This window comes from Streptomyces sp. NA02950 (assembly GCF_013364155.1).
Taxonomy (GTDB): domain Bacteria; phylum Actinomycetota; class Actinomycetes; order Streptomycetales; family Streptomycetaceae; genus Streptomyces.
This window is the reverse complement of record NZ_CP054916.1, coordinates 1,370,802-1,420,000: the sequence shown is the minus strand read 5'-3', so window position 1 is coordinate 1,420,000 and position 49,199 is coordinate 1,370,802. Positions and strand designations below refer to the sequence as shown.

Sequence of the window (49,199 nt, the reverse complement as noted above, 5' to 3'; positions counted from 1 at the left end):
ATTCCGCGCCGACAATGTAGCGGGGCTCAAGCGTACCGCCGAAGTCGTGTCAATCCAGCATTAACCCCTAACGGGGGCTGGGTTGGGTAGGGGAGCGTCGTGTGCCGGGTGAAGCAGCCGTGTAAGCGAGTTGTGGATGGTTCACGAGTGAGAATGCAGGCATGAGTAGCGATACACACGTGGGAAACGTGTGCGCCGATTGACTAAGGGTTCCTGGGTCAAGCTGATCTGCCCAGGGTAAGTCGGGACCTAAGGCGAGGCCGACAGGCGTAGTCGATGGACAACCGGTTGATATTCCGGTACCCGCTTTGAAGCGCCCAATATCGAATCCTCTGATGCTAAGGCCGTGAAGCCGCCCCTGATCTCTTCGGAGTGAGGGGGAGTGGTGGAGCCGCCGGTCCAAGGTGGTAGTAGGTAAGTGATGGGGTGACGCAGGAAGGTAGTCCAGCCCGGGCGGTGGTTGTCCCGGGGTAAGGGTGTAGGCCGTGTGGTAGGTAAATCCGTCGCACGTTAAGGCTGAGACCTGATGCCGAGCCGATTGTGGTGAAGTGGATGATCCTATGCTGTCGAGAAAAGCCTCTAGCGAGTTTCATGGCGGCCCGTACCCTAAACCGACTCAGGTGGTCAGGTAGAGAATACCGAGGCGTTCGGGTGAACTATGGTTAAGGAACTCGGCAAAATGCCCCCGTAACTTCGGGAGAAGGGGGGCCATTGCTGGTGATCACTCTTGCAGTGTGAGCTGGTGGTGGCCGCAGAGACCAGCGAGAAGCGACTGTTTACTAAAAACACAGGTCCGTGCGAAGCCGTAAGGCGATGTATACGGACTGACGCCTGCCCGGTGCTGGAACGTTAAGGGGACCGGTTAGCTCCATTTCGGTGGGGCGAAGCTGAGAACTTAAGCGCCAGTAAACGGCGGTGGTAACTATAACCATCCTAAGGTAGCGAAATTCCTTGTCGGGTAAGTTCCGACCTGCACGAATGGCGTAACGACTTCTCGACTGTCTCAACCATAGGCCCGGTGAAATTGCATTACGAGTAAAGATGCTCGTTTCGCGCAGCAGGACGGAAAGACCCCGGGACCTTTACTACAGCTTGATATTGGTGTTCGGTTCGGCTTGTGTAGGATAGGTGGGAGACTGTGAACTCTGGACGCCAGTTCAGGGGGAGTCATTGTTGAAATACCACTCTGGTCGTGCTGGATGTCTAACCTGGGTCCGTGATCCGGATCAGGGACAGTGTCTGGTGGGTAGTTTAACTGGGGCGGTTGCCTCCTAAAGGGTAACGGAGGCGCCCAAAGGTTCCCTCAGCCTGGTTGGCAATCAGGTGTTGAGTGTAAGTGCACAAGGGAGCTTGACTGTGAGACTGACGGGTCGAGCAGGGACGAAAGTCGGGACTAGTGATCCGGCGGTGGCTTGTGGAAGCGCCGTCGCTCAACGGATAAAAGGTACCCCGGGGATAACAGGCTGATCTTCCCCAAGAGTCCATATCGACGGGATGGTTTGGCACCTCGATGTCGGCTCGTCGCATCCTGGGGCTGGAGTCGGTCCCAAGGGTTGGGCTGTTCGCCCATTAAAGCGGTACGCGAGCTGGGTTTAGAACGTCGTGAGACAGTTCGGTCCCTATCCGCTGTGCGCGTAGGAGTCTTGAGAAGGGCTGTCCCTAGTACGAGAGGACCGGGACGGACGAACCTCTGGTGTGCCAGTTGTCCTGCCAAGGGCATGGCTGGTTGGCTACGTTCGGGAGGGATAACCGCTGAAAGCATCTAAGCGGGAAGCCTGCTTCGAGATGAGGGCTCCCACCCACTTGATGGGTTAAGGCTCCCAGTAGACGACTGGGTTGATAGGCCAGATATGGAAGCCGGGTGACCGGTGGAGTTGACTGGTACTAATAGGCCGAGGGCTTGTCCTCAGTTGCTCGCGTCCACTGTGTTGGTTCTGAAGTAATGAACCGTGTCCATGTCCGGTTCAACTTTATAGTGTTTCGGTGGTCATTGCGTTAGGGAAACGCCCGGTTACATTCCGAACCCGGAAGCTAAGCCTTTCAGCGCCGATGGTACTGCAGGGGGGACCCTGTGGGAGAGTAGGACGCCGCCGAACAAATTGTGCAAAAGCCCCCGAAGGGAAGTGATGTTCCCTTCGGGGGCTTTTTGTTGTCACTGTCGCCCCGACCCGGTGCGAGGACTGTCCGTCCCTACCGGTAAGGTCATGAGGCATCATCGGAACGTTCTCGCAGGAGGCTCCCGGGTGGAGGTCCAGGAGACACGCGTTCAGACGGACCGTGTACTCACGATCCCGAACATCCTCAGCACCGCGCGCCTCCTCGGCGTGCCGCTTTTCCTGTGGTTGATCCTCCGGCCCGAGTTCGGCGGGCCCAAGAGCGATGGCTGGGCCCTGCTCGTACTGCTGCTCAGCGGCATCAGCGACTATCTCGACGGCAAGCTGGCCCGTCGCTGGAACCAGATCTCCAGCCTTGGCCGGATCCTCGATCCGGCGGCTGACCGTCTCTACATTCTGTCTACACTCGTCGGCCTCACCTGGCGCGAGATCCTGCCCATCTGGCTGCCCGCGGTACTCCTCGCCCGGGAGCTGGTGCTGCTTGTGATGGTGTGGATCCTCCGCCGTCACGGCTATCCGCCACCGCAGGTGAACTTCCTCGGCAAGGCGGCCACGTTCAACCTGATGTACGCCTTCCCGTTGCTCCTTCTGAGTGATGGAAGTGGCTGGCTTCACACGACCGCCGCTATTTTCGGATGGGCGTTCGCCGGATGGGGTACAACACTCTATTGGTGGGCAGGAGTCCTCTACGTGGTTCAGGTCCGCCGACTTGTCAGGGCGGACGCCGCGGCCGACTGAGCTCGCCGTAGCCGGAGCCTGTTGAGGCCGGATGCCCGGAGCGCGTTCCAGGGCCATCGGGCGTGCGCGGTCGGCATGACCGTCGTCTCTTCAAGGAGGACGCTTCCGACATGAAGGCCGTCGTGATGGCGGGAGGCGAGGGAACTCGTCTGCGCCCGATGACCTCGACCATGCCCAAACCGCTGCTGCCCGTGGCCAACCGGCCCATCATGGAGCATGTGCTGCGGCTGCTGAAGCGGCATGGGCTGTCCGAGACCGTGGTGACCGTCCAGTTCCTCGCCTCCCTGGTGAAGAACTACTTCGGTGATGGCGAGGAGCTCGGCATGGAGCTCACCTACGCCAACGAGGAGAAGCCACTCGGAACCGCCGGCAGCGTCAAGAACGCGGAAGAGGCACTCAAGGACGATGCCTTTCTGGTCATCTCCGGGGACGCTCTGACCGATTTTGACCTCACCGAGCTGATCAATTTCCATAAGGAAAAGGGCGCGCTCGTCACCGTCTGTCTGACCCGTGTCCCCAATCCGCTTGAATTCGGCATCACCATCGTCGACGAGGGCGGAAAGGTCGAGCGCTTCCTGGAGAAGCCCACCTGGGGCCAGGTCTTCTCGGACACCGTCAACACCGGCATCTATGTCATGGAGCCGGAAGTCTTCGACTACGTCGAGCCCGATGTCCCCGTGGACTGGTCCGGCGATGTCTTCCCGCAGCTCATGAAGGAGGGCAAGCCCGTCTTCGGCTATGTCGCGGAGGGCTACTGGGAGGACGTCGGCACCCATGAGAGCTATGTGAAGGCCCAGGCCGATGTCCTCGAGGGCAAGGTCGACGTCGAGATCGACGGTTTCGAGATGTCCCCGGGCGTCTGGGTCGCCGAAGGAGCCGAGGTCCACCCCGACGCCGTGCTCCGCGGTCCGCTCTACATCGGGGACTACGCCAAGGTCGAGGCGGATGCCGAGATCCGCGAGCACACCGTCGTCGGGTCCAATGTCGTCGTGAAGACCGGTGCCTTCCTCCACAAGGCGGTGGTGCACGACAACGTGTACGTCGGCCAGCAGAGCAATCTGCGCGGCTGTGTCATCGGAAAGAACACCGACATCATGCGTGCCGCCCGGATCGAGGACGGCGCGGTCATCGGCGACGAATGCCTGATCGGCGAGGAGTCGATCGTCCAGGGGAATGTCCGTGTCTATCCGTTCAAGACCATCGAGGCGGGCGCGTTCGTCAACACGTCGGTCATCTGGGAGTCCCGCGGACAGGCCCATCTGTTCGGCACCCGCGGTGTCTCCGGGATCCTCAATGTGGAGATCACCCCGGAGCTCGCGGTGCGGCTGGCCGGCGCGTATGCGACCACCCTCAAGAAGGGCTCCACGGTCACCACGGCGCGTGACCACTCCCGTGGTGCGCGCGCACTCAAGCGGGCCGTGATCTCCGCCCTCCAGACCAGCGCCATCGATGTGCGGGACCTGGAGAACGTACCGCTGCCGGTGGCCCGCCAGCAGACCGCGCGCGGCAGCGCCGGCGGCATCATGATCCGTACCTCGCCCGGGGTGCCGGACTCGGTCGACATCATGTTCTTCGACGAACTCGGCGCCGATCTGTCCGCGGCCCGCCAGCGCAAGCTGGACCGGGTCTACGCACGCCAGGAGTACCGCCGGGCGTTCCCCGGGGAGATCGGCGACCTCAGCTTCCCGTCGAGCGTCTACGACTCGTACACCGGATCACTGCTGCGGGCCGTGGACATCAGCGGTATCGCCGAATCCGGCCTCAAGGTCGTCGTGGACGCCTCGAACGGAAGTGCCGGTCTGGTGCTCCCGAGCCTGCTCGGCCGGCTCGGGGTGGACGCCCTGACGATCAATCCCGGTCTCAACGAGTCGCGTCCGACGGAGACCGCGGACGCCCGTCGCTCGGGCCTGGCCCGTCTCGGCGAGATCGTCGCCTCGGCCCGCGCGGCCTTCGGGGTGCGGTTCGACCCCGTCGGTGAGCGGCTCTCGCTGGTGGACGAGCGGGGCCGCATCGTGGAGGACGACCGGGCACTGCTGGTCATGCTGGACCTGGTGGCCGCCGAGCGGCGCAGCGGGCGGGTGGCGCTTCCGGTGACGACGACCCGTATCGCCGAGCAGGTGGCGGCGTACCACGGCACCCAGGTGGAGTGGACGACCACGGCCGCGGACGACCTCACCCGTGTCGCCCGCTCGGAGACCACCGTCTTCGGCGGCGACGGTCGTGGCGGCCTCATCATCCCCGAGTTCAGCAGTGTCTTCGACGGCACGGCGGCCTTCGTCCGGCTGATCGGTCTGGTGGCGCGCACCCAGTTGACGTTGAGTCAGATCGACGCCAGGATTCCGCGTGCGCATGTGCAGCGCCGCGATCTGGCCACCCCCTGGGCGGTCAAGGGTCTGGTGATGCGGCATGTGGTGGAGGCCGCGGGCGACCGTTCCGTGGACACCACCGACGGGGTGCGCGTCGTCGAGGCCGATGGGCGCTGGGTGATGGTGCTGCCCGATCCGGCCGAGGCGGTCACCCACCTGTGGGCGGAGGGTCCGGACGACGCCTCCGCGCAGGCCCTGCTGGACGAATGGTCCGGCGTCGTGGACAGTGCGGGACGCTGATACGGCGGTCGTTCCGGCGCCTTCGCGCGCGTCGGGGCGCCGCCTCCCGGCCCCGGATCCGGCACGCCGATGGGGCCATTGGGTGACGGCGCCCCCGACGTGCGACGATGTGCGGCATGTCGCAGCAGCCCCCCGTTCGGAGCACAGAATCGCCGAGCCCGCGCCCGCGTCTCGATGCGTCCATGTCGCTGCTGACCAATGTGATGGATCACAGTCTCGACGACGGTTACGCGGAGGCGGCCGCACGGCGCGGGGAGACCGGGCGGTCGGGGCTGCCCCGGACCCTGCGCGCCAAGCTGGGGCTGGCCCTGGGGCTTGTCCTGGTGGCGGTCGTGGTGACCATCGGCGCCGCCGAAGCACGGATATCGGCGCCCACACTGGCCAAGGAGCGGGAAGAACTCATCGACCGCATCGAGCGGGGGAACTCCGACGCGGACGAGCTCGCCAAGAGCGTGGACCGGCTCCGCGGCGAGGTCGGGGAGAAACAGCGGCAGGCGCTGAAGAAGCACGGTGGGGCCAAGGGCGATCTGCTCGCGCTGCTGGCGGGGGCGACCGAGGTGACCGGACCCGGTCTGAAGCTGGTCGTCAATGACGCCAAGCACGCCGAGAGCGGCGGCGGGGGACCGCGGGAGCGCGCCGACTTCTCCGACACCGGGCGGGTGCGCGACCACGACATGCAGCGTGTGGTCAACGGTCTGTGGGAGGCGGGGGCCGAGGCCGTCTCGATCAATGGACAGCGGCTGACCGCACTGTCCGCGATCAGGGCCGCGGGGGACGCCATACTGGTCGACAACAAGCCGCTGGCACCGCCCTATACGGTGCTCGCGGTGGGGGACGGCCAGCGGCTGAGCACCCGCTTCCAGGACAGTGCCGACGGACAGTATCTCCATGTCCTCAAGGAGAACTACGACATCCGCACCAGCATTACCGCCCAGGACAAGGTCCGGCTTCCGGCCGCGCCGAGTCTGATCGTACGTACCGCGGAACCGATAGCCGGTGGCGCGGACAAGGGCGGCGCCGAAACCGCCGACACAGGGAAGGGCACATCGTGATCGCCGTATTGGGCCTCATCGTGGGAGTCGTGGTCGGACTTGTGGTCCGACCCGTGGTGCCGACGGTGGTCGAGCCCTATCTGCCGATCGCCGTCGTCGCGGCACTCGACGCGGTCTTCGGCGGCTTCCGCGCGATGCTGGACGGGATCTTCGACGACAAGGTCTTCGTCGTATCGTTCCTCTCCAATGTGGTGGTGGCCGCGCTGATCGTGTTCCTGGGCGACAAGCTGGGCGTCGGCGCCCAGCTGTCCACCGGGGTCGTGGTGGTCCTCGGTATCCGGATCTTCTCCAACGCTGCCGCGATCCGGCGGCATGTGTTCCGGGCGTGAGGCCGATGACGACTGACGACACCCCCGAGAAGCCGGAGCGGTCCGAGGCTTCCGCGCGGCGGCCGGAGGAGCGCGGTTCCTCGGAGTGCCCGGCCCGGCCGGAACCGCGCCCGGACGGGCCCGAGCGGCGTGACCGTCCCGAGCGACCGGACCAGTCCGAGCGGCCTGACCGCCCCGAGCGGCCCGACCGTCCCGGTGCGGAGGCCGGCAAGGACGAGCGGCCGGAACGGAACGGCAGGCCCCGGCAGTCCCAGCAGCCCCGTGGACCCCAGTCGCCCCAGCCGCCCCGGCAGCAGCCCGAGCGACCGGGCCCGCCGGGCCGCTCCGCAGGGGCCGCGGCCGGACGACCGCTTCCGCCGGAGCGGCCGAGTCATGAGCGCGCGGAGGCCGGGTCCGCCGGCCCCCAGCCGTCGGAGGCCCGGCCCGGGCGGGCCCAGCGGCCGAATGCCCAGCCCCCCGGAGCGAAGCGGTCCGGAGCCAAGCCGTCCGGGGCTCAGCCCTCCGGGGCGCGGCGCACCGGCGGCGAGCCCTCGGCCGCCACGCCGGGCGAGGGCCCGCGGAAGGGTGCCCACGACGCCGCGGGCCCCGCGCCCGAGCGCCCGGCCGAGGACGAGGCAGAGAAGCCGCTGACCGGCCGCCAGCGCCTGGTGAAGGGCCTGTGGCCGCCCCGGATGACCCGTGCCCAGCTGATCGTCGCCCTGCTGCTGTTCGGCCTCGGTCTCGGTCTGGCCATCCAGGTGCGCTCGACCAACGAGAACAGCGTGCTGCGCGGCGCCCGCCAGGAGGACCTGGTGCGGATCCTCGACGAACTGGACGACCGCACCCAGCGGCTCCAGGACGAGAAGCGCCGCCTGGAGGGCCAGCGGACCGAGCTGGAGAACAGCTCGGACCAGGCCGAGGAGGCCCGTAAGCAGACGCTCCAGAAGGAGCAGCAGCTCGGGGTGCTCGCCGGTACGGTCGGTGCGCAGGGCCCGGGTATCACGATGACGATCAACGACTCCCGGGGTGCCGTGGAGGCCGACATGCTGCTGGACACGGTCCAGGAGCTGCGGGCCGCGGGCGCCGAGGCGATTCAGATCGGCAAGGTGCGGGTGGTCGCCAACACCTACTTCGCGGATACCGGCGGAGGGGTGGAGATCGATGGACAGAGGGTGACGCGCCCGTACGTCGTCAAGGTGATCGGCAAGCCGGAGGATCTGGAGCCGGCGCTCAACATTCCGGGCGGAGTGGTGCAGAGTCTGGAGAAGGAGCAGGCCACTGTGTCCATTCTGCGGCAGAAGAAGATCGTTGTGGATGCCTTGCGGTCCACGAAGCGGCCTGACTACGCTCGGTCGTCATCACGGTGAGGCGGTTCGAAATGAGGGTCTCTCAGGGAGACCATGTGGACGCGGGGGGTCAACGCACCGGAAGAGTCCCGCGTGATGGAAACTGTCTGGTGGTCACGGACGTTGTGAGGGTGTCCGGACCGTCTGGTGTGTGCATCGAGGGTTTGTCCTGCCCCACGGGCGGGTCTGTTTCAGTCAAGGGGAATCGCCCGTGAAGTTGTTCGGGAAGTTGTTCGGGAAGAGTGCACGCCAGGACGGCGGCAGCAGCACCGCTCGCCACCGCGCCCCGCGTGCCGCGGAAGAGAGTGAAGGGGGGAGCGAGGAGCGCCCGCTGTTCCGGGACCAGGTCGGCGGTCCCCAGGGTGGCGACATTTCGGGCGGCCGGGGCGCGTCTTCTGTTGACCCCTCGGCGGCCGGACGCATAGGTTTCGAAGAACCATCGACCTCGAGTGGTGGAGGGTTCGGCTTGCCTGTTTGTACGAGGTGCGGGCATCGGAACGCCGAGGCCAGCCGGTTCTGCTCCAACTGCGGCGCGCCACTGAGGGGCGGTGCGCCCTCCGAGCGCGCCTCCGAGACCACCTCGACCATCTCGATCTCCGGCCTCGAGGCGTACGACGCCGAGGTCACCGGGCAGACGCAGCTGCCCTCGCTCAGCCCCGAGGCCCAGGCCGCCGTCGAGGCGCTGCCCCTGGGATCGGCGCTGCTGGTGGTCCGCCGCGGGCCCAACTCCGGCAGCCGGTTCCTGCTGGACAGCGATGTGACCACGGCCGGCCGTCACCCGCAGAGCGACATCTTCCTGGACGACGTCACGGTCTCCCGCCGCCACGTGGAGTTCCGGCGCGGCCAGGACGGCAGCTTCACCGTCGTGGATGTCGGCAGCCTCAACGGGACGTATGTCAACCGTGAGCAGATCGACGCGCCGCTGGTCCTGGCCAGCGGTGACGAGGTGCAGATCGGGAAGTACCGGCTGGTCTTCTACCCGAGCCAGCGGGGCGTCGGTATCTGACCCGTCAGGGGAGGTCCATGCTTCAGACACCGTCGGGCGGTGCCGACACCGGCACCGCCCCCGCGGGCGGCCGGACGATGAGCATCGGCACCGTGCTGAATCTGCTGCGGGACGAGTTCCCCGAGGTCACCCTCTCCAAGATCCGTTTTTTGGAGTCGGAGGGGCTGGTGGAGCCGAGGCGCACCCCGTCCGGGTATCGCAAATTCAGCCAGGGGGACGTGGAACGGCTGGCTCTGATCCTCCGGATGCAGCGTGATCACTATCTGCCGCTCAAGGTCATCCGGGAGCATCTGGAGGCCCTGGAGCGCGGTGAGCGGCCGCAGCTGCCCACAGGGCCGCAGGGGGAGCGGCAGAGTGAGCTGCTGGATCCCACCGCCGAGGACTCCCAGGGCGCCCCCACGGCCGCCCGGATGGGCCGTGCCGAGCTGCTGGCGGCGGCCGAGGTCAGCGAGGCGGAGCTGGCCGAATGGGAGTCGTACGGCCTGATCGCGGCGGCCGGGGACGGCGGATTCGACAGCGAGGCGGTGGCCGTCGCCCGGCTCATCGCCGAGCTGGGCCGTTTCGGTCTGGAGCCACGTCATCTGCGGATCATGAAAGCGTCCGCCGAGCGGGAGGCCGGGCTGGTGGAGCAGGTGGTCGCTCCGCTGCGATTGCATCGAAATCCGCAGACCAGGGCCCATGCGGAGGCCAGTGCGCGGGAGCTGGCCACCCTCTCCGTACGGCTTCACGCGGCCCTGGTGCAGACCGCTCTGCGGGCCCAGGCACACTGAGCGGCCGGGCCCCGACTATCCAAACCGGCCGCGCACGTCCTAGGGTTGCTGTGTGAACGAGCTCGACGTCGTGGGTGTCCGGGTGGAAATGCCCTCCAACCAACCGATCGTGCTCCTGCGCGAGGTGGGAGGCGACCGCTACCTCCCGATCTGGATCGGACCAGGGGAGGCGACGGCGATTGCCTTCGCCCAGCAGGGCATGGCACCGGCGCGCCCGCTGACCCACGACCTTTTCAAGGACGTGCTCGAAGCGGTCGGCCAGCAGCTCACCGAGGTCCGGATCACGGATCTGCGCGAGGGGGTCTTCTACGCGGAGCTGGTGTTCGCCAGCGGTGTCGAGGTCAGCGCACGGCCTTCCGACGCCATAGCGCTTGCCCTGCGCACCGGGACGCCGATCTACGGCAGCGACGGCGTGCTGGACGACGCCGGTATCGCGATCCCGGACGAGCAGGAGGACGAGGTGGAGAAGTTCCGCGAGTTCCTCGACCAGATCTCGCCCGAGGACTTCGGCACCAGCAGCCAGTGACCAGAAGTGAGTGGCCATGAGTGGCCAGTGCTGAAGTCTGCCGGTCTTCGCTAGAGCATTCGAGTAGCCTTTCCCGGAAGAGGGACACGGGAAACCACCCTTAGGGTGATTATCACTCGGCGTGGCGAGTGTGGCGATCGTTGACGCACCCCGGGTGACTGCCTACCTTCAAGATGGCAGGTCGAGGACGGAGGTCGGCGTGAGAAGCACCGGCGACGGCACGGCGGCCGGCGGTCCGTTTGCGCTCCAGGGGGGCGCATCGGCCGAACCGGCACTCAAGGCTCGGGTCACGGCACAGATTGCGCCGCCGGGCGGCGAGCCAGCCGCGGGGGGGACGGAGCGGGTCGGTTACCGCGGGCCGACCGCGTGCGCGGCCGCGGGCATCACCTACCGCCAGCTGGACTACTGGGCCCGTACCGGTCTGGTGGAACCCAGCGTACGGCCCGCCTACGGCTCGGGAAGCCAGCGGCTGTACAGCTTCCGGGACGTTGTCGTCCTGAAGATCGTCAAACGACTGCTGGACACCGGTGTGTCCTTGCAGAACATCCGGGCGGCCGTCCAGCACCTGCGTACCCGCGGGCTCGACGACCTCGCCCAGATGACCCTGATGAGTGACGGCGCCACCGTCTACGAATGCACCTCGCCGGATGAGGTCGTCGACCTCCTCCAGGGCGGCCAGGGTGTCTTCGGGATCGCCGTGGGCGTGGTGTGGCGGGACGTCGAGAGCGCGCTGTCCCAGCTGCACGGGGAGCGTGTGGACACCGGCGAGACGCTGGTCGGCCACAACCCCGCCGACGAGCTGGCCCGCCGCCGCAACAGGGCGGGCTGACCGCCCGGAGCCGGGGGCGCGTCCCGGCGGTGTGCGGCGCACCCTCGACCGTCGACAGTGGCTTCGGCGCCCTGGCGGGGGCACCCCAGGCCGGGGGAGAGCCGAGCGTCGTAGGGAATTGTCAGTGGTGTGCGGCAGCATCGGTAGGTGTGAGGGGTGCGCCGACGATCCTGCATCTGGACATGGACGCCTTCTTCGCCGCGGCGGAGCAGGCGGCCAAGCCCAGCCTGCGCGGCAAACCGGTGATCGTGGGCGGCCTCGGCCCGCGCGGTGTGGTCTCCACCGCGTCCTACGAGGCCAGGGTGTTCGGGGTCCACTCGGCCATGGCGATGGCGCAGGCCCGTCGGCTGTGTCCCAATGCCGCGTACCTCACCCCCCGCTTCACCGTGTACCGCCAGGTGAGTGACGCCGTGATGGCGCTGCTGCACGCGCTGTCGCCGCTGGTGGAGCCGCTCAGTCTGGACGAGGCGTTCGTGGACCTGGAGGCGGGTGGCACCGAGCCCGCCGTCGGCGCGGCGCGGGCGGTGGGGGAGCGGCTGCGGGCCGACATCCGGGCGGTGACCGGGCTGACCGGTTCGGTGGGTCTGGCCGGGTCCAAGATGCTCGCCAAGATCGCTTCGGAGCAGGCCAAGCCCGACGGCCTGGTGGTCATCGAGCCCGGTACGGAGCGGGAGCTGCTCGGTCCGATGCCGGTGCGCACGCTGCCGGGCGTCGGCCCGGCCACGGCCGAGGCGCTGCGCCGCGCCGGGATCCACACCGTGGCGGAGACCCGGGAGGCGGGCGAGGCGGAGCTGGTGCGGCTGCTGGGCAGGGCCCACGGGGCGTCGCTGCACCTGATGGCCGACGGGCGGGACGAGCGCCCGGTGGTGGCCGAGCGCGACACCAAGTCCGTGTCGGTGGAGGACACCTTCGATGTCGATCTGACCGATCGCACCCGGGTGCAGCTGGAGGTGGCGCGGCTCGCCGACCGCTGTGTGCGGCGGCTGCGCGCGGCGGGCCACTCGGGGCGCACGATCGTGCTCAAGGTGCGGCGGTACGACTTCTCGACGATGACCCGCTCGGAGACCCTGCGCGGGCCCACGGACGACCCCGCGGTGGTGCGGGAGGCGGCGGCCCGGCTGCTGGAGGGCGTGGACACCACCGCGGGCGTGCGGCTGCTGGGGGTGGGTGTGAGCGGTCTGGCGGACTTCACCCAGGAGGATCTGTTCGCGCAGGCCGCGCAGGCCGCTCACGAGGCGCTGGAGGACGCGGAGGCGGCGCCGGGCGGCGGTGGGGCCGAGACCGCGGGGCCGGGCCCGGAGGAGGCCGTCGAGCACACCGGGAGACCGCGGCGCTGGCTGCCGGGGGAGGATGTGCGACACAGCGAGTTCGGTGCGGGATGGGTGCAGGGGAGCGGGGTGGGCCGGGTGACGGTGCGCTTCGAGACGCCCTGGTCGGATCCGGGCCGGGTGCGGACGTTCGCCGTGGACGACCCCGCGCTGGAACCGGGCGAACCGCTGCCGCTGCTGGAGCCCGCCGGGGGTCCGGAAACGGGCCCCGGCCCCCACGGGGATCCCGGCGGCGGCCCGGGTGCCCGATCGCGCCACGACCGCGATCACGACCACGGACAGGGCCACGACCACGGACAGGGCCGTGACCAGGGTCAGCCGGTGACGTCCAGTCCGTAGTGGTGGTACAGCTGGAGCTCCTGCTCGGGCGAGAGATGGCGGCCGACCCCGAAGTCCGGGGCGTCCTTGATCAGCGCCCGGTCGTAGGGCACCCGGAGGGTGTCGCCGACGACCTCGCTCGGTTCCAGCGGTACGAACACATCCCGGCTGAACAGTCCGGTGCGTACCGCCGCCCACTCGGGCTCGCCGGTCGCGTCGTCGAGATAGACCTCGTCCACGGTGCCGATCTTGGCGCCCTCGCGGTCGAATGCCTTGCGGCCGATCAGGGTCCGCGGGTCGATATCGGTCTGCACGCTCTCTCCCACAGGTGGCAATTGTCCAGTGATAACTACAAAAAGCCACATCGCCGCGCGCGGCCACTCGAGCGGTCGGCGCCCCGCCCGTGCGACAGATGCGCTGGTACGCTGGCTTTGGCTGTAGACCCCGTGCGGGAGAGTTCTCCGTCGATTGTTGTCGGAGGCGCCGAAGGAGCAAATCCTCCCCGGAATCTCTCAGGCACACGTACCGTGCGGGTGAGGTCACTCTGGAAAGCAGGGTGGGCCACGGGCGGGCGTCGCTCCGAAACCCCTCCTCACCGACGGTGAAAGCCGGTCAGGCACAACGCGGGCCGGTGAAGCTCTCAGGTTGATGACAGAGGGGGAGGCCGTCCGGGCACCCGCGCCGTGGTGCCCCTCGTCGGTCGTTACAGACCAGGAGGCCCCCGCAGATGACCGCCAACCGCATCTCGCTCTCCGATCTGGAGTGCGGTACTCCGTTCGAGCAGCGCCACATCGGTCCCGACAGCGAGGCGCAGGCCAAGATGCTCGCCCAGGTCGGCTTCGGCTCGCTCGACGAGCTGACCGAGACCGCCGTACCGGATGTCATAAAGAGCACCGAGGCGCTGGATCTGCCCCCGGCCCGCAGCGAGGCGGAGGTCCTCGCCGAACTGCGTGGCCTCGCCGACCGCAACCAGGTACTGCCGTCCATGATCGGCCTGGGCTACTACGGCACCTTCACCCCGCCGGTGATCCTGCGCAATGTGATGGAGAACCCGGCCTGGTACACCGCCTACACCCCGTACCAGCCGGAGATCTCCCAGGGCCGGCTGGAGGCGCTGCTCAACTTCCAGACCGCCGTCGCCGATCTGACCGGGCTGCCCACCGCCGGTTCCTCGCTGCTCGACGAGGGCACCGCCGCCGCCGAGGCGATGGCGCTCTCGCGCCGCGTCGGCAAGGTCAAGGAGGGCGTCTTCCTGATCGACGCCGACTGTCTGCCGCAGACCATCGCCGTCATCCAGACCCGGGCCGAACCCACCGGGGTCGAGGTCGTCGTGGCCGATCTGTCCCGGGGCATCCCGGACGAGATCGCCGAGCGCGGTGTGTTCGGTGTGCTGCTCCAGTACCCGGGCGCCTCCGGTGAGGTGCGCGACCCCCGCCCGGTCATCGAGCGGGCGCACGAACTCGGCGCGATCGTCACCGTGGCCACCGATCTGCTCGCGCTCACCCTGCTCACCTCGCCCGGTGAGCTGGGCGCGGACATCGCGGTCGGCAACAGCCAGCGGTTCGGTGTGCCGATGGGCTTCGGCGGCCCGCACGCCGGATTCATGGCCGTCCGGGACACCTTCGCCCGCAACCTGCCCGGCCGGCTCGTCGGCGTCTCGGTCGACGCGGACGGCGACAAGGCGTACCGGCTGGCCCTCCAGACGCGTGAGCAGCACATCCGCCGTGAGAAGGCCACCAGCAACATCTGCACCGCCCAGGTCCTGCTGGCCGTCATGGCCGGGATGTACGCGGTCTACCACGGCCCGGACGGACTCGCGGCCATCGCCCGCCGCACCCACCGCTACGCCACCGTCCTCGCCGAGGGGCTGCGGGCGGGCGGTGTCGAGGTTGTGCACGGCGCCTACTTCGACACCCTCACCGCGCGGGTGCCCGGCCGCGCCGCCGATGTGGTCGCCGCGGCCCGCGAGGCCGGGGTCAATCTGCGGCTGACCGACGCCGACCACGTCGGCATCGCCTGCGACGAGACCACCGGCCGCGCCCAGCTCGCCGCCGTCTGGTCCGCCTTCGGCGTGGACGGCGGCAGCGGCGAGGGCACCGCGATCCCCACGGTCGACGCGCTGGACGCCGCCGCGGGCGAGGCACTGCCGCGGGAGCTGCTGCGCGGCGACGGCTATCTGTCCCACCCGGTCTTCCACCAGCACCGGTCCGAGACCGCGATGCTGCGCTATCTGCGGCGGCTGTCCGACCGGGACTACGCTCTGGACCGGGGCATGATCCCGCTCGGCTCCTGCACCATGAAGCTCAACGCCACGACCGAGATGGAGCCGGTCACCTGGCCCGAGTTCGGCGCCCTCCACCCGTTCGCGCCGATCGAGCAGGCCCACGGCTATCTGACGCTCATCCGCGAGCTGGAGGAGCGGCTGGCCGCCGTCACCGGCTACCACAAGGTCTCCCTCCAGCCCAACGCCGGTTCGCAGGGCGAGCTGTCCGGGCTGCTGGCCGTACGCGCCTACCACCGGGCCAACGGCGACACCCAGCGCACCGTCTGCCTGATCCCGTCCTCGGCGCACGGCACCAACGCGGCCAGCGCCGTGATGGCGGGAATGAAGGTCGTCGTGGTGAAGACCGGCGAGGACGGCGAGGTGGACACCGACGACCTGCGCGCCAAGATCGAGCAGTACGGCGACCAACTGGCCGTCCTGATGGTCACCTACCCTTCCACGCACGGGGTGTTCGAGGAGCACATCACCGAGATCTGTGCCGCCGTGCACGACACGGGCGGCCAGGTCTACGTGGACGGCGCGAACCTCAACGCGCTGGTCGGGCTCGCCGAGCCGGGCCGGTTCGGCGGCGATGTCTCCCACCTCAACCTGCACAAGACCTTCTGCATCCCGCACGGCGGCGGCGGACCGGGCGTCGGCCCGGTCGCGGTGCGCGAGCACCTCGCCCCCTACCTCCCCAACCACCCCATGCAGCCCGCCGCGGGCCCGGCCACCGGTGTCGGCCCGATCTCGGCGGCGCCGTGGGGCTCCGCGGGCATCCTGCCGATCTCCTGGGCGTACGTCCGGCTGATGGGCGCCGAGGGGCTGCGCCGCGCCACCCAGGTGGCGGTGCTGGGCGCCAACTACATCGCCAAGCGGCTGGAGCCGCACTACCCGGTGCTCTACACCGGCCCCGGCGGGCTGGTGGCCCACGAGTGCATCGTCGATCTGCGTCCGCTCACCAAGGCGACCGGGGTGTCCGTCGACGATGTGGCCAAGCGGCTCATCGATTACGGCTTCCACGCGCCGACGATGTCGTTCCCGGTGGCCGGGACGTTGATGATCGAGCCGACGGAGAGCGAGGACCTGGCGGAGCTGGACCGCTTCTGCGAGGCGATGATCGCGATCCGCTCGGAGATCGACAAGGTCGCCTCGGGGGAGTGGGCCAAGGAGGACAACCCGCTGCGGAACGCACCGCACACCGCGGCGTCGCTCGGCGGGGAGTGGGACCACCCGTACAGTCGGGAGGAAGCGGTCTTCCCGGCCGGGGTCTCGGCGGCCGACAAGTACTGGCCGCCGGTGCGGCGGATCGACGGGGCGTTCGGGGACCGCAACCTCGTCTGCTCCTGCCCGCCGCTGGAGTCCTACGAGGGCTAGTGCCGCGTCAGCCAAGGTTCGCCCCCCTCGCCGCCCTGGCACGCTCCCCCAGCTACCGCTGGGAGGTGCCCCCCCTCGCTGCGTCGGCCGAAAGCCCGAGCAGGCCCACTACGAGGGCCTCCCCGCGGCCTTGCGAGCGCACGCACCAGGCCGCCTCGCTGCCGGGCACACCTTGACTGACGCGGCACCAGAGACGCGAAAGGGGTGCCATCAGGCACCCCGGATGCGGGGCCGGTTCGGCGAAGGCGCCGGGCCGGCCCCGGTCTGTCTGTGCCGTTCCGGCCGTGGGGCCTGAACGGCGGTCGGACGACGCCTAGGCGGCCGTCACGATGTGCTCGGAACCCCGCGGCCGGCACGGGGCGATGACCCGTCCGTCCGGCAGCAGCTCACCGGTGTCCTCGAAGAGCAGGACGCCGTTGCACAGCAGGCTCCAGCCCTGCTCCGGATGGTGCGCCACCAGATGGGCGGCCTCCCGGTCGGCGGAGTCGGCTGACGGGCAGGGTGGTTGGTGCTGGCACATGGCAGGGTTCTTTCGCTGCGGTGTGGTGAAGGTGCTGCGGTTCTTCGCGGCATTCATGGCCGCCCCCCGTGGTGAGTTGGTCGGTTGCTCCCAGTGTTGCCCTACGGGCGGGATTCCGCAGGGATTTCGCGGTACCGGTCTCGCTAGATAATGACGCATCACCCGTTCGGACGGTTCATCGCGGCGGGACTGTTACGAGGACGCAGCGAAGCGCCCTGTGACCCGGTGGTCACAGGGCGCTTCGCTCCTGGTGAAAGTGCTGGTCAGGCAGGCGATCCCAACAATCGTGCCGGGGTCAGCCGCAGCGTGAGCGCGGGCAGCAGATCCGCCGCCCGGTGCGCCCGGTGGGCCGCGATCCCGGGTGGGGCCGGGGCCAGCGGCACCATCAGATCGCCCGCGCCCAGACCGCCGTCGGCGGCGTCCGCCACGGGGTTCTCGTGCAGCCACAGCGTGACCATGTACATCTCCGGGATCGACAGCAGCCGCGGCTGGTACGTCACGGGCAGCGACTCAGCCTCGCGCAGGGCCAGTTCGGCCGACGCGACATACGGCCCCTCGGAGAAGTGCGAGAACGCCCAGCCGTCGGCGGTCAGTCGCGCCTCAGCGGCGGCCACCGTACGGTCCTCCTCGCGGATCATGAAGCGCCATCCGTGCAGCCGGGTGCGGGGTCCCCCGGCCGGTGCGGTGATGGCGTCCAGGACATGGACGGGCAGCGGGAGTTCGGGTTCGAAGGGACCCGCGAGGGCGTTGAGCCCCGGGGTGCGGACCTCATGGACGGCGGTGGGGGAACCGAGGGCCGTGAGGACGCTGCGCAGGGCGGGCGCGGGAGCCGGGGGCACATGCAGCGGCATGGTGGTGTGGCCTCTCACTCAGGAGACACGGTGAAGCGGCAGCGGAGTCATGGTTCGACAACATCGACAACGCTGTCGGTGTGCGGGGGTCATACGCGGGTCAGAGGGTGCCGGGACGAACTGTCCGGGCGTTATCTCTCCGCCTTGTTAACCGAGTTTATACGAACCATGTTCCCGGCATGTTTCCGCTAGCTGTGCGCGATATTGCCGACAAGGGGTATTCAGGACCGCGCAGGCGTGGGGATTTTCCCCGATTCTGTGCCAGATGCATGGATATGACCTGGCTTTTTGTCGTCATCGCGGTAGGCTGGATCTCACCGGTGCATTTACCCGGCCCATTGCGGCGTAGTTGAGAGCGTACCGGCTGGGCGGGCCGCACGGGGCGTTATCGATCACATTGGTGGGCATCATCGAGCGTGGTGTAAGCGGCTGACGCCGGTGATCCACTCGAGGAAGGACGCTTCGATGGGGGAGAAGGTCGTAGCCGGTGAGTTCGACCCGTCCGGTCGGCAGCGGCAGCGCGGTCGGCTCCGGCAGTGCCTGGACGGGCTCGGCCGGCTCCTGGCGGAGAAGCGATTCGACCGTCCGCGTAATCTCATGGGTCTGGAGATCGAACTCAATCTCGCCGGCGCCGACGGGATGCCGAGGATGATGAACGCGGAGGTTCTGGAACGCATCGCGAGTCACGATTTCCAGACCGAACTCGGGCAGTGCAACCTTGAAGTGAACATCGTGCCGCACCGTTTGCACGGACGTGTTCTCGACCAGCTCTCCGAGGAGCTCCGCACCGGGTTGTCATATGCCGACCGCAAGGCGCGGGAAGTGTCCTCCGAGATCGTGATGATCGGAATTCTCCCGACTCTCGCCGCCCGGGACCTGGGATCGGCGAACCTCTCCTACGACGACCGCTACAAACTCCTCAACGAACAGATGCTGGCCGCCCGCGGCGAGGATTTCCTCATCGACATCGAGGGCCAGGAGCGCTTCACCTACGCCAGCGCCTCGATCGCCCCCGAAGCCGCGTGTACCTCCGTGCAGCTCCACCTCCAGACAACCCCGGGGCGGTTCGCGGCGGTGTGGAACGCGGCGCAGGCGGTGGCCGCCGTGCAGATCGCGGTGGGCGCCAACTCGCCCTTCGTCTTCGGTCGGGAGGTGTGGCGGGAGTCCAGGCCACCGCTGTTCCTCCAGGCCACCGATGTGCGGCCACTGGAGTACGCCGCCCAGGGCGTCCGTCCGCGCACCTGGTTCGGCGAGCGCTGGATCGGCGACGCCTACGAGCTGTTCGAGGAGAACCTGCGCTACTTCCCCCCGCTGCTGTCGGCCGGCCAGGACGAGGACCCGCTGCGGGTGCTGGACGAGGGCGGTGTGCCCGCCCTCCATGAACTGGTGCTGCACAACGGCACGATCTACCGCTGGAACCGGCCGGTGTACGACGTGGCGGGCGGGGTGCCGCATCTGCGGGTGGAGAACCGGGTGCTGCCCGCGGGCCCCACCGTCACCGATGTCATCGCCAACGCGGCCTTCTACTACGGACTGGTCCGGGCGCTGGCCGAGGAGCCCCGCCCGGTGTGGTCGCGGCTGCCGTTCACCGCCGCGGCGGCCAACTTCGACGCGGCCTGCCGCCATGGCATCGACGCGGTCCTCCAGTGGCCCAAGCCCGGCCGCTCGGCCGCCCTGGCCCGTACGCCCGCGGTGCGGCTGGTACGCGAGGAACTGCTGCCGCTGGCCGCGGCCGGGCTGGGCGGCTGGGGGGTCGAGCCCGCCGACCGCGACCGCTATCTCGGCGTGATCGAGGAGCGCTGCAAGCTGCGGACCAACGGCGCGTCCTGGCAGGCCGCGACCTATCACCGGGCGCTGGACAGCGGGCTGGGGCGGGACGCGGCACTGGCCGCCATGACCCGCCGCTACTGTGCCCTGATGCGCACCGACGCACCGGTGCACACCTGGCCGACCGACCTCTCCGGCTGATCCCGGGCTCGCCGCACGTCCTCACCGGCGACCCCGTATTGTCCGGTCGGGAAGGGGCCGGAGTGACGCGAGCGACCGGAGCGACCCTGTCGCCGGGCCGGCGCGGCGAGCGGAGGAAGTGGAGGCTGGAGTGCGGTCACAGGCGCGCGACGCGGAGCTGTCCGTGTACGAGAGCGGGCTCTCGCGGCGGACCCTGCGCAACGAGACGCTGCTGGTGCTGGCGCTGTCGCTGGGTGCGAGCGCGCTGTCCGCCCTGATCGACTTCGTCGGCTCGGTGACCCGGCCCGGTGGGCTGAAGGACCAGGCGGCCACGCTCAACGCCTCCGAGGCCCCGGGGCGGCCCTGGCTGGACCTCGTCTGGCAGCTCTTCGGGATCACAACCGCCCTGGTCCCGGTCGTGCTGGTGGCCCATCTGCTGCTGCGGGAGGGCGCGGGGCTGCGCACGATCGGCTTCGACCGGACCCGGCCGCGTTTCGATCTGGCGTGGGGCGCGGTGGTCGCCGCGTGCATCGGCGGCACCGGGCTGCTGCTCTACCTGGGCGCGCGGGCGGCCGGGGGCAATCTGACGGTCGTGCCCGAGGCGCTGCCCGAGGTGTGGTGGAAGATCCCGGTCCTGATCGCCTCCGCGGTACAGAACGCCGTGCTGGAGGAGGTGATCGTGGTCGGCTATCTGCTGCGCAGGCTCGGGCAGTTGGGGTGGACCCCGATGGCCGCCCTGCTGGCCAGTTCGGTTCTGCGCGGCTCATACCACCTCTACCAGGGGATCGGTGGCTTCTTCGGCAATATGGCGATGGGCGTGATCTTCGTCCTGCTCTACCGCAGGTGGGGACGGGTCGGACCACTGGTGGCCGCCCACGCGCTGATCGACATCGTGGCGTTCGTCGGATACGCCCTGCTGGAGGGCCGGGTGGACTGGCTGCCCACCGCCTGACCGGGCCCCGCGGCGGGGCGCCGGCCGGACGGTGGACGGCGCTCAGACCAGTAGCTCTCCGTCGATGACCGTGACCGCGCCGCCGGTCAGCAGCGTGCGGTCGCCGCGGAGCGCGGTGCGCACCAGCCCGGTGCGGGCGGACGCCTGGAGGCCGGTGAGCTCGGTGCGGCCGAGCCGGGCGGACCAGAACGGGGCGAGCGCGGTGTGCGCCGCACCGGTCACCGGGTCCTCGTCGATACCGACGGCCGGTGCGAAGACCCGGGAGACGAAGTCGTAGCCGCGGGCCGGGTCCTCGGCCGGTGCGGTCACGATGACGGCCCGTCCGGCCAGGTGGGCGAGCGGTGCCAGATCGGGTGCGAGGGCGCGCACCGTCTTCTCGTCGGCCACCTCCACCAGGATGTCGCCGACGTGGGGCCCGGTGTCCCGGGCGGAGAGGACCTTCACCCCGAGCGCGTCGGCCAGGGCATCCGGCACCCGCATCTCGGTCAGTGCGGCGGTCGGGAAGTCCAGCGTGATCGTGCCGCTGTCCTCGGCGGTCGCGGACAGCACCCCGCTGAGGGTGGCGAAGCGGACGGTGCCGGTCGCGGCGCCCGTGGTGCGCAGGATGTGGGCGGTGGCGAGGGTGGCGTGACCACACATGCTGACCTCGGTGGTCGGTGTGAACCAGCGCAGCGCCCAGTCGGCCTCGGCCGCCTCGGGCAGCGGGTGGGCGAACGCGGTCTCGGAGAGGTTGACCTCGGCGGCGATCCGCTGGAGCCGGTCGTCGTCGGGGAAGGCGTCGGTGTCGAGGAGCACCACCCCCGCCGGGTTCCCGGCGAAGGGGCGGTCGGTGAACGCGTCGACGATTCGTATGCGCATGGCTCGACCGTAGGCGGCCTCCGACGATGTTGACCATGGCCAATTCTCGCGGTGTGGCCCGGCCGGGCTATATCGGGGCCTTGTCATCCGATCGGTTCCGATATATCGTCGAAACATCGTGATGGATCGACGATGAAGGGAGCCTCACGATGCGTTCCCAAGAACACCGACATGGACACTGCGGGCCCGGCCACCGGGGCCGGGGCGGCGGCGAGGGGCGGCGCGCGGCCTTCGGCCCGTTCGGACCCCCCTTCGGCGGGCCTCCGTTCGGGGGTCGCGGCCGGGGCGGGCCCGGCGGTCGGGGCTCACGGGGCCGGGCGCGGCGCGGCGATGTGCGCGCCTCGATCCTCGCCCTGCTGAAGGACCGCCCGATGCACGGTTACGAGATGATCCAGGAGATCGCCGAGCGCAGCGGAGGAGCCTGGAAGCCGAGCCCCGGCTCGGTCTACCCGACCCTTCAGCTCCTGGAGGACGAAGGGCTCATCAGCAGCGAGAGCGAGGGCGGCAAGAAGCTGTTCGCGCTCACCGAGGAGGGCCGTACCGAGGCCGACGCCGGAGCACAGGCCCCCTGGGAGGAGGCCGGGCGCGGCATCGACTGGGAGGCGATGCAGGAGATCCGGCAGGCCGGTTTCGGGCTGATGGAGGCGTTCGGGCAGGTGTGGAAGACCGGTTCGCCCGAGCAGCGCAAGAAGGCGGTCGCCATCATCAACGAGTCGCGCAAGCGCATGTATCTGATTCTCGCCGAACAGGACGACGAGGGCGGCGACGGCACCGCGAGCGGTGAGAACTGATCGCGTAGGGGGATGCGGAACAGTGGCGGAACAGCGGGGGCCGGGGCCGATGGGCTCAGGCCCCCGTTCAGTCGACCAGTGCGCCCAGCCTGCGCAGTGACTCCTCGAGCGCGCTGGTCGCCGACTCCTTGAGCTTCGCGGCCATCAGGGAGACCGCGCCCCCGGTGAACTGGCCGTCGATACGGACCGTCGTGGCAGCGCCGTCCGGCGTCAGCGTGTAGCGCATTCCGAGGTTCACGCCCATCGGGCCCTTGCCCCGGGTGGCGAGCAGCCGGGCCGGTTCGCAGGCCTCCACGGTCCAGCTCACCTCGGCGGGAAAGCCCATGAGCTTCATGTTCTCCGAGTGTGTCGCCGCCACGTCGAGGCGTTCGGGGCCGCCGTGCGGAAAGCCGGTGTGGGTGGCGTTCCAGTCCCCGTAACGGGAGAAGTCCGTGAGGGCGGCCCAGATCCGTTCGGCCGGTGCTTCGATACGTGCTTGCGCGCTGACCTCGGCCATGGGGGCGGATCCCTTCGTATGCGGTACGACTGCGGTACGACCGCTGCGGTACGGCCGCTATGCCGGGCGCCGCGGCTCGGGTGCCGCGGCGGCATCGCGCACCGTAGCCCCGGGGGCCTCAACCCTCAAGCCTGATGGGGTGTCAGGTCCGGTCTTCCGGGCGGCGGCCGGGCGGCGCCGCGGCGGCAGCGGAAACCGGCGGCGGGCCGGCGGGCGCTCCAGCAGCCGGTCGACATGGTGACGGCGCAGCCCGCGCCCCGGTTCGACCGGCACCAGCAACTGATCCCGCCGCCAGCGGGATCGGCGCACCAGCCGCTCCGGCATGACGTCGTCCAGCCAGGCGAAGGGGCGGCCCGCCGCGTGCCGCAGGATCGGCGCCCACTTCCGGCCGGTCAGCAGATCCAGGAGCGGCAGTTTGGGGTCGCCGGGCTGTTCCTGGTAGCCGCTGAACTCGACGACCGGCAGCGGCGGCAGTTCGAGAAGTGGCCCGATATGGCGGTTGGCCTCGTGCTCCCAGGTGGTCGCCCACACCAGGTCATAGGTCTCCGACAACTCGCGCAGCCAGTCGGCGTGGGTCGCCGAGAGCAGCACGGTGAAGTCAAGGATGTCGTACCCGGTGAACCCCTCGGCGGGCAGCACCGGGTTGAGCACACCGTCGATGTCCAGGAACAACAGCGGCCGGTCGGTCATCGGACTCCTTCGCTGCGGCGCGCGTGGCGGAAAGGCGCGGTTGCCAGTGAGGGACGTCCGATGGCCGGGCGGCGGTTGCAGTGATGTGCATGCGGTCGTCCCCGAACCCCTCCTCCCCGAGGAGGAGATCCGGTCATTGGCGCCCAACTACGGTGGGATGCGCACATGCTTCCCGGCGAGGATGCTCCGAGCCCATAGGGACTGATGGGGTGAGAGCGTGCGAAGTCGTACCCTTTCCTCCGGCGCCGCCGCCGGATTCGAGGCCCGGCTCGGCGGGTGCCTGACCGCCGTGGTCGCGGGTGCCCGCAGACGTGCGGTCCGCGACGGCGACAAGCACATCGACACCGCCCATCTGCTGCACTCCCTGGTGGAGTCCGATCCGCGGGTGCGTGACGCGTTCGCGGGCGGCCCGCCGCAGGTGGTGCGCCTGCTCGGCTATCTGGTGCAGCGCACCATCGGCTACGGCCTGCGGTGGAGCGGCACGGTCGAGGAGTCCGGCGCGGGGCGGGCGGGGGTGGCGGGGGTGCGATACGACGACGGGGGGCGGGACGACGAGGCGGCGCCGGTGGCGTCCGGTTGGGTCGCGCCCGGCTGGTCACCGGCGGCGGCGGTCGCCCTGGAGTCCGCCGTCCGGCGGGCCGCGGCCCGTGGAGTGGCGCACGCCCACGGCCCCGACCTCTTCGCCGCCCTCCTCCGCGATCGTGGCTGCCGGGCCGTGGAGGTGCTGCGGCGGGCTGGGGTCGAGGTGGAGGCCCTGGTCATGACCGTGGACGGGGACATCTGCCAGCAGTCAACGGGATGACGGTCCTGACCGGAGCTGACATGATGTCCCGGTGCACATATCGCAAGGTCAGAGTGGGAATCAGGAACGGAACGCCGCGTTGGGGCTCGCCCTGGCGTCGGCTCTCGCGTTCGGCGGATCGGGGGTTGCCGCCAAGCCGCTGATCGAGGCGGGGCTTGCGCCGCTCCAGGTCACCTGGTTGCGGGTGATGGGCGCCGCCCTCGTCATGCTGCCCCTGGCCTGGCACCACCGCCGTCTGCTCACCCGGCGCCCGGCCCTGCTGGTCGGGTTCGGGCTGCTGGCTGTCGCGGGTGTGCAGGCGTGCTTCTTCGCGGCGCTCTCGCGCATCCCCGTCGGCGTCGCCCTGCTTGTCGAATACCTCGCTCCCGCCCTGGTGCTGGGGTGGGTCCGGTTCGTCCAGCGCCGCCCGGTCAGCCGCGCCGCGGCCGTCGGTGTGGTGCTGGCCGTCGGCGGACTCGCGTGTGTGGTGGAGGTGTGGTCCGGGCTGAGCTTCGACGCCGTCGGACTGCTGCTGGCTCTCGGCGCGGCCTGCTGCCAGGTCGGCTACTTCGTCCTCTCGGACCACGGCAGCGATGGTCGGGACCAGGCCGACCCGCTGGGCGTCATCGCCTACGGCCTCCTCATCGGTGCCGCGATGCTGACCGTCGTGGGCCGCCCCTGGCAGATGGACTGGTCGGTGCTGACCGGCCGCGCCGACCTGGGCGGCGCCCGGGTGCCCGCGGTGCTGCTCCTCGCCTGGATCGTGCTGGTCGCCACGGTCGTCGCCTATCTCACCGGGGTCCTCTCGGTACGGCGGCTCTCCCCGCAGGTGGCCGGGGTGGTGGCCTGTCTGGAGGCGGTCATAGCGACCGTGCTCGCCTGGGTACTGCTGGACGAACATCTGGGGGCCGTCCAGGTCGTGGGCGGTGTGGTGGTGCTGGCGGGCGCGCTGATCGCCCAGACCTCGGCGCCGAAGGCGGCGGCGACCACCGAACCGGTGGCGGCGTCCGGCGGGACATGGGAACCGGCGCCTGCGGACGCGGAGCGGCACCTGTCGGTGGAGGACCCGACGCCGCGCTGAGATGTCGCTTCCCGCGCCGGGGCGGACGTCGGTCCGGCTGTCGCTGGGGCGGGTGTCCGGGTACGAGCCCCGCCTCGGTCGGGCACGGCCCGTACCGGAGGAACCGGGCTTCTGGCACGGCTGGTGCGTGTGGTGCTGTCGCGGCTTGCGGCGCGAGTGCCGCGGGCTTTCCGCCGACGCGTCGGCCGCCCGCATGCCGGTGGGGCGGTACAGCTGTCGCGCGGGGCCGGCCCGGCTTCGATGCGGGCAGGGTCGACCTCGGTCGACCCTGGGCATGCGGTGCTGGTGCGGGCCGCGGCGACCGCGGGCTTGCCGCCCACGTGTCGGTGTGCCTCCCGGCGTGGGCGGTCTGCCTGTCGCTGGGGGCGGGACCCGGGTTCGGTGGGTCCGAGCGACCGCCTCGGGCGGTCAGGACCCGCCCTCAAGGAGCCCCGCGTCGGGCCGCGGTGAGAGCTCGGGACGGCGGGCAGGGCCCGGCCTCGGGTCGAGGCGCGCAGTGCCGCACCGGCAGCCGCCCGCGCGTCGGTTGCCCTCCCTCCCCTCCACCGTCCACGATGTGGCCTGGTCGGACCGGTGTTCGGGGCGTGGGATAGCATCCGCGCATGCGACTGACCGTGCTGCCCCCTCCCGCCGCCTGACGCGGGCGGCCGCCGCCGTGGTGCCGGGCCCGGGGAATGATCCCCGGTTGACCGGCCGTTTCCGGCGTGCGATGCCACGGAGGGCTCCGGCAGACGACACCCGCGCCCGCTGACGATCCACGCGATCCGGCGGAGCGCACCACCGATCCCCCTGCCGGTTCACCATCGGCCTGTGCGACGCGCCCGGACCACCCGGGCGCGTCCCCGCTGCCCGCATACGGAAAGACGCGATCCGATTCATGTCTTCCGCGGGAGAACTCCTCATGCTGCAAACGCTTTCGCCGTCCTCTGCCCTGCCCGTCGGCCGGGGGCTGTTCTACGTCACCGTCGCCGCCACCGCCTGGGGCACCGCGGGTGCCGCCGCCGCGGTGCTCTACGACGTGAGCGGGCTCGGACCCCTCGCGCTGACCTTCTGGCGGGCGCTGGGCGGGTGTGTCCTGCTGCTGGCCGTCCGCGCGCTGCGGGCGCGTCGCCGGAACGGGCGGACCGACGCATCGCGCCCGGTCGAGCCGCCACGGCGCCGGGCGGCGCGGATCCTGGTCACCGGGGTCGGGCTGACGCTCTTCCAGGGCGCCTACTTCGCGGCCGTGGAGGCGACCGGGCTCGCCGTCGGGACCGTGGTGACGCTCGGCGCCGCGCCGGTGATGGTGGCGCTGGCCGGGCGGGTGACCATGGGCGAACGCCTGGGCGCCGGTGGCGCGCTGGCCGTCGCGGGCGGGCTCACCGGGCTGCTGGTGCTGGTGCTCGGCGGTGACGGGGCGGGAACCGTACGGCCCGTGGGTGTCGCCCTGGCGCTGCTGTCCGCCGCCGGTTACTCCGCCATCACGCTCTACGCCCGCCACCTCGGCCGCCGCGGCGACGCCGTGGACCCGTACCGCACCACCCTGACGTCGTTCGCCGTCTGCGCGGTGCTGCTGCTGCCGTTCGCCGCCGCGGAGGGGTTGTGGCCGCAGCCGCAAGGCCTGGTGAGGACGCTCGTGTTGCTGGTCTACATCGCCGCGGTGCCCACCGCCCTCGCGTACGGACTCTACTTCGCGGGGCTGGCCGCGCTCCGCGCCACCACGGTCACGGTGATCACGCTCATCGAACCGGTGACGGCCTCGGTCATCGCCGTGGTGCTGCTCGGTGAGCGGCTGACCACCGCGACCGTGGCCGGTACGGGGGTTCTGCTCGGCGCCGTCGCCGCGCTCGCCGTGGCGGAGACACGGACCACCGCCCCGGCGGGCTGACGCCCCGCCCGCCGGAGGAGGCCCCGCGGGCTACGCGCCCCGGCCTGCGGGGGCCATGGTCACCGCAGGCCGGGGGTGGTGGTCCAGCACCGCCGCGTCGATTCGGGGGCTGAGGAACATCCGGGTCGGATCGTGCGCCAAGCGTTCACCGGCCCTGGTGGGCGGCTGACGGGGCGTCGGCTGCGGGGCCGGTCCGAAGTCGCTCCACGGACAACGCCCTATTATCTGCGGGAGCTTCGTACGTCACCTGCGGTGACGTTCTTCGGGCCTGACGTGAAGCGGCCCCGATGTCCGTGGCAAGGGGGGAGGCGGTGCCCATCGTCGTTCAGCCGCCGGCCGGGAAGGCGTTGACCGTCCGGGCGGCGGCCGGCGCCTTCCTCGACTCGCTGCGCAACCCGAACGTCCGCAGCTACTCGACCGGAGTCGGCAAGACCGCCGTGCGGATCGGTGAGGACCGTCCGCTGGGGTGGTCGCGGATTCGAGGACCCTGACCTCGCCGTCAGACGTTGTCCGGTCAAGGTTAAGGGCGCCCGGAGCAAGGCCGGCCGCCGGGGGCGGGCGCGGGAGGGCTTGGTGCTGGAGACCGTGTACGGGGACGCCGGCACCGCTCGGCTCCTGCCCCGCCTGCTGCGCGGCCGCACCCGCGGGCCGGTGTTCGTCACCCACCGCCGCCCGGGCCCGGGAAAGGTTGTCAGTCTGCGCGACGTGTGCCCGGACACCGGACTGGCCCCCTCCTACGGCCAGGCCCGTGCCCTGCTGGATGAGCACACCGCTGTGCGGGGGCCGGGGACCGGCTGGGACCCGCACGAGTACCGCCACTCCGCTCTCACCCACCTCGGTGAGCAGGGCGCCCCCTGCTGATGCTGATGGCCAAGTCGAGACACAAGAAGCCGGAGAACGTCCGCCGCTACGTCAAGCCGTCCCCCGAGGCGATCTCAGAGCTGACCAGTCTGCTCGCACCGGGCAACACGCTAGTGGCGGGCTCGCGGGTGCCCGTCCGCCGGGGCTCGGGGCGCCAGGTGGCGACCAGGGCGGCGGCCAGAAGCAGTTCGGCGATGTCGCCGCCGTAGTACATGATCTCGGCGCCTTCCTGTACCTGGTCGATCGGGGCGTGGATGTTGACCCAGAAGCCGCCGTACATCAGCTGGGAGATGACCGCGTGGGCCGCGATGGCGACACCGAGGCAGACCAGCCGGGCACGTACTCCGGGCCGGGAGGGGGCGGGGTCGGGGCCGGCGATGACGTAGGCGAACAGGCACCCGGACAGCAGGAAGTGCGTGTGCAGCAGCCAGTGCCCGGCCGGATGGCCCATGGCCGCGTTGTAGAGGGGGGTGAAGTAGAGGACCGCGAGGCTGCCCGTCGACAGCGCCAGCGCGACCGCCGGGCGGGCGAGCAGACGGGCGGGCGGGCTGTGCAGCAAGGAGGTCAGTCGCCGCCCCCGGGCCGCGGGCAGGGTGCGCAGCAGGAGCGTGACCGGGGCGGCCAGGACGAGCGCGAGCGGCGCGTACATGCCGATGAGCATGTGCTGCGCCATGTGGCCGCGGAAGTCCTGCTGCGCGAAGGGTGCGACGGGCGGTAGCAGGGCGACGCCGAGCAGGAAGATCCCGCCCAGGAACCCCCCGGTCCGCCACCGGCTCCAGTCCAGGGCGGGGTTGTGGCGGCGAGCCCGGCGGACGAGCAGCAGGTAGGTGCCGGCGACGGCCAGCAGGACGAGCGCGGGCAGCAGCCACTGAAGAAGGCTGCTGCCCGCATCGTGCCCGCGCTCGTGCATGTGGTGGCCCATCAGGCGCGCCGGCCTTCACGCGTGGTGGGGGCGCCCGGGTCGAAGGGCTGGCCGTTGCGCTGGAGCAGGTACCCCCCGACGACCAGCAGGGCGCCCAGGACGAGGAAGCCGATGTCCCACCAGACCTGCCCGTCTCCGGCGTAGACGTGGTGGATGCCCAGGACGTGGTGGTCCAGGACGCCTTCGACGAGGTTGAAGATGCCCCATCCGGCCAGGACCCAGCCCCACAGCACGCGGGAGGTCCATACGCGTCGACGGTTGTGGGTGACGCGGGAGTACAGGATGGCCAGGCCCAGCAGGACGGCGATCCAGCACACGGCGTGGAAGATGCCGTCCCACACGGTGTTCATCTCCAGGCCGGAGACGGTCTTGGGGTTGTAGTACTTCACCCCGATGTGGTCGTGGTTGGTGCTGGTGAGCATGTGGTGCCACTGCAGCAGCTGGTGCAGCAGGATGCCGTCCACGAACCCGCCCAGCCCCACACCGAGCACGATGCCCGGCAACTGGATACTCGCCGGCCGTGCCGTGCCAGCCCGGGCCTCGCCCGTCGTGGTGGCCATCGCTCGTCTCCGCTCCTGCTGGCTGGGGGTCTGCTGGAAGTGCCTCAGCCGCAGGTTCCCCTCTTCGCCGCGCCCACGCGCGCCGCGTGCCCGCCATGCGGCTCAACCGCAGCCGCGCCCTGGGCAGCCGCGCCCTGGGATCACACGATGTCCTCGGCGTCCGGGGCGCGCAGGGGTCGCAGACTACCCGGGCAGGTCGGGTAGCTGGGAGGAGTACCGGCCGAGCACGTTGATGTGGTGGCGCGACGGACGGGGACAGGCGGGCGACGTCCTCGTTGCGGATCTCGAAGCCGTCGCCGCGCAGTTGAGCGACGGCGACGTCCATGTAGCGGGTGCACATCCTGCGCCCGGCCGACAGGGTGTCCCGCAGCCGCTGGTTCGCCGCCTCCCGCACCGTACCCACCAGCCGAGACAGACGGCCCGCCCCCGGGCAGCAGCACCCGGCCCTCCAGCAGCCAGCCCGCCGCCGCGTCGAACAACGCCTTCGGCCCGTCCCCCGTCGTCCACGCGCGCGTCCAGCCGGGCCGCCGGCTCCTCGCGGACCTCGGTGAAGTCCCGCCAGCCCCCGGCTTCCTGGATCTCCCCGGCGTGCGTACGGGCCGTGCCGTCCCGCCCGCCGTACAACTGGGCGTCCCAGGGGTGGATGAGCACGGGCGGTCTCCTTCCCGGGCCGGTCAGTGCCGGATGAGGTAGCCGGGCACGGGCGTGTCGGGCGCGAGGTCGTCGGCGGGCACCGGCGCGCCGTAGGCGGGTGCGACGGGCAGCACACCGCTCCAGTAGGGGAGCGCCACGTCCTCGGGATCGTCATCGGGTCCGCCGGTACGGATCTTGGCGGAGACCTCGGCGAGGTCGAGGCGCAGTACGGCGGTGGCGGCCAGTTCCTTGGCGTTGGCGCGGCGGGAGTCGGCGGCGCGGCCGGGCAGTACGTGGTCCACCAGCGCGTCGAGGGCGGCGGCGCGGTCGACCGGGTCGATGACCGGCCGGGCGGTGCCGTACACCACCACCGAGCGGTAGTTGATGGAGTGGTGGAACGCCGAGCGGGCCAGCACCAGGCCGTCCACATGGGTCACGGTGAGGCACACCGGCAGCCCCGGCTCCTCGTCGCCGGGCCGCTCGGCCGCCGCGGTCCGCAGCGGGCGGGAGCCGGTGGAGCCGTGGACGTAGAGACTCTCACCGACCCGTCCGTAGAGGGTCGGCAGGACGACGGGCGCGCCGCCGCGTATGAAGCCCAGGTGGCAGACATAGCCCTCGTCGAGGATCGCGTGCACCACCTCGCGGTCGTACGAGGCGCGTTCGCGGGCACGGGTCGGCACGGTCCGGTCGGTGGCCGCGTAGGCGTCCGGGGAGGCGTCCGGGGAGGTGGTCGCGGACATGTGCACCCTCCATTGCACTAGTGCAAAATAGTGTTTGTGCTAGGAGAATATCCGATCGAAGGCCGCCGCGCAGCGGAGATCGCGGCCAGTGTGGAGCGCGCGGTCGGTACCGGTGAGCTGTCACCGGGTCAACTGCTGCCGCCCCTGCGGGAGTTGGCGGAACGGCTGGGGGTGAATCCCCATACCGTCGCGGCCGCCTATCGCGTGCTGCGCGAACGGGGCGTGATCGAGACGGCGGGCCGCCGGGGGAGCCGGGTGCGCCCGCGCCCCGCCAGCACACCCCGCGAGTGGATCCGGGTCGAGGCCGCGGGCGCGCGCGACCTGGGGACGGGCAACCCCGATCCCGCACTGCTGCCCCCGCTCGGCGAGGCGCTCACCGCGGCCGCCGCGCGTGCGGCCGAGCGGCCGACGCTCTACGGTGCGCCGGACGTCGCTCCCGGACTCGCCGAGCGGGCCCGCGCCGCCCTGGACGCGGACGGCGTGCCCGGTGGGCCCGTCGCCGTCACCTCCGGCTCGCTCGACGCCATCGAGCGCGTGCTCACCGCGCATCTCCGGCCCGGTGACGCGGTCGCGGTCGAGGACCCCGGCTGGGGCAGTCTGCTCGACATCATCCCGGCGCTCGGACTGCGCGCCGTCCCCGTCGGGGTCGACGACGACGGGCCGCTGCCCGAACGGGTCGAGTGGGCGCTGCGCCAGGGGGTGCGGGCGCTGGTCGTCACCGACCGGGCGCAGAATCCGACGGGCGCGGCGATCGGTGCCGGGCGCGCGCGTGAACTGCGCGACGTCCTCGCCGGTTACCCCCAGGTGCTGCTGATCGAGGACGACCACGGCCACGGCATCGTGGATCTGCCGCTGCACCCTCTCGCGGGCGGCACCGAGCACTGGGTGCTGGTCCGCTCCACCGCCAAGGCGTACGGTCCCGATCTGCGACTCGCCGTGCTGACCGGCGACGACGTCACGCTGGACCGGGTGCGCGGCCGTCAGCGGCTGGGCCCCGGCTGGGTCAGCCATCTGTTGCAGGAAGCGGTGGTCGAGCTCTGGCGCGCCGGGGCGGTGGATCCCCAGGCGGTCGCGGCGTCGTACGGCGAGCGGCGCGAGGCGCTGGTGCGGGCCCTGCGGGAGCGGGGGATCGCCGCCCACGGCCGCAGCGGGATGAATGTGTGGGTGCCGGTCGCCGACGAGACCGGCGCGGTGGCCCGGCTGCTCCAGGCGGGCTGGGCGGTCGCGCCCGGGGCGCGGTTCCGGCTGGCCTCGCCGCAGGGGGTGCGGCTGACGGTCTCACCGCTGAGCATGCGGGACATCGGCCCCGTCGCGGACGCGCTGGCGGCGGCGACCGGACCGGCCCCGGCGGGGCGCTATGACTGAGTGGGCGGCGGTACGGCCGACGGGTCGGGGCCGGGGGCTCTTCGCGTGGCGCGCCCGTGCGGATCAGGGCGGATCAGGTCCGAGGGATCTTCGTGCGCGGCGCGCGCGGCCTTCGTGTCCCGCTCTGGGTCAGCGCCGCGCCCGCGAGCACCACCAGCGCGCCCACCGGTGTGTTCCAGGTGAGGTGTTCGCCGAGGATCGCCACACCGGCGGCGGTGGCGATCACCGGGACGAAGTACGTCACCATCATCGCGGTCGTCGGGCCGACCTCCTCGACCAGGCCGTACTGGATCAGGAACGCCACCCCGGTGCCCAGCGCGCCGAGGGCGAGCACCGACAGCAGCGGCAGTGCGGGGAACGAACCGGGCGTCGGCGCGAACACCGGGGCGACCACGGCGAGTTGCACCGTGCCCAGCAGCAGCTGGGTGCCGGACTTCGACAGGTGCGAACCGCCCGCGCCGCCCAGGGTGCGGCGGACGTACTGCCAGCCCACCGCGTAGCTCGCCGAGGCCACGAGCGCCAGCACGGTGCCCAGCGGGTCCTGCCCGGAGAACCCCTGCCAGGCGCCGAGTACGATCAACACGCCGACAAAACCGAGGCCGAGGCCCGCGACCCGCTGGCGGGTCGGCCGGTCGTCGGAGACCACGACCACGGCGAGCAGCATGGCCCACAGGGGCGAAGCCGCGTTGCAGATCCCCGCGAGGGTCGAGGGGATGGTCAGCTCGGCGTAGGCGAACAGCGAGAACGGAAGGGCGTTGAGAAAGAAGGCGGACACCGCCAGATGCCCCCACACCCGCACTCCGCGCGGCAGCCGCTCCCGCTTCACCGCCAGGACCGCGAACAGGACGGCCGTGCCGAACAGCATCCGCCCCAGCGTGACGTAGAGCGGCGCGAACGCCTCGTTGCCGACCTTGATGAACAGGAAGCTGAAGCCCCAGATCAGGGAGAGCACACCGAACCGGATCCGCCAGTCGAGCAGCGGGCGGTGCGGAGCGGGGGAGGGGGCCGGGACCACCGGGGCGGGGGCGGTCGTCGGGGCGGGCGCTGTGGTCATGGCAACACCATGAGGCACGCGAACCTCTTAGAACAAGCGAGATTCTGTGCGAGGCATCGCGTAGCATTGCTTATATGTTGAACCTGGATCGCCTACGGACCCTCCACGCCGTGGCTCGCCACGGCTCCGTGAGCGGCGCGGCCGAAGGGCTGCACGTCACCACCTCCGCCGTCTCCCAGCAGCTGTCGAAGCTGGAGCGGGAGACCGGTCAGCAGCTCCTCGCCAAGAACGGCCGCGGAGTGCGCCTGACCGACGCCGGAAGACTCCTCTCCGACCATGCGGCGCGCATCCTCTCCCAGGTGGAGCTGGCCCAGTCGGATCTGGAGGCCCAGCGCGGACACGCCGTGGGCGAGCTGCTGCTCGGCGCCTTCCCCACCGCCGTCCGCGGCCTCTTCCCCGAGGCGCTGGCCCGGATGCGCACCGAGCACCCCCAGCTGCGCGCCCGGTTGCAGGAGATGGAGCCGGACGAGTCGGTGCCTGCGGTGGTGCGCGGCGACATCGACGTCGCGGTGGTCCTGGACTGGTACAACAAGCCGCTGCCGATGCCCGACGGGCTGGTCAAGGCACCGCTGATGGACGACCCGGTGGATGTGGCGATGCCCGAGGGCCACCCCTTCGCCGACCGGTTCGCGGTCGAGCCGGAGGACTTCGTCGAGGACGAGTGGATCTCCTGGCCGAAGGGCGGGTTCTGCCACGACTGGCTGATGGTGACCCTGCGCAGCAAGGGCATCGAGCCCCGGATCCGGCACACGGCGCGGGAGCACCACAGCCAGCTCGCGCTGATCGCCGCCGGGCTCGGGGTCGCCGTGGTGCCCCGGCTGGGCCGTGGCCCGGTGCCGCCGGGGGTGCGGATGGTGCCGGTCAGCCCGCCCACGATGCTGCGGCACATCTACGCGATCTGGCGGGCCGACGCCGACCGCAGGCCCTCGATCCGCGCGTCCGTCGAGGTGCTGCGCTCGGTGGGGGAGAAGATCGGCGACTGATCTGGCCGCGGGCCGCTCAGCCCCCGCTCCCCGGCCGGTCTCCGGAAGTGCTCCCCGGCCGGTCTCCGGGAAGCTTGCGGAAGTCCCACGAGACGATCCTGTCCGGAATCAGCCGCAGCCAGGCGTGGCGGCCGTCGTACGGCATGGCGTCCAGCCCGAAGTACTTCGCGGCGAACAACCGCTCCGGCGTGTTGAGTTCAGCACACGGCGCGCCGGAGCGCGGGGCCTCGCCGACGGCCACCGCCTCCCCGGACAGTTCCACGCCGCGCAGCTCGCCGTAGTCGTGCCCGTCGTCGACGATCACGGCGATCCGCGGATCGCCGCGCGCCTGAGTCCAGCGCCGGCTGCGGGTGAGGGAGTACAGCCACAGCGCGGTGCCGTCCCAGCCGAACCACAGCGCGCTCACATGCGGCCGCCCGTCCGCGCCCACCGTCGCCACCCGGCACACCCGCTGCCCGGTGAGGAAGGTGTCCAGCTCGTCACGGGTCATCATGATGCGGCGGCCCCGCCGCTGGGTGACGGCCATCCGTTCCGGCACCTCCCTGGCTGGTGTGGTGCGGCACAGGATGGAGGCTCTTCCTTCCACCCGCAAGGGGCGCTAGCCTCCCGCGCCGTGACCCCACCCCCAACCGAACCACCCCAACGGGCAGCCGGTTCGGCCGGACTGCTGACGCCCGGACACTGCGCGCTGCTGACCGTGGAGTGCCAGCGCGGAGTGGTGGGACCGGACAGCGCACTGCCCGAACTGGCCGCCGTGACACAGGAGTCCGGAGTACTCGGGCGTGTCGCCCGGCTGGTCTCGGCCGCCCACGACACGGGCGTCCAGGTGCTGCACGCGGTGGCCGAGCGGCGCGCCGACGGACGCGGCGCGAGCCGTAACGCCCGGCTGTTCCGGGCCGCCGAACGGCTGCCGGTCCAGCAGCTCATCGGGAGCGACGCGGTGCGCATCGCCGACCCGGTCCCGGTCGCGGCCGAGGACCTGGTGGTACGGCGGCTGCACGGACTGTCGCCGATCGCCGGGACCGAGGTGGACGCGCTGCTGCGCAATCTGGGCTGCCGCACCCTGGTGATCTGCGGGGTGTCGGCGAACATCGCCGTCCCCAACGCCGTCTTCGACGCGGTCAACCTGGGCTATACGGCGGTGGTGCCCGAGGATGCGATCGCCGGGGTGCCCGCCTCGTACACCCCGGCGATGGTACGCAACACCCTCGCCCTCGTCGCCGCCGTCACCACGGCCGACGAGGTGATCTCCAACTGGAGCGGATCGGCCGTCAGGCCATCCAGATGGAGCTTCCCTGCACCTTGATCTGCGCGCCGGGCAGCGGCTTGGTGGCCGGACCGCCCTTCACACTGCCGTCGGTGATGTCGAACTTGCTCTTGTGACACGGGCAGTTGATGGTCCCGCCGGCCACATCGCCGACCGAGCAGCCCGCATGGGTGCAGACCGAGGAGAACGCCTTGAACTCCCCGGCCTTGGGCTGGGTCACCACCACCTTGTGGTCCTTGAAGACCATGCCCCCGCCTTCGGGGATCTGGGAGGTCTTGGCCAGTTCCATACCGCCGCCACCGCCCGAGCCGCCGCCTCCGCCGGCGTCGTTCGCTCCGGTGTCGGCGCCGGACTGGCCGCCCTGCGACGGCTGTCCGGAGCCCGAGTCCTGAACACTGCCCCCGCCCTGCTTGTCCGACCCGCTGTCGTCACTGCCGCATGCGGCGAGCGCGGCGGCGAGTCCGGCGGCTCCGGCGGCGGAGACCACGGCACGACGGGTGGAACCCCGCCCGGTGCTGGTCGGCTGCGTCATGGTGGTGCCTCCTGTCAGGGGACGATTCGCCCTTCCATACGGAGACGGCGGCCCCCTTGTTCAGATGGCCTTCAGACGTGGTGTTCAGACGGCGAGCGCCTTCCGGAGGAAGTCCAGCTGGAAGCGGAGGAGGTTCTCGGTGACCGCCTCGTCGGCCGGCAGATGGGCCGAGGAGGGCAGCGGCAGCACGGTGTGCGGGCGCCCGGCGGCGAGCAGCTCCGCGGAGAACCGCAGCATATGGGCGGGGGCCACATTGTCGTCCGCGAGCCCGTGGATCAGCAGCAGCGGGCGGCGCAGCTTGTGCGCGTGGCCGAGCAGGGAGTTGCGCGTGTAGTTCTCCGGCTCCTCGTCCGGATGGCCGAGGAAGCGCTCCTCCCAGTGCGTGTCGTACAGCCGCCGGTCGGTCGGCGCGGCGCCCGCGACGGCGGCGTGCACGATGTCCGGATGGTGCAGCACGGCCGCCGCGGCCAGTGCGCCGCCGAAGGACCAGCCGCGCATCGCGACCCGTCCGAGGTCCAGGTCCGGGCAGTGCCGGGCGGCCGCGCGCAGCGCGTCGAACTGGTCCTGGAGCACCGGGCCGAACCGGTCGCCCCGGATCGCCTTCTCCCACGCCGGACCGCGCCCCGGAGTGCCGCGGCCATCGGTGACCAGCACCGCGAAGCCGTGCTCGGCGAACCACTGGGACACACACGCCCACCAGCCGCGGGCGCGCACCGCCAGCTGGAGCCCCGCACCGGCGTACGGGTCGAGCAGCACCGGCAGCTGCCGCGCGCCCGGCTCGTACCAGGACGGCAGATACAGCGCGGCGCGCAGATCCCGCTCGCCGAGCCGCAGATGCCGGGGCGCGACCGAGAGCCCCGGCTCCTCGGTGAGCGAGGCGATCCGGCCGACGGGCGCGCCGTCCCGCAGCACGGTCACCGACCCGCCGTCGGGGGTCAGGCTCGTCAGTACCGTCGTCGGCCCGCCCGCCGCGCCGTGGTGCACCCCCGGCTCCTCGCTGAGCCGGACGAAGCCGTGGCCGGGCCGGTACGACCACAGATGGCGCTCGGTCGGCTCCTCGCTCGCGGTGAACAGCACCCGCTCCCCGGTCACCCCGGCCACCTCGTGGACCTGGAGCCCCGGCGGGGAGAGCGCCTCACCGATCCGCAGCCCGCGCGTGTCGTTCCGCTCGACCACGTCGACCGACACGCCGGAGGCGGTACGGGCCGGGGTGCCGGGCACCAGATGTACCCACGCCGGATCGCTTCGCTCCGCCAGCAACCGGGTCGCCCCGGTGTCCGGGTCCACCGCCAGGGTGCGCACGGTGCGCTGGTCCCGGCTCTGCACGGTGACCGTCGGACCGTGGGCGTCCCAGCCCGCGTCGACCAGGTACTCGAACGCCGCGCGGTCCCAGTCGACCTCGGCCCGCCGTCCGTCCACCGTCACCAGGTGCAGCGACACCTCCGCGTTGGCCGTGCCCGCCGCCGGATAGCGCATCGTGCGGGGCCGCCGGGCCGGGTCCGACGGATCGGTGAGATAGCGGATGCCCACCGCCCTCGGATCGGTCCGGGCGACCAGCAGGGCGCTCCCGTCCGGTGCCCACCAGTGGCCGCGCTGCCGCCCGATGGACTCGGCGGAGACGTAGTCGGACAGCCCGTACGTCACCTCGGACTCCTCCGGGACGGCCAGCGGCCGGTCCCCGCCGCCGTCGAGGCCGACCACGTGCAGCGCGCCGCCGGTCACATAGGCGATCAGCCGTCCGTCGGGGGAGGGGCGGGGATCGGTCACCGGACCCGCGGCCGTCACCGGGAACGGCGCGCCGCTGTCGGTGCGCACCGCCCACAGCGCCCCTCCCAGGGCGAACACCGCGACCCGCAGGTCACGGTCGGCCGCGTAGCCGACCACGCCCTCGGAGCGCTCCCGGGCCCGCTCCCGCCGGGCGCGTTCGGCCGCCGGGACCGCGCCGCCGCCCGCCAGCCGCCGTGGATCCGCCAGCAGCCGGTCGTCCCCGTCCGGGCCGTCGCAGCTGCCGACCTCGCGCAGCCACAGCAGGCTCATCGGATCGGTGCCGCCACCGGTGCGGACGAACAGCACGCGCTCCCCGTCCGGCGAGACGCTGAAGTGCCGTGGCGCACCGAGGGCGAAGCGGCGGCTGCGGGCCAGTACCCGCGGGAACCCGTGGACGGCCGCGGAGACTCGGGAGGCATCCATGCGGGGGACTATGCCATGCCGGAAATCGCGTTGCGCCCCTCAGTAGCCTGGGGAAATGCTTCCTGAAGTCACCGCGACGCGGTATGTCACGCCCTTGCGTGAGGGCGGGTCGCTCCCCGGCATCGTCGAGGCCGACGATCTGGGCACCTACGTCATGAAGTTCACCGGCGCGGGGCAGGGCCGCAAAACCCTCGTCGCCGAGGTCATCTGCGGTCAGCTGGGCCGCCGCCTGTCCCTGCGTGTCCCGGATCTGGTGCGGATCCAGCTGGACCCGGTGATCGGCCTGAGCGAACCGGACCAGGAGGTGCAGGAGCTGCTCAAGGCCAGTGGCGGGCTCAACCTGGGCATGGACTACCTCCCCGGTTCGCTCGGCTTCGACCCGCTGGCCTTCGAGGTGGGCCCGGCCGAGGCGGGACACGTGGTGTGGTTCGACGCGCTCATCGGCAATGTGGACCGGTCCTGGCGCAACCCCAACCTGCTGGTCTGGCATGGAAAGCTGTGGCTCATCGACCACGGCGCGACCATGATCTGGCACCACGGCTGGCGCGGTCTCGAGGCGGCCGCCGCCAAGCCCTACGACGCCTCCGACCACGTCCTGGCGCCCTTCGCCCCGGACATCGCCGCGGCCGCCGAGGCCCTGGCCCCGCGGATCACCGAGGAACTGCTCACCGAGGTGGTGGCCGACGTCCCCGACGAATGGCTGGTCGACGAGCCCGGTTTCGACGGGCCCGCGGCGGTGCGCCGCGCCTATGTCGAGGTGCTTGTGGAGCGCGCCGCGACGGTGGGCGAGAGGATCACCGTTGGCGAACGCGCCGGAACGGGTCCCTCCCGGGCCCCGGACTGGCTGCGGGTGTGGGTCGACGGAAAGGCGGGCACGTGAGCGGGCTGCACAACGGCCGGGATGTTTTCGAGTACGCGGTGGTGCGGGTGGTGCCCCGGGTCGAGCGCGGGGAGCTGATCAACGCGGGGGTGGTCGTCTACTGCCGCGCGCGGTCCTTCGTCACCGCCCGGATCCATCTGGACGAGGCCCGGCTGCTGGCGCTCGACCCCTCGGCGGACGTGGCGGGCGTACGGGCCGCGCTGTGCGCCGTGGAGGGGATGTGCAGCGGGGGCGAGCGGGCCGGGCAGGCGGCGGGCGACGACGCGGGCCGGCGGTTCCGCTGGCTGGTGGCCCCGCGCTCCACGGTCGTCCAGCCGGGGCCGGTGCACACCGGGCTGACGGCGGACCCGGCCGCGGAGGCCGAGCGGTTGCTCGACCTGCTGGTGCGCTGAGCGGCGCACCGGACACCCGGAGGTGAGCGAGTGCATAAAAGGGGGTCGTTGACAGGCGAGGACGGTCCTCATAGCGTCTCAGCTGCTGAAGCGACTAAGCGGTTGCTCACCTGCCGGAACCGGGGTGGTGAGCCGCTACCGAGGCGAGGAGAACCCGCATGTCCACCACCGAGCAGCGCGTTGCCATCGTGACGGGCGCGGCCCGCGGCATCGGCGCGGCGACCGCCGTGCGTCTGGCCGAGGAGGGTCGCGCCGTCGCCGTGCTCGACCTCGACGAGGCGTCCTGTGCGGACACTGTGGAGCAGATCACCAAGGCGGGCGGCAAGGCCATCGCGGTGGGCTGCGACGTGTCCGACGCCGCGCAGGTGGAGTCCGCGGTCGCGCGGGTCGCCGAGGAGCTCGGCGCGCCGACGATCCTGGTCAACAACGCGGGTGTGCTCCGCGACAATCTGCTCTTCAAGATGAGCGACAGCGACTGGGACACGGTCATGAACGTCCATCTGCGGGGCGCGTTCCTGATGTCCCGCGCCTGCCAGAAGCACATGGTGGACGCGGAGTTCGGCCGAATCGTCAACCTCTCCAGCAGCTCGGCGCTCGGCAACCGCGGTCAGGTCAACTACGCCGCCGCCAAGGCCGGTCTCCAGGGCTTCACCAAGACCCTCGCCAAGGAGCTCGGCAAGTTCGGGGTCACCGCCAACGCCGTGGCGCCCGGTTTCATCGCCACCGACATGACCGCAGCCACCGCCGAGCGCGTCGGCATGGGCTTCGACGACTTCCAGAAGGCGGCCGCCACCCAGATCCCGGTGGCCCGCGTCGGGCACCCGGAGGACATCGCCAACGCCATCGCCTTCTTCACCGGTGACGCGGCCGGATTTGTCTCCGGACAGGTCCTGTACGTGGCCGGTGGCCCGCTCAACTGACTGGAGCCGTGAACCACATGACCGCAGAGATCAAGGACAGCGGCCGGGCGGCACTCGTCACCGGGGCCAGCCGCGGTATAGGACTCGCCATCGCCGAGGCGCTGGTGGCACGCGGGGACCGGGTGTGCATCACCGGCCGCAACGAGGACTCGCTCAAGGAGGCCGTGGCGCGGCTCGGCGCCGACCGGGTCATCGCCGTCGCCGGCAAGGCCCATGACGAGGCCCACCAGGCGATCGCCGTCGAGCGCGCGATGGAGGCGTTCGGCCGGATCGACCACCTCGTCAACAACGCCGGGACCAACCCGGTCTACTCACCCCTCGCCGATCTCGACCTCGGGGTGATCCGCAAGGTCTTCGAGACCAATGTGGTCTCGGCACTCGGCTTCGCCCAGCACACCTGGAAGGCGTGGCAGCGGGAGAACGGCGGCACGATCGTCAACATCGCCTCGGTCGCCGGGCTGTCGCCCTCGCCGTTCGTCGCCGCGTACGGGGTGAGCAAGGCAGCCATGATCAACCTCACGGTGCAGCTCGCCCATGAGTTCGCGCCCGGGGTGCGGGTCAACGCGATCGCCCCCGCCGTGGTGAAGACCAAGTTCGCCACCGCGCTCTACGAGGGGCGCGAGGAGGAGGTCACCGCGCGGTATCCGCTGGGACGGCTCGGGGCGCCCGAGGACATCGGCGGCGCGGCCGCCTTCCTCACCTCCGACCAGGCGGCGTGGATCACCGGTCAGACGCTGGCGGTGGAGGGCGGGATCTACCTCAACGCCGGAGCCGGCTGAGCACGCGCCGGATCCGGCGGCCTCCCCCGTGCCTGCCGGATCCGGCGCCCTCCCGCCACCCGTGCCGTGCGGCGGGCTCCCGGCCGCACGGCACGGAGTGGCGGGAGGGCGCCGGGAGCCGACTCCGGATGAGGCGTTGTCAGTGACCGCCGGTAGGTTCTGTGCCCGTAAACGGAACACCGACCGGAGGTTGTTGACGTGCCCTACGAGCTGCCCGAGTCCTGGCGCGGCGTCCTCGGCGAGGAGCTGGAGAAGCCCTACTTCAAGGAGCTCACCGAGTTCGTCGAGGAGGAGCGGGCCAGGGGTCCGGTCTACCCGCCGCGCGAGGAGGTCTTCGCCGCCCTGGAGGCCACCCCGTACGACCAGGTGAAGGTGCTGGTCCTCGGGCAGGACCCGTACCACGGCGAGGGCCAGGGCCACGGTCTGTGCTTCTCGGTGCGGCCCGGGGTGAGGACCCCGCCGTCGCTGCGCAACATCTACAAGGAGATGAAGGAGGAGCTGGGCCACCCGATCCCGGACAACGGCTATCTGATGCCGTGGGCCCAGCAGGGTGTGCTGCTGCTCAACGCGGTGCTGACGGTCCGAGCCGGTGAGGCCAACTCCCACAAGAGCAAGGGGTGGGAGAAGTTCACGGACGCGGTGATCCGCGCGGTGGCCTCCCGGCCCGACCCGGCCGTCTTCGTCCTGTGGGGCAACTACGCCCAGAAGAAGCTGCCGCTGATCGACGAGGAGCGGCATGTGGTGGTGAAGGGGGCGCACCCCTCCCCCCTGTCGGCGAAGAAGTTCTTCGGCTCGCACCCCTTCACCCAGATCGACGAGGCGGTGAAGGCCCAGGGGCACACCGCGATCGACTGGCGGATCCCCGACCTGGCCGCCCAGGGCTGATCCCGGTCAGTCCGCCAGCTCGTAGTCGAAGGAGTACGCGACCTCCTGGACGCCGTGCGGGGCGGTGAAGGAGCCCCGGCCGGTGAGCGTGGCCAGCTCACCGCTGCCGGAGCCGGGCACCACCTCGAACGAGCAGTGCACGGTGCCGTCCTCGCCGAAGCTGCCGTGCTGCGCCAGCACGAAGCCGCCCCGGCGGCCGTCGAGCTCGCCCTCCACCAGCTCATGGCCGGTGAAGGAGCCGGTCTTCTCGGTGGTGTAGACGATCGAGTACTGGCATACGGTGTCCGGCGCCGTGATGGCGCCCGCGTAGCCATTGACGACCTGGGCGCGGGCGATCCTCGCCCCGTCCCCGGCCTGCCCGGTGTCCGTCTCCCGCCAGTCGGCGAAGGTGAAGTGGCCGGTGGCGTGCGTGGTCATGGCGGATCCCTAAGAATGTTGGCGGTCCGGGAGGACCGGGTGTGGCTGATGGTGGGTTGCCGTTCGTGGCTCGAAAGGAATGGCCGCCCGGTCCTCCGGGACGCTCCGACCACTGATTGAGAACTGCGGTCATCGCTGGTTAGGGACCTGTTGGCGGAGTGTTCCTCGGACCACGAAAGGTGCTGGTCACGGTGGAACGGAGCAACGAGTTTGAGCACGTCTCACACGCGGATATGGGTCGGCATCGACGCCGGCAAGGGGCATCACTGGGCGGTGGCGGTCGACGCCGACGGCGAGACACTTTTCTCGACGAAGGTGATCAACGACGAGTCGCAGATTCTCGCCCTCATCGACACCGCCCGTGAGCGGGCCGATGAAGTGCGGTGGGCGGTGGATATCTCCGGCAGGGCCTCCACCCTGCTGCTGGCCCTGCTGATTGCCCACGGCCAGCAGGTGGTCTACGTGCCCGGCCGGACGGTCAACCGTATGTCCGGCGCCTACCGTGGGGAGGGCAAGACCGACGCCAAGGACGCCCGTGTCATCGCCGACCAGGCCCGCATGCGCCCGAAGGACTTCGCCCCGCTGAACACACCCCCGGAGCTGGTCACCACCCTCCAGGTGCTCACCAACTACCGGGCCGACCTGATCGCCGACCGGGTGAGACTGATCAACCGGCTCCGCGACCTGCTGGTCGGGATCTGTCCCGCGCTGGAACGGGCCTTCGACTACTCCGCGGCCAAGGGGCCCATCGTCATGCTGACCGAGTACCAGACCCCGGCAGCCCTCCGCCGGATCGGCGTCAAGCGGCTGACGACCTGGCTGGAACGCCGCAAGGTCCGAAGCGCCGACACCGTGGCCACCAAGGCGGTGGAGGCCGCCCAGTCCCAGATGACCGTGCTGCCCGGCGAGAAACGGGCTGCCAAGCTGGTCTGCGACCTCGCCCACCAGCTGCTGACGCTGGACGAGCGGATCAAGGACAACGACCGGGAGATCCGCGAAACCTTCCGCGACGACGACCGCGCCGAGGTCATCGAGTCCATGCCCGGCATGGGGCCCATCCTCGGCGCCGAGTTCGTCGCCATCGTCGGGGACCTGTCGGGCTACCGCGATGCCGGCCGACTTGCCTCCCACGCCGGCCTGGCCCCGGTCGCGCGGGACTCCGGCCGCCGCAGCGGCAACTATCACCGGCCCAAGCGCTACAACCGGCGCCTGCGACACATCTTCTACCTGGCCGCGCAGACCGCGATGATGCGGCCCGGTCCGTCCAGGGACTACTACCTCAAGAAACGATCCGAGGGCCTGCTGCATACCCAGGCCCTGCTCGCACTCGCCCGCCGCCGGGTCGACGTGCTGTGGGCGATGCTGCGTGACAAAAGGCCGTTCACCCCCGCCCCACCGGTCACGCAGGCGGCTTGACACGATCATTGAGATTCCTTTCGGCGGAGCCTCGCCCGGCGAGTGGTCCGGGCTGTGAGAACCACGGTGCCCGCCGTACCTGACATCTTTTGTCAGGTACGGCGGCACAATGGGAGCCATGCGCGCCGGCCGACTGCTCTCCCTGCTCCTGCTGCTCCAGCACCGGGGCCGGATGACCGCGCCGGAGATCGCCGCCGAGCTGGAGGTGTCGGTCCGCACCGTCTACCGCGATGTGGAGGCGCTGGGTGCCAGCGGGGTGCCGGTCTACGCCGACCGCGGCCCGGCCGGGGGCTACCGGCTGCTCGACGGCTACCGCACCCGGCTGACCGGGCTCACCGGCGACGAGGCCGATTCGCTCTTCCTGGCCGGGATGCCGGGCCCGGCCGCCGAACTGGGACTGGGCGCCGACCTGGCCACCGCCCAGCTGAAGCTGCGGGCCGCGCTCCCGGCCGGGCTGGAGGAGCGGTCGCGCCGCATCCAGGAGCGGTTCCACCTCGACGCCCCCGGCTGGTTCCGGGACGCCGAACCGGTGCCCCACCTCGCCGCGGCAGCCGAGGCCGTATGGGAGCGGCGGGTGCTGCGGGTGCACTACCGGCGCTGGCGCGGTGAGGTGCGGCGCGATCTGCACGGGCTGGGTCTCGTCCTCAAGGGCGGCATCTGGTACCTGGTGGCGCGCGCGGAGGACAGCGTGCGCAGCTACCGGGTCTCGCGCATCCTGGCCGCCGAGGTGCTGGACGAACACTTCGAGCGCCCGGCCGGGTTCGATCTCGCGGCCCACTGGCAGGAGACGTCCCGGCGACTGGAGTCCTCGCGTTTTCAGGGCGAGGCCGAACTGCTGCTGACCGAACGCGGACGGAAGCTGCTGCCGATGCAGTTCGGCGGGGTCGGCGCGGTGGCGGCGGCCGGTGCGGGCCCGCCGGACGAGGAGGGGCGGGTGCGGGTGACACTGCCGGTGGAGTCGCTGCCGGTGGCCGTCCACGATGTGCTGCGGCTCGGCACCGAGGCCGAGGTGCTGGGGCCGCCGGAGCTACGGGACGCCGTGGCCCGCGCCGTCACCGAACTGGCCCGCCGCTATCGGCCGTCGGACTGACCCCCGCGGTCGCGTCCGCCCCCGGTCGGCACGGCGGCCACCCGGCCGGACCGCAACACGCCGGGCGTACCCGCGCGGGCGGTTAGCGTCGCGCTGAGCACCTGAGCACCTGAGCACGAAGTCCGGGCACCCGAGCAGCGGGTGCTGGGGCGAGCGACGCAGTCGGGAGGCCGCGATGGCGGAAGCGCAGCGGACGGCGCCGGAGGGCGACGCCGTGCTGACCCGGATCGGGCAGGCGGTGATGCTCCACCGGGGCGGCGACCGGGAGGAGGCGCGCAACCGGTTCGCCCTGCTGTGGCGGGAACTCGGACGCGGCGGGGAGCCGTTCCACCGCTGCGCCCTCGCCCACTACATGGCCGACACCCAGGACGATCCGGCCGATGAGCTGATCTGGGATCTGCTGGCGCTGGCCGCCGCCGACGCACTGACCGGCGGAGCGACGGGCGGATCGACCTGCGAGCGGGACGCGGGCGGCGGGGCGGGGGAGCGGCGGCCCGGCGCGGCCGCGGTGCGTGCCCTCTACCCCTCCCTCCACCTCAACCTCGCGGCCGACTATGTGAAGCTGGGCCGGGAAGAGGCGGCACGCGGCCAGCTGGCCCTGGCGCGGGCCAGCGCGGGCGCGCTCGGCGACGATCCGCACGGCGACGGCGTACGGGCCGCCATCGCCCGGCTGACCCTACGGCTGGAGGGGGCTGCCTGAGACGGGCCGCCTGAGACCGCCCTAGTCGCCGGTCACCCCGTCGATCCGCTCGCGGACGATATCGGCGTGGCCGTTGTGGCGGGCGTACTCCTCGATCATGTGGACATAGATCCAGCGCAGGCAGTGGTCCAGGTCGCGGTGGCGACGGCCGACGTGGTCCAGGCAACGGCCTTCGGCCGCCTTCCTGGCCTCGGCGATCTCCTCCCGCCAGATGGCGAAGCACCCACTCCGCGGTGTCCCCGTCGGCGACGTTGAGGTCTCCGTCAGGGTCTTCCCTGCTGTACCAGATCGGCGGGATGTCCTCACTGTCCAGCACCCGCCGGAACCAGGGGCGCCCCACCTCGGCCCTATGCCGGACCAGTCCGAGCAGCGTCGGCCCGGAGGGGGCGCGGATGCCTGGCGCAGGGCGGTGCCTGGCGCAGGGCCTTGTCGTCCAGCCCTTCGCATGCGAGGGCGAGCGTCGCGCGGTGGAAGTCCAGCCAGCTCTCGAGCATGGTGCGTTCATCGGCGACACGGGGCGGTACGGAACGTTCGGTCGATGTCGTGACGGTCAGCATGACCGGGTGTTTCCGGCGCCGCCAGGCGATATCGGCACCATGCCGCGCAGCAACTCCTCGAAGCCGGTGCGCAGTTCCGCACGGCCGGGGACATCGGCGTGGTCCGCCCCCGCCGCGCAGCCGAACATCAGCCCCTCGCACCAGGCGGTCAACGAGCGGGCGTGGCGGCGCGGTTCGGTGGAGCCCACCGACGCCATCATCGCCTCCAGCGGCTTCCGGAAGCCCCGGCCCGCCGCGTCGTAGAACTCCCGCAGCTCCGGCCGCCGGGTCGCTTCGAGCGCCAGCTCGTAGCGGGCGATCAGCAGATCGCGCTGCATGGTCAGCGAACGGTGCAGGGCGAGGGCGAGGGTGTCGGCCAGCGCCCCGATCGGGTCCGTGCCCGTCCCACCCGCCGCCGTCCTGCTCGCCGCCGTCCCACCCGCCGCCGTCCCACCGGTCGCCGTTCCGCCCGCCGCCGTCCCACCGGTCGCCGTTCCGCCCGCCGACGGGCGGTCCGGGCCGCCGGAGAGCGGAGGCATCTCCTCGGGCGTGAGCACCCGCGCCTCCCGCTCCGCGAGCCGCCGTACCGCCGCCTTCAGCAGTGCCGCGCGGGTGCGGGCGTGGTTGGAGGTCGAGCCCAGCGGCAGTCCGGCCGCCTCGTCCACCGCGCGGTGCGTCAGCCCTCTCATCCCGCGCTCGACGAGCAGCGCGAGGGCGGTGTCGGCGATCAGCTCGGCGCGGGATCCGGACCGGGGCCCGGACCGGGATCCGCCGGGGGCGGCGGGTCGATCAGCGGTCATGGGGCCAATCTACCCCTCTCACTACAGGTGTAGTAGCTTGAGATCCACTACACCCGTAGTCGTTCAGGAGGAGCCATGCACCACCCCCGTGCCGTGATCATCGGCGCCGGAATCAGCGGCCTCACCGCCGCCGCGGTCCTGCACCGCCGCGGCTGGTCCGTCACCGTCCTGGAGCGCGCGGCCACCCTGGAACCGGTCGGCGCCGGTATCTCGCTCGCCCCCAACGCCCAGCGCGCCCTGGACACGATCGGTCTCGGGGACGACGTCCGCGCGCTCGCCGCCTGGCAGGGCGACGGCGGCCTGCGCGCCCCCGACGGCCGCTGGCTCTCCCGGACCGACAGTGCCGCGATGGCCGAGCGGTTCGGCGGGCCGATGGTCCTTCTCCATCGCGCCACCCTCGTCGCTCTGCTGGTCTCCCGGTTGCCCGAGGGACGCGTACGCACCGGGGTCGCCGCCCAGCTGGCCGACCCCGGCACCCCCGGCCGCTCCGCCCTGGTCAGCACCGGGGACGGGGTGCTGGAGGCCGAGCTCGTCATCGCGGCCGACGGTGTCCACTCGGGCGTCCGGCGCACGCTCTTCCCCCGCCACCCCGGGCCCGAGTACACCGGGTTCACCGCCTGGCGCATGGTCGTACCCGCGCCCGAGCGCGCCTTCGCACCCCATGAGACCTGGGGCCGGGGGCGGCTGTGGGGCACCCAGCCGCTGAAGGACGGCCGGGTCTACGTCTACGCCGCGGCCGTCACCCCGCCCGACGGCCGTGCCCCGGACGACGAACGGGCCGAGCTGATCCGGCTGTTCGGCGACTGGCACCGGCCGGTTCCCGAGATCCTGGCGGCCGTCGCCCCGCACGACATCCTCCGCCATGACATCCGGCACATGACATGTCCGCTGCCCGCCCACCACCGCGGCCGGGTCGCCCTGCTGGGGGATGCCGCCCACGCCATGGCCCCCACCATGGGGCAGGGCGGCAACCAGGCCATCGAGGACGCCGTGGTCCTCGCCCACCACCTGGCGCCCGACACCGCGGACCCCTCGGCCGCCCTGGCCGCCTACACGGCCGACCGGCTGCCCCGCACCCTGGACGTGGTGCGCCGCTCCGCCCGCGCCGCCCGCATGATCACTCTGACCGGCGGCCCCGCCGTGGCCCTGCGCGACACCGCCATCAGGGCCGTCAGCAGGCTCCGGCCGGACCTGGCGTTGCGCGCCTTCGACGGCATCGCCGACTGGCGGCCCCCGCGGCCCGCGTATCCTTCGGGGGCAGGCGCGGGGGCACACGCGGTGGCACAGCGACCCCAGGACGCGCGACCGGACGGCGGGACGGACCAGGAGGCACTGTGAGGGTCGGCTGCATCGGCCTCGGCGACATCGCGCAGAAGGCGTATCTGCCCGTGCTGATGGCCCGCCCCGGCATCGAACCGCATCTGCACACCCGTACCGCCGCCACCCTGGAGCGGGTGGCCGACACCCACCGCGTGCCCGACGCCCAGCGCCACACCGACCTGGACTCACTCCTCGCGACGGGGCTCGACGCGGCCTTCGTGCACGCCCCCACCGCCGTCCACGCCGACCTCGTCACCCGGCTGATCGAGGCCGGGGTGCCCACCTACGTGGACAAGCCGCTCGCCTACCAGCTCGCCGACAGCGAGCGGCTGGTGCGGCTGGCCGCGGAGCGCGGGGTGAGCCTGATGGTCGGCTTCAATCGGCGCTACGCCCCCGGCTACGCCCAGTGCCTGGACCATCCGCGCGATCTGATCCTGATACAGAAGAACCGCGTCGGGCTCGCCGAGAACCCGCGCACCCTGGTCCTGGACGACTTCATCCACGTCGTCGACACCCTGCGCTTCCTGGCGCCCGGCCCGGCC

44 protein-coding genes, 2 rRNA genes, 4 pseudogenes and 1 riboswitch (2 of these 51 cut by a window edge) are annotated in these 49,199 nt (G+C 71.2%); of the genes and pseudogenes, 33 read left to right on the top strand and 17 right to left on the bottom strand.

Annotated features, from left to right (window positions below; genetic code table 11):
- The 12 genes and pseudogenes from HUT19_RS05745 to HUT19_RS05690 form a co-directional block, all read left to right on the top strand.
- Positions 1-1,908: ribosomal RNA gene (locus tag HUT19_RS05745) — 23S ribosomal RNA — on the top strand (it extends 1,216 nt beyond the left edge of the window).
- A gap of 71 nt (positions 1,909-1,979) precedes the next feature.
- Positions 1,980-2,096: ribosomal RNA gene (gene rrf, locus HUT19_RS05740) — 5S ribosomal RNA — on the top strand.
- Between the two features lie 147 nt (positions 2,097-2,243).
- Complete coding sequence (locus HUT19_RS05735; RefSeq protein ID WP_176179398.1) at positions 2,244-2,852, top strand: CDP-alcohol phosphatidyltransferase family protein; 609 nt, start codon at positions 2,244-2,246, stop codon at positions 2,850-2,852.
- Positions 2,853-2,962: 110 nt separating this feature from the next.
- Complete coding sequence (locus HUT19_RS05730) at positions 2,963-5,458, top strand: mannose-1-phosphate guanyltransferase (RefSeq protein WP_176179396.1); 2,496 nt, start codon at positions 2,963-2,965, stop codon at positions 5,456-5,458.
- 107 nt (positions 5,459-5,565) lie between these two features.
- Complete coding sequence (locus HUT19_RS05725; RefSeq protein ID WP_254885455.1) at positions 5,566-6,510, top strand: DUF881 domain-containing protein; 945 nt, start codon at positions 5,566-5,568, stop codon at positions 6,508-6,510.
- A complete protein-coding gene (locus tag HUT19_RS05720) occupies positions 6,507-6,839 on the top strand; it encodes a small basic family protein (RefSeq protein WP_014058688.1) in 333 nt (110 codons plus the stop codon). The genes HUT19_RS05725 and HUT19_RS05720 overlap by 4 nt, the downstream gene beginning before the upstream one ends.
- A gap of 626 nt (positions 6,840-7,465) precedes the next feature.
- Positions 7,466-8,185: pseudogene (locus HUT19_RS05715) on the top strand (DUF881 domain-containing protein); the annotation flags it as partial.
- Positions 8,186-8,315: 130 nt separating this feature from the next.
- Positions 8,316-9,170, top strand: a complete 855-nt coding sequence (locus HUT19_RS05710) for an FHA domain-containing protein (protein ID WP_217712241.1) — start codon at positions 8,316-8,318, stop codon at positions 9,168-9,170.
- A 17-nt stretch (positions 9,171-9,187) separates the two neighbouring features.
- Positions 9,188-9,940: a MerR family transcriptional regulator gene (locus HUT19_RS05705; protein WP_176179393.1), complete on the top strand. Its 753-nt coding sequence runs from the start codon at positions 9,188-9,190 to the stop codon at positions 9,938-9,940.
- Positions 9,941-9,992: 52 nt separating this feature from the next.
- Positions 9,993-10,466: a bifunctional nuclease family protein gene (locus HUT19_RS05700; protein ID WP_014058684.1), complete on the top strand. Its 474-nt coding sequence runs from the start codon at positions 9,993-9,995 to the stop codon at positions 10,464-10,466.
- Between the two features lie 199 nt (positions 10,467-10,665).
- Positions 10,666-11,295, top strand: a complete 630-nt coding sequence (locus HUT19_RS05695; protein ID WP_176179392.1) for a MerR family transcriptional regulator — start codon at positions 10,666-10,668, stop codon at positions 11,293-11,295.
- 149 nt (positions 11,296-11,444) lie between these two features.
- Positions 11,445-12,962 (top strand): DNA polymerase IV, encoded by a 1,518-nt coding sequence (locus HUT19_RS05690; protein WP_176179391.1) that lies wholly within the window; start codon positions 11,445-11,447, stop codon positions 12,960-12,962.
- On the opposite strand, the gene HUT19_RS05685 is transcribed toward HUT19_RS05690, so the two are convergent.
- The gene (locus tag HUT19_RS05685) at positions 12,938-13,255 is read right to left on the bottom strand and encodes a PRC-barrel domain-containing protein (protein WP_176186516.1); all 318 of its coding nucleotides are present in this window, start codon (positions 13,253-13,255) and stop codon (positions 12,938-12,940) included. The two genes, HUT19_RS05690 and HUT19_RS05685, sit on opposite strands and share 25 nt — an antisense overlap.
- A gap of 125 nt (positions 13,256-13,380) precedes the next feature.
- A riboswitch (glycine riboswitch) is annotated at positions 13,381-13,479 on the top strand.
- Between the two features lie 189 nt (positions 13,480-13,668).
- On the opposite strand from HUT19_RS05685, the gene gcvP reads away from it, so the two are divergent.
- Positions 13,669-16,581, top strand: coding sequence for an aminomethyl-transferring glycine dehydrogenase (gcvP, locus tag HUT19_RS05680; protein ID WP_176179390.1), 2,913 nt, complete (start codon positions 13,669-13,671; stop codon positions 16,579-16,581).
- 313 nt (positions 16,582-16,894) lie between these two features.
- Here the strand turns inward: gcvP and HUT19_RS05675 are convergent, their stop codons facing one another.
- Both HUT19_RS05675 and HUT19_RS05670 read right to left on the bottom strand, forming a co-directional pair.
- Positions 16,895-17,101: a DUF5999 family protein gene (locus HUT19_RS05675; RefSeq protein WP_043236576.1), complete on the bottom strand. Its 207-nt coding sequence runs from the start codon at positions 17,099-17,101 to the stop codon at positions 16,895-16,897.
- A gap of 263 nt (positions 17,102-17,364) precedes the next feature.
- Positions 17,365-17,952, bottom strand: coding sequence for a hypothetical protein (locus HUT19_RS05670; protein ID WP_176179389.1), 588 nt, complete (start codon positions 17,950-17,952; stop codon positions 17,365-17,367).
- A gap of 465 nt (positions 17,953-18,417) precedes the next feature.
- Between HUT19_RS05670 and HUT19_RS05665 the strand changes: the two genes are divergently transcribed.
- Entirely contained in the window at positions 18,418-19,920 is a 1,503-nt protein-coding gene (locus tag HUT19_RS05665) for a glutamate--cysteine ligase (RefSeq protein ID WP_176179388.1), read from the top strand.
- A gap of 130 nt (positions 19,921-20,050) precedes the next feature.
- Entirely contained in the window at positions 20,051-20,851 is an 801-nt protein-coding gene (locus tag HUT19_RS05660; RefSeq protein ID WP_254885453.1) for a CPBP family intramembrane glutamic endopeptidase, read from the top strand.
- 42 nt (positions 20,852-20,893) lie between these two features.
- Here the strand turns inward: HUT19_RS05660 and HUT19_RS05655 are convergent, their stop codons facing one another.
- Positions 20,894-21,709, bottom strand: coding sequence for a PhzF family phenazine biosynthesis protein (locus HUT19_RS05655; protein WP_176179386.1), 816 nt, complete (start codon positions 21,707-21,709; stop codon positions 20,894-20,896).
- A 149-nt stretch (positions 21,710-21,858) separates the two neighbouring features.
- Between HUT19_RS05655 and HUT19_RS05650 the strand changes: the two genes are divergently transcribed.
- Positions 21,859-22,500, top strand: a complete 642-nt coding sequence (locus HUT19_RS05650; protein WP_176179385.1) for a PadR family transcriptional regulator — start codon at positions 21,859-21,861, stop codon at positions 22,498-22,500.
- Positions 22,501-22,567: 67 nt separating this feature from the next.
- On the opposite strand, the gene HUT19_RS05645 is transcribed toward HUT19_RS05650, so the two are convergent.
- Positions 22,568-22,996 carry an SRPBCC family protein gene (locus HUT19_RS05645; RefSeq protein ID WP_176179384.1) on the bottom strand — a complete coding sequence of 143 codons (429 nt, stop codon included), beginning with the start codon at positions 22,994-22,996 and terminating at the stop codon, positions 22,568-22,570.
- A 57-nt stretch (positions 22,997-23,053) separates the two neighbouring features.
- Positions 23,054-23,686, bottom strand: coding sequence for an HAD domain-containing protein (locus tag HUT19_RS05640; RefSeq protein WP_176179383.1), 633 nt, complete (start codon positions 23,684-23,686; stop codon positions 23,054-23,056).
- A gap of 217 nt (positions 23,687-23,903) precedes the next feature.
- Here HUT19_RS05640 and HUT19_RS05635 point away from each other — a divergent pair, with 217 nt between their 5' ends.
- From HUT19_RS05635 to HUT19_RS05620, 4 genes and pseudogenes are all read left to right on the top strand, one after another.
- On the top strand, positions 23,904-24,488 hold the full coding sequence (locus HUT19_RS05635) for a Clp protease N-terminal domain-containing protein (RefSeq protein WP_176179382.1): 585 nt from the start codon (positions 23,904-23,906) through the stop codon (positions 24,486-24,488).
- Positions 24,489-24,519: 31 nt separating this feature from the next.
- Positions 24,520-25,548: a DMT family transporter gene (locus HUT19_RS05630; protein WP_176179381.1), complete on the top strand. Its 1,029-nt coding sequence runs from the start codon at positions 24,520-24,522 to the stop codon at positions 25,546-25,548.
- A 901-nt stretch (positions 25,549-26,449) separates the two neighbouring features.
- Entirely contained in the window at positions 26,450-27,415 is a 966-nt protein-coding gene (locus HUT19_RS05625) for a DMT family transporter (protein ID WP_176179380.1), read from the top strand.
- A 311-nt stretch (positions 27,416-27,726) separates the two neighbouring features.
- Positions 27,727-28,383 (top strand): annotated as a pseudogene (locus HUT19_RS05620) (hypothetical protein); the annotation flags it as partial.
- Here the strand turns inward: HUT19_RS05620 and HUT19_RS05615 are convergent.
- The 4 genes and pseudogenes from HUT19_RS05615 to HUT19_RS05605 form a co-directional block, all read right to left on the bottom strand.
- On the bottom strand, positions 28,323-29,186 hold the full coding sequence (locus HUT19_RS05615; protein WP_176179379.1) for a cytochrome c oxidase assembly protein: 864 nt from the start codon (positions 29,184-29,186) through the stop codon (positions 28,323-28,325). The pseudogene HUT19_RS05620 and the gene HUT19_RS05615 overlap by 61 nt on opposite strands.
- 11 nt (positions 29,187-29,197) lie before the next feature.
- The gene (locus HUT19_RS05610) at positions 29,198-29,758 is read right to left on the bottom strand and encodes a DUF2243 domain-containing protein (RefSeq protein WP_176179378.1); all 561 of its coding nucleotides are present in this window, start codon (positions 29,756-29,758) and stop codon (positions 29,198-29,200) included.
- 358 nt (positions 29,759-30,116) lie between these two features.
- Positions 30,117-30,277: pseudogene (locus tag HUT19_RS44190) on the bottom strand (DUF4158 domain-containing protein); the annotation flags it as partial.
- A 155-nt stretch (positions 30,278-30,432) separates the two neighbouring features.
- The gene (locus HUT19_RS05605) at positions 30,433-31,131 is read right to left on the bottom strand and encodes a pyridoxamine 5'-phosphate oxidase family protein (protein ID WP_176179377.1); all 699 of its coding nucleotides are present in this window, start codon (positions 31,129-31,131) and stop codon (positions 30,433-30,435) included.
- 36 nt (positions 31,132-31,167) lie between these two features.
- On the opposite strand from HUT19_RS05605, the gene HUT19_RS05600 reads away from it, so the two are divergent.
- Positions 31,168-32,496, top strand: coding sequence for an aminotransferase class I/II-fold pyridoxal phosphate-dependent enzyme (locus HUT19_RS05600; protein WP_176179376.1), 1,329 nt, complete (start codon positions 31,168-31,170; stop codon positions 32,494-32,496).
- 73 nt (positions 32,497-32,569) lie between these two features.
- On the opposite strand, the gene HUT19_RS05595 is transcribed toward HUT19_RS05600, so the two are convergent.
- Positions 32,570-33,550, bottom strand: a complete 981-nt coding sequence (locus tag HUT19_RS05595; RefSeq protein ID WP_176179375.1) for a DMT family transporter — start codon at positions 33,548-33,550, stop codon at positions 32,570-32,572.
- A gap of 74 nt (positions 33,551-33,624) precedes the next feature.
- Here HUT19_RS05595 and HUT19_RS05590 point away from each other — a divergent pair, with 74 nt between their 5' ends.
- Entirely contained in the window at positions 33,625-34,533 is a 909-nt protein-coding gene (locus HUT19_RS05590) for a LysR family transcriptional regulator (RefSeq protein WP_176179374.1), read from the top strand.
- Between the two features lie 16 nt (positions 34,534-34,549).
- Here HUT19_RS05590 and HUT19_RS05585 read toward each other — a convergent pair whose 3' ends face one another.
- Positions 34,550-35,059 (bottom strand): pyridoxamine 5'-phosphate oxidase family protein, encoded by a 510-nt coding sequence (locus tag HUT19_RS05585; protein ID WP_176179373.1) that lies wholly within the window; start codon positions 35,057-35,059, stop codon positions 34,550-34,552.
- 138 nt (positions 35,060-35,197) lie between these two features.
- On the opposite strand from HUT19_RS05585, the gene HUT19_RS05580 reads away from it, so the two are divergent.
- Positions 35,198-35,839: a cysteine hydrolase gene (locus HUT19_RS05580; RefSeq protein WP_254886122.1), complete on the top strand. Its 642-nt coding sequence runs from the start codon at positions 35,198-35,200 to the stop codon at positions 35,837-35,839.
- Here the strand turns inward: HUT19_RS05580 and HUT19_RS05575 are convergent.
- A complete protein-coding gene (locus HUT19_RS05575; protein ID WP_176179371.1) occupies positions 35,805-36,332 on the bottom strand; it encodes a Rieske (2Fe-2S) protein in 528 nt (175 codons plus the stop codon). The two genes, HUT19_RS05580 and HUT19_RS05575, sit on opposite strands and share 35 nt — an antisense overlap.
- An 84-nt stretch (positions 36,333-36,416) precedes the next feature.
- Positions 36,417-38,522: an alpha/beta fold hydrolase gene (locus tag HUT19_RS05570; RefSeq protein WP_176179370.1), complete on the bottom strand. Its 2,106-nt coding sequence runs from the start codon at positions 38,520-38,522 to the stop codon at positions 36,417-36,419.
- 55 nt (positions 38,523-38,577) lie between these two features.
- Between HUT19_RS05570 and HUT19_RS05565 the strand changes: the two genes are divergently transcribed.
- From HUT19_RS05565 to ung, 5 genes are all read left to right on the top strand, one after another.
- Positions 38,578-39,402, top strand: coding sequence for a HipA family kinase (locus tag HUT19_RS05565; protein WP_176179369.1), 825 nt, complete (start codon positions 38,578-38,580; stop codon positions 39,400-39,402).
- Positions 39,399-39,794, top strand: a complete 396-nt coding sequence (locus HUT19_RS05560; protein WP_176179368.1) for a DUF3037 domain-containing protein — start codon at positions 39,399-39,401, stop codon at positions 39,792-39,794. The genes HUT19_RS05565 and HUT19_RS05560 overlap by 4 nt, the downstream gene beginning before the upstream one ends.
- Before the next feature lie 158 nt (positions 39,795-39,952).
- Complete coding sequence (gene fabG / locus HUT19_RS05555; protein WP_176179367.1) at positions 39,953-40,714, top strand: 3-oxoacyl-ACP reductase FabG; 762 nt, start codon at positions 39,953-39,955, stop codon at positions 40,712-40,714.
- A gap of 17 nt (positions 40,715-40,731) precedes the next feature.
- A complete protein-coding gene (locus tag HUT19_RS05550; protein ID WP_176179366.1) occupies positions 40,732-41,493 on the top strand; it encodes an SDR family oxidoreductase in 762 nt (253 codons plus the stop codon).
- A 198-nt stretch (positions 41,494-41,691) separates the two neighbouring features.
- Positions 41,692-42,378 (top strand): uracil-DNA glycosylase, encoded by a 687-nt coding sequence (ung, locus tag HUT19_RS05545; protein WP_176179365.1) that lies wholly within the window; start codon positions 41,692-41,694, stop codon positions 42,376-42,378.
- A gap of 6 nt (positions 42,379-42,384) precedes the next feature.
- On the opposite strand, the gene HUT19_RS05540 is transcribed toward ung, so the two are convergent.
- On the bottom strand, positions 42,385-42,795 hold the full coding sequence (locus tag HUT19_RS05540; RefSeq protein ID WP_176179364.1) for a DUF3224 domain-containing protein: 411 nt from the start codon (positions 42,793-42,795) through the stop codon (positions 42,385-42,387).
- A gap of 210 nt (positions 42,796-43,005) precedes the next feature.
- On the opposite strand from HUT19_RS05540, the gene HUT19_RS05535 reads away from it, so the two are divergent.
- From HUT19_RS05535 to HUT19_RS05525, 3 genes are all read left to right on the top strand, one after another.
- Positions 43,006-44,211, top strand: a complete 1,206-nt coding sequence (locus tag HUT19_RS05535; RefSeq protein WP_176179363.1) for an IS110 family transposase — start codon at positions 43,006-43,008, stop codon at positions 44,209-44,211.
- A gap of 109 nt (positions 44,212-44,320) precedes the next feature.
- Positions 44,321-45,301 carry a YafY family protein gene (locus HUT19_RS05530; protein ID WP_176179362.1) on the top strand — a complete coding sequence of 327 codons (981 nt, stop codon included), beginning with the start codon at positions 44,321-44,323 and terminating at the stop codon, positions 45,299-45,301.
- A 175-nt stretch (positions 45,302-45,476) separates the two neighbouring features.
- Entirely contained in the window at positions 45,477-46,001 is a 525-nt protein-coding gene (locus HUT19_RS05525; RefSeq protein ID WP_176179361.1) for a hypothetical protein, read from the top strand.
- Between the two features lie 21 nt (positions 46,002-46,022).
- On the opposite strand, the pseudogene HUT19_RS05520 reads toward HUT19_RS05525, so the two are convergent.
- Both HUT19_RS05520 and HUT19_RS05515 read right to left on the bottom strand, forming a co-directional pair.
- Positions 46,023-46,558, bottom strand: a pseudogene (locus HUT19_RS05520) (DinB family protein).
- Positions 46,552-47,337, bottom strand: coding sequence for a TetR/AcrR family transcriptional regulator (locus HUT19_RS05515; protein ID WP_176179360.1), 786 nt, complete (start codon positions 47,335-47,337; stop codon positions 46,552-46,554). The pseudogene HUT19_RS05520 and the gene HUT19_RS05515 overlap by 7 nt, the downstream one beginning before the upstream one ends.
- A 75-nt stretch (positions 47,338-47,412) precedes the next feature.
- On the opposite strand from HUT19_RS05515, the gene HUT19_RS05510 reads away from it, so the two are divergent.
- Together HUT19_RS05510 and HUT19_RS05505 are read left to right on the top strand one after the other, a co-directional pair.
- Positions 47,413-48,675: an FAD-dependent oxidoreductase gene (locus HUT19_RS05510; protein WP_176179359.1), complete on the top strand. Its 1,263-nt coding sequence runs from the start codon at positions 47,413-47,415 to the stop codon at positions 48,673-48,675.
- A protein-coding gene (locus tag HUT19_RS05505) for a Gfo/Idh/MocA family protein (RefSeq protein WP_176179358.1) crosses the window boundary here: on the top strand, positions 48,672-49,199 show its 5' portion. It continues 390 nt past the right edge of the window; 528 of the gene's 918 nt are visible here — the first part of the coding sequence; it begins with the start codon at positions 48,672-48,674; the stop codon falls past the right edge of the window. Before HUT19_RS05510 ends, HUT19_RS05505 begins: the two co-directional genes overlap by 4 nt.

Bases quoted from the DNA above. Each gene is read 5' to 3' on its own strand.
- HUT19_RS05575 (WP_176179371.1), bottom strand. From the start codon at position 36,332: ATGACGCAGCCGACCAGCACCGGGCGGGGTTCCACCCGTCGTGCCGTG.
- HUT19_RS05655 (WP_176179386.1), bottom strand. From the start codon at position 21,709: ATGCGCATACGAATCGTCGACGCGTTCACCGACCGCCCCTTCGCCGGG.
- HUT19_RS05665 (WP_176179388.1), top strand. From the start codon at position 18,418: ATGGGGGAGAAGGTCGTAGCCGGTGAGTTCGACCCGTCCGGTCGGCAG.
- HUT19_RS05625 (WP_176179380.1), top strand. From the start codon at position 26,450: ATGCTGCAAACGCTTTCGCCGTCCTCTGCCCTGCCCGTCGGCCGGGGG.
- HUT19_RS05640 (WP_176179383.1), bottom strand. From the start codon at position 23,686: ATGACCGACCGGCCGCTGTTGTTCCTGGACATCGACGGTGTGCTCAAC.
- HUT19_RS05650 (WP_176179385.1), top strand. From the start codon at position 21,859: ATGCGTTCCCAAGAACACCGACATGGACACTGCGGGCCCGGCCACCGG.
- HUT19_RS05645 (WP_176179384.1), bottom strand. From the start codon at position 22,996: ATGGCCGAGGTCAGCGCGCAAGCACGTATCGAAGCACCGGCCGAACGG.
- HUT19_RS05590 (WP_176179374.1), top strand. From the start codon at position 33,625: ATGTTGAACCTGGATCGCCTACGGACCCTCCACGCCGTGGCTCGCCAC.
- HUT19_RS05615 (WP_176179379.1), bottom strand. From the start codon at position 29,186: ATGCACGAGCGCGGGCACGATGCGGGCAGCAGCCTTCTTCAGTGGCTG.
- HUT19_RS05730 (WP_176179396.1), top strand. From the start codon at position 2,963: ATGAAGGCCGTCGTGATGGCGGGAGGCGAGGGAACTCGTCTGCGCCCG.
- HUT19_RS05595 (WP_176179375.1), bottom strand. From the start codon at position 33,550: ATGACCACAGCGCCCGCCCCGACGACCGCCCCCGCCCCGGTGGTCCCG.
- HUT19_RS05525 (WP_176179361.1), top strand. From the start codon at position 45,477: ATGGCGGAAGCGCAGCGGACGGCGCCGGAGGGCGACGCCGTGCTGACC.
- HUT19_RS05725 (WP_254885455.1), top strand. From the start codon at position 5,566: ATGTGCGGCATGTCGCAGCAGCCCCCCGTTCGGAGCACAGAATCGCCG.
- HUT19_RS05530 (WP_176179362.1), top strand. From the start codon at position 44,321: ATGGGAGCCATGCGCGCCGGCCGACTGCTCTCCCTGCTCCTGCTGCTC.
- HUT19_RS05565 (WP_176179369.1), top strand. From the start codon at position 38,578: ATGCTTCCTGAAGTCACCGCGACGCGGTATGTCACGCCCTTGCGTGAG.
- HUT19_RS05610 (WP_176179378.1), bottom strand. From the start codon at position 29,758: ATGGCCACCACGACGGGCGAGGCCCGGGCTGGCACGGCACGGCCGGCG.
- HUT19_RS05605 (WP_176179377.1), bottom strand. From the start codon at position 31,131: ATGTCCGCGACCACCTCCCCGGACGCCTCCCCGGACGCCTACGCGGCC.
- fabG (WP_176179367.1), top strand. From the start codon at position 39,953: ATGTCCACCACCGAGCAGCGCGTTGCCATCGTGACGGGCGCGGCCCGC.
- HUT19_RS05540 (WP_176179364.1), bottom strand. From the start codon at position 42,795: ATGACCACGCACGCCACCGGCCACTTCACCTTCGCCGACTGGCGGGAG.
- HUT19_RS05675 (WP_043236576.1), bottom strand. From the start codon at position 17,101: ATGTGCCAGCACCAACCACCCTGCCCGTCAGCCGACTCCGCCGACCGG.
- HUT19_RS05550 (WP_176179366.1), top strand. From the start codon at position 40,732: ATGACCGCAGAGATCAAGGACAGCGGCCGGGCGGCACTCGTCACCGGG.
- HUT19_RS05570 (WP_176179370.1), bottom strand. From the start codon at position 38,522: ATGGATGCCTCCCGAGTCTCCGCGGCCGTCCACGGGTTCCCGCGGGTA.
- HUT19_RS05510 (WP_176179359.1), top strand. From the start codon at position 47,413: ATGCACCACCCCCGTGCCGTGATCATCGGCGCCGGAATCAGCGGCCTC.
- HUT19_RS05515 (WP_176179360.1), bottom strand. From the start codon at position 47,337: ATGACCGCTGATCGACCCGCCGCCCCCGGCGGATCCCGGTCCGGGCCC.
- gcvP (WP_176179390.1), top strand. From the start codon at position 13,669: ATGACCGCCAACCGCATCTCGCTCTCCGATCTGGAGTGCGGTACTCCG.
- HUT19_RS05705 (WP_176179393.1), top strand. From the start codon at position 9,188: ATGCTTCAGACACCGTCGGGCGGTGCCGACACCGGCACCGCCCCCGCG.
- HUT19_RS05670 (WP_176179389.1), bottom strand. From the start codon at position 17,952: ATGCCGCTGCATGTGCCCCCGGCTCCCGCGCCCGCCCTGCGCAGCGTC.
- HUT19_RS05585 (WP_176179373.1), bottom strand. From the start codon at position 35,059: ATGGCCGTCACCCAGCGGCGGGGCCGCCGCATCATGATGACCCGTGAC.